Annotated in this window: 58 protein-coding genes and 1 other RNA gene (1 of these 59 running past the window's edge); 22 read left to right on the top strand and 37 right to left on the bottom strand. The window is 61.6% G+C overall.

The genetic code is table 11. The annotated features are described in order from the left end of the window. Positions 1-412, top strand: partial view of a trimeric intracellular cation channel family protein gene (locus tag RRH01S_RS29500; RefSeq protein WP_007690325.1) — the 3' portion only. Its footprint begins 224 nt before the window's first position; the window shows 412 of its 636 coding nt (coding positions 225-636); its start codon lies beyond the left edge, outside the window; its stop codon occupies positions 410-412. A gap of 14 nt (positions 413-426) precedes the next feature. Here the strand turns inward: RRH01S_RS29500 and irrA are convergent, their stop codons facing one another. Beyond that, entirely contained in the window at positions 427-846 is a 420-nt protein-coding gene (gene irrA, locus RRH01S_RS29495) for an iron response transcriptional regulator IrrA (protein WP_007690323.1), read from the bottom strand. Positions 847-1,141: 295 nt separating this feature from the next. On the opposite strand from irrA, the gene fabA reads away from it, so the two are divergent. From fabA to RRH01S_RS29470, 5 genes are all read left to right on the top strand, one after another. Continuing rightward, positions 1,142-1,657 carry a 3-hydroxyacyl-[acyl-carrier-protein] dehydratase FabA gene (gene fabA, locus RRH01S_RS29490; RefSeq protein ID WP_007690321.1) on the top strand — a complete coding sequence of 172 codons (516 nt, stop codon included), beginning with the start codon at positions 1,142-1,144 and terminating at the stop codon, positions 1,655-1,657. A gap of 52 nt (positions 1,658-1,709) precedes the next feature. Further along, entirely contained in the window at positions 1,710-2,933 is a 1,224-nt protein-coding gene (fabB, locus tag RRH01S_RS29485) for a beta-ketoacyl-ACP synthase I (RefSeq protein ID WP_007690319.1), read from the top strand. Positions 2,934-2,937: 4 nt separating this feature from the next. Continuing rightward, positions 2,938-3,744: an enoyl-ACP reductase FabI gene (gene fabI, locus RRH01S_RS29480; RefSeq protein WP_007690318.1), complete on the top strand. Its 807-nt coding sequence runs from the start codon at positions 2,938-2,940 to the stop codon at positions 3,742-3,744. Positions 3,745-3,797: 53 nt separating this feature from the next. Beyond that, positions 3,798-4,388, top strand: coding sequence for a GNAT family N-acetyltransferase (locus tag RRH01S_RS29475; RefSeq protein WP_042476492.1), 591 nt, complete (start codon positions 3,798-3,800; stop codon positions 4,386-4,388). A 226-nt stretch (positions 4,389-4,614) separates the two neighbouring features. Continuing rightward, positions 4,615-5,196 carry a dienelactone hydrolase family protein gene (locus tag RRH01S_RS29470; protein WP_042476489.1) on the top strand — a complete coding sequence of 194 codons (582 nt, stop codon included), beginning with the start codon at positions 4,615-4,617 and terminating at the stop codon, positions 5,194-5,196. Positions 5,197-5,450: 254 nt separating this feature from the next. Here the strand turns inward: RRH01S_RS29470 and RRH01S_RS29465 are convergent, their stop codons facing one another. The 12 genes from RRH01S_RS29465 to recR all read right to left on the bottom strand — a co-directional run bounded on the left by RRH01S_RS29465 (position 5,451) and on the right by recR (position 19,705). Continuing rightward, positions 5,451-6,467, bottom strand: coding sequence for a class I SAM-dependent methyltransferase (locus RRH01S_RS29465; RefSeq protein ID WP_007690310.1), 1,017 nt, complete (start codon positions 6,465-6,467; stop codon positions 5,451-5,453). A gap of 82 nt (positions 6,468-6,549) precedes the next feature. After that, positions 6,550-8,682, bottom strand: a complete 2,133-nt coding sequence (pnp, locus tag RRH01S_RS29460; RefSeq protein WP_007690308.1) for a polyribonucleotide nucleotidyltransferase — start codon at positions 8,680-8,682, stop codon at positions 6,550-6,552. Between the two features lie 382 nt (positions 8,683-9,064). Further along, entirely contained in the window at positions 9,065-9,334 is a 270-nt protein-coding gene (rpsO, locus tag RRH01S_RS29455; RefSeq protein ID WP_007690305.1) for a 30S ribosomal protein S15, read from the bottom strand. A 152-nt stretch (positions 9,335-9,486) separates the two neighbouring features. Next, positions 9,487-10,338, bottom strand: coding sequence for an alpha/beta fold hydrolase (locus RRH01S_RS29450; protein WP_042476486.1), 852 nt, complete (start codon positions 10,336-10,338; stop codon positions 9,487-9,489). Between the two features lie 96 nt (positions 10,339-10,434). Then, positions 10,435-11,367, bottom strand: a complete 933-nt coding sequence (gene truB / locus RRH01S_RS29445) for a tRNA pseudouridine(55) synthase TruB (protein ID WP_034516916.1) — start codon at positions 11,365-11,367, stop codon at positions 10,435-10,437. 12 nt (positions 11,368-11,379) lie between these two features. After that, positions 11,380-11,799 carry a 30S ribosome-binding factor RbfA gene (gene rbfA, locus RRH01S_RS29440; protein ID WP_012650693.1) on the bottom strand — a complete coding sequence of 140 codons (420 nt, stop codon included), beginning with the start codon at positions 11,797-11,799 and terminating at the stop codon, positions 11,380-11,382. A gap of 75 nt (positions 11,800-11,874) precedes the next feature. After that, positions 11,875-14,601 (bottom strand): translation initiation factor IF-2, encoded by a 2,727-nt coding sequence (infB, locus tag RRH01S_RS29435; protein ID WP_007690297.1) that lies wholly within the window; start codon positions 14,599-14,601, stop codon positions 11,875-11,877. Between the two features lie 101 nt (positions 14,602-14,702). Beyond that, positions 14,703-15,392: an RNA-binding protein gene (locus RRH01S_RS29430; protein ID WP_012650694.1), complete on the bottom strand. Its 690-nt coding sequence runs from the start codon at positions 15,390-15,392 to the stop codon at positions 14,703-14,705. Then, positions 15,389-16,993, bottom strand: coding sequence for a transcription termination factor NusA (gene nusA / locus RRH01S_RS29425; RefSeq protein ID WP_007690293.1), 1,605 nt, complete (start codon positions 16,991-16,993; stop codon positions 15,389-15,391). Before nusA ends, RRH01S_RS29430 begins: the two co-directional genes overlap by 4 nt. A gap of 60 nt (positions 16,994-17,053) precedes the next feature. Then, entirely contained in the window at positions 17,054-17,659 is a 606-nt protein-coding gene (rimP, locus tag RRH01S_RS29420; RefSeq protein ID WP_007690292.1) for a ribosome maturation factor RimP, read from the bottom strand. A gap of 160 nt (positions 17,660-17,819) precedes the next feature. Further along, positions 17,820-19,085, bottom strand: a complete 1,266-nt coding sequence (locus RRH01S_RS29415; protein ID WP_007690291.1) for a lytic murein transglycosylase — start codon at positions 19,083-19,085, stop codon at positions 17,820-17,822. 14 nt (positions 19,086-19,099) lie between these two features. Beyond that, positions 19,100-19,705, bottom strand: a complete 606-nt coding sequence (recR, locus tag RRH01S_RS29410) for a recombination mediator RecR (protein ID WP_007690290.1) — start codon at positions 19,703-19,705, stop codon at positions 19,100-19,102. A 57-nt stretch (positions 19,706-19,762) separates the two neighbouring features. Between recR and RRH01S_RS29405 the strand changes: the two genes are divergently transcribed. Next, the gene (locus tag RRH01S_RS29405; RefSeq protein WP_007690289.1) at positions 19,763-20,389 is read left to right on the top strand and encodes an MOSC domain-containing protein; all 627 of its coding nucleotides are present in this window, start codon (positions 19,763-19,765) and stop codon (positions 20,387-20,389) included. 56 nt (positions 20,390-20,445) lie between these two features. Here RRH01S_RS29405 and RRH01S_RS29400 read toward each other — a convergent pair whose 3' ends face one another. Further along, entirely contained in the window at positions 20,446-20,982 is a 537-nt protein-coding gene (locus RRH01S_RS29400) for an RBBP9/YdeN family alpha/beta hydrolase (RefSeq protein WP_012650699.1), read from the bottom strand. A 112-nt stretch (positions 20,983-21,094) separates the two neighbouring features. On the opposite strand from RRH01S_RS29400, the gene RRH01S_RS29395 reads away from it, so the two are divergent. Next, positions 21,095-21,568, top strand: a complete 474-nt coding sequence (locus RRH01S_RS29395; RefSeq protein ID WP_007690286.1) for an Lrp/AsnC family transcriptional regulator — start codon at positions 21,095-21,097, stop codon at positions 21,566-21,568. Positions 21,569-21,589: 21 nt separating this feature from the next. Here the strand turns inward: RRH01S_RS29395 and RRH01S_RS29390 are convergent, their stop codons facing one another. From RRH01S_RS29390 to ffs, 3 genes are all read right to left on the bottom strand, one after another. Beyond that, a complete protein-coding gene (locus RRH01S_RS29390) occupies positions 21,590-21,913 on the bottom strand; it encodes a YbaB/EbfC family nucleoid-associated protein (protein WP_007690284.1) in 324 nt (107 codons plus the stop codon). 106 nt (positions 21,914-22,019) lie between these two features. Continuing rightward, entirely contained in the window at positions 22,020-23,897 is a 1,878-nt protein-coding gene (locus RRH01S_RS29385) for a DNA polymerase III subunit gamma/tau (protein ID WP_007690283.1), read from the bottom strand. Between the two features lie 47 nt (positions 23,898-23,944). Continuing rightward, positions 23,945-24,041, bottom strand: an RNA gene (ffs, locus tag RRH01S_RS33735) — signal recognition particle sRNA small type. A 91-nt stretch (positions 24,042-24,132) separates the two neighbouring features. Between ffs and RRH01S_RS29380 the strand changes: the two genes are divergently transcribed. The 5 genes from RRH01S_RS29380 to RRH01S_RS29360 all read left to right on the top strand — a co-directional run bounded on the left by RRH01S_RS29380 (position 24,133) and on the right by RRH01S_RS29360 (position 26,996). Next, positions 24,133-24,543: an HIT family protein gene (locus RRH01S_RS29380; RefSeq protein WP_007690280.1), complete on the top strand. Its 411-nt coding sequence runs from the start codon at positions 24,133-24,135 to the stop codon at positions 24,541-24,543. Next, on the top strand, positions 24,540-25,499 hold the full coding sequence (gene nudC, locus RRH01S_RS29375; protein WP_007690278.1) for an NAD(+) diphosphatase: 960 nt from the start codon (positions 24,540-24,542) through the stop codon (positions 25,497-25,499). The genes RRH01S_RS29380 and nudC overlap by 4 nt, the downstream gene beginning before the upstream one ends. A 13-nt stretch (positions 25,500-25,512) precedes the next feature. Beyond that, a complete protein-coding gene (locus RRH01S_RS29370) occupies positions 25,513-26,199 on the top strand; it encodes a helix-turn-helix transcriptional regulator (protein ID WP_012650702.1) in 687 nt (228 codons plus the stop codon). Between the two features lie 84 nt (positions 26,200-26,283). Next, a complete protein-coding gene (locus RRH01S_RS29365; protein ID WP_131597903.1) occupies positions 26,284-26,505 on the top strand; it encodes a hypothetical protein in 222 nt (73 codons plus the stop codon). Positions 26,506-26,627: 122 nt separating this feature from the next. Continuing rightward, positions 26,628-26,996, top strand: coding sequence for a VOC family protein (locus RRH01S_RS29360; protein ID WP_007690273.1), 369 nt, complete (start codon positions 26,628-26,630; stop codon positions 26,994-26,996). Positions 26,997-27,092: 96 nt separating this feature from the next. Here RRH01S_RS29360 and RRH01S_RS29355 read toward each other — a convergent pair whose 3' ends face one another. Together RRH01S_RS29355 and RRH01S_RS29350 are read right to left on the bottom strand one after the other, a co-directional pair. Then, positions 27,093-27,947 carry a prephenate dehydratase gene (locus RRH01S_RS29355; RefSeq protein ID WP_007690270.1) on the bottom strand — a complete coding sequence of 285 codons (855 nt, stop codon included), beginning with the start codon at positions 27,945-27,947 and terminating at the stop codon, positions 27,093-27,095. A 24-nt stretch (positions 27,948-27,971) separates the two neighbouring features. Then, positions 27,972-28,727, bottom strand: coding sequence for a 3-deoxy-manno-octulosonate cytidylyltransferase (locus RRH01S_RS29350; RefSeq protein WP_012650703.1), 756 nt, complete (start codon positions 28,725-28,727; stop codon positions 27,972-27,974). Positions 28,728-28,878: 151 nt separating this feature from the next. On the opposite strand from RRH01S_RS29350, the gene RRH01S_RS29345 reads away from it, so the two are divergent. Then, the gene (locus RRH01S_RS29345; RefSeq protein WP_007690262.1) at positions 28,879-29,466 is read left to right on the top strand and encodes a c-type cytochrome; all 588 of its coding nucleotides are present in this window, start codon (positions 28,879-28,881) and stop codon (positions 29,464-29,466) included. Positions 29,467-29,536: 70 nt separating this feature from the next. On the opposite strand, the gene RRH01S_RS29340 is transcribed toward RRH01S_RS29345, so the two are convergent. After that, positions 29,537-30,697, bottom strand: a complete 1,161-nt coding sequence (locus tag RRH01S_RS29340) for a patatin-like phospholipase family protein (RefSeq protein WP_042476483.1) — start codon at positions 30,695-30,697, stop codon at positions 29,537-29,539. Positions 30,698-30,838: 141 nt separating this feature from the next. Then, positions 30,839-31,783 (bottom strand): AEC family transporter, encoded by a 945-nt coding sequence (locus RRH01S_RS29335; protein WP_012650705.1) that lies wholly within the window; start codon positions 31,781-31,783, stop codon positions 30,839-30,841. Between the two features lie 406 nt (positions 31,784-32,189). Between RRH01S_RS29335 and RRH01S_RS29330 the strand changes: the two genes are divergently transcribed. Continuing rightward, positions 32,190-33,182 carry an adenosine kinase gene (locus RRH01S_RS29330; RefSeq protein WP_007690259.1) on the top strand — a complete coding sequence of 331 codons (993 nt, stop codon included), beginning with the start codon at positions 32,190-32,192 and terminating at the stop codon, positions 33,180-33,182. An 80-nt stretch (positions 33,183-33,262) separates the two neighbouring features. On the opposite strand, the gene RRH01S_RS29325 is transcribed toward RRH01S_RS29330, so the two are convergent. Next, a complete protein-coding gene (locus tag RRH01S_RS29325) occupies positions 33,263-33,874 on the bottom strand; it encodes a cadmium resistance transporter (protein WP_229202563.1) in 612 nt (203 codons plus the stop codon). 86 nt (positions 33,875-33,960) lie between these two features. Further along, entirely contained in the window at positions 33,961-34,500 is a 540-nt protein-coding gene (locus RRH01S_RS29320) for an SH3 domain-containing protein (protein ID WP_007690257.1), read from the bottom strand. A gap of 190 nt (positions 34,501-34,690) precedes the next feature. Between RRH01S_RS29320 and RRH01S_RS29315 the strand changes: the two genes are divergently transcribed. Together RRH01S_RS29315 and RRH01S_RS29310 are read left to right on the top strand one after the other, a co-directional pair. After that, the gene (locus tag RRH01S_RS29315) at positions 34,691-35,692 is read left to right on the top strand and encodes a 2-hydroxyacid dehydrogenase (protein ID WP_012650707.1); all 1,002 of its coding nucleotides are present in this window, start codon (positions 34,691-34,693) and stop codon (positions 35,690-35,692) included. 85 nt (positions 35,693-35,777) lie between these two features. Continuing rightward, the gene (locus RRH01S_RS29310) at positions 35,778-36,590 is read left to right on the top strand and encodes a class I SAM-dependent methyltransferase (protein ID WP_012650708.1); all 813 of its coding nucleotides are present in this window, start codon (positions 35,778-35,780) and stop codon (positions 36,588-36,590) included. A 9-nt stretch (positions 36,591-36,599) separates the two neighbouring features. Here the strand turns inward: RRH01S_RS29310 and RRH01S_RS29305 are convergent, their stop codons facing one another. From RRH01S_RS29305 to RRH01S_RS29275, 6 genes are all read right to left on the bottom strand, one after another. Next, the gene (locus RRH01S_RS29305; RefSeq protein WP_007690251.1) at positions 36,600-37,079 is read right to left on the bottom strand and encodes a GNAT family N-acetyltransferase; all 480 of its coding nucleotides are present in this window, start codon (positions 37,077-37,079) and stop codon (positions 36,600-36,602) included. After that, positions 37,076-37,846, bottom strand: coding sequence for a molybdopterin-synthase adenylyltransferase MoeB (locus RRH01S_RS29300; RefSeq protein WP_012650709.1), 771 nt, complete (start codon positions 37,844-37,846; stop codon positions 37,076-37,078). The genes RRH01S_RS29305 and RRH01S_RS29300 overlap by 4 nt, the downstream gene beginning before the upstream one ends. Positions 37,847-37,883: 37 nt before the next feature. Further along, positions 37,884-39,011 (bottom strand): DNA replication/repair protein RecF, encoded by a 1,128-nt coding sequence (gene recF / locus RRH01S_RS29295; RefSeq protein WP_007690245.1) that lies wholly within the window; start codon positions 39,009-39,011, stop codon positions 37,884-37,886. 296 nt (positions 39,012-39,307) lie between these two features. Beyond that, the gene (gene dnaJ, locus RRH01S_RS29285) at positions 39,308-40,456 is read right to left on the bottom strand and encodes a molecular chaperone DnaJ (protein ID WP_007690240.1); all 1,149 of its coding nucleotides are present in this window, start codon (positions 40,454-40,456) and stop codon (positions 39,308-39,310) included. A gap of 83 nt (positions 40,457-40,539) precedes the next feature. Further along, positions 40,540-42,459, bottom strand: a complete 1,920-nt coding sequence (gene dnaK, locus RRH01S_RS29280) for a molecular chaperone DnaK (RefSeq protein ID WP_007690238.1) — start codon at positions 42,457-42,459, stop codon at positions 40,540-40,542. A 293-nt stretch (positions 42,460-42,752) separates the two neighbouring features. Then, a complete protein-coding gene (locus tag RRH01S_RS29275; RefSeq protein ID WP_012650711.1) occupies positions 42,753-45,125 on the bottom strand; it encodes a transglycosylase domain-containing protein in 2,373 nt (790 codons plus the stop codon). 357 nt (positions 45,126-45,482) lie between these two features. On the opposite strand from RRH01S_RS29275, the gene RRH01S_RS29270 reads away from it, so the two are divergent. The 3 genes from RRH01S_RS29270 (at position 45,483) to RRH01S_RS29265 (ending at position 46,378) form a co-directional block, all read left to right on the top strand. Then, positions 45,483-45,671 carry a hypothetical protein gene (locus RRH01S_RS29270; RefSeq protein ID WP_007690234.1) on the top strand — a complete coding sequence of 63 codons (189 nt, stop codon included), beginning with the start codon at positions 45,483-45,485 and terminating at the stop codon, positions 45,669-45,671. Between the two features lie 87 nt (positions 45,672-45,758). Further along, complete coding sequence (locus RRH01S_RS35135) at positions 45,759-45,881, top strand: hypothetical protein (protein WP_007690233.1); 123 nt, start codon at positions 45,759-45,761, stop codon at positions 45,879-45,881. 254 nt (positions 45,882-46,135) lie between these two features. Next, entirely contained in the window at positions 46,136-46,378 is a 243-nt protein-coding gene (locus RRH01S_RS29265; RefSeq protein WP_007690231.1) for a DUF982 domain-containing protein, read from the top strand. A gap of 220 nt (positions 46,379-46,598) precedes the next feature. Here RRH01S_RS29265 and RRH01S_RS29260 read toward each other — a convergent pair whose 3' ends face one another. The 6 genes from RRH01S_RS29260 to RRH01S_RS29235 form a co-directional block, all read right to left on the bottom strand. After that, entirely contained in the window at positions 46,599-47,519 is a 921-nt protein-coding gene (locus RRH01S_RS29260) for an SH3 domain-containing protein (protein ID WP_042476477.1), read from the bottom strand. Continuing rightward, complete coding sequence (locus tag RRH01S_RS29255) at positions 47,509-47,706, bottom strand: hypothetical protein (RefSeq protein WP_034516897.1); 198 nt, start codon at positions 47,704-47,706, stop codon at positions 47,509-47,511. Before RRH01S_RS29255 ends, RRH01S_RS29260 begins: the two co-directional genes overlap by 11 nt. 521 nt (positions 47,707-48,227) lie before the next feature. After that, the gene (locus RRH01S_RS29250) at positions 48,228-49,682 is read right to left on the bottom strand and encodes an efflux transporter outer membrane subunit (protein WP_007690226.1); all 1,455 of its coding nucleotides are present in this window, start codon (positions 49,680-49,682) and stop codon (positions 48,228-48,230) included. Positions 49,683-50,033: 351 nt separating this feature from the next. After that, positions 50,034-50,978 (bottom strand): phosphoribosylaminoimidazolesuccinocarboxamide synthase, encoded by a 945-nt coding sequence (locus RRH01S_RS29245; RefSeq protein WP_041722981.1) that lies wholly within the window; start codon positions 50,976-50,978, stop codon positions 50,034-50,036. A gap of 113 nt (positions 50,979-51,091) precedes the next feature. Further along, on the bottom strand, positions 51,092-51,772 hold the full coding sequence (locus tag RRH01S_RS29240) for a phosphoribosyltransferase (RefSeq protein WP_012650713.1): 681 nt from the start codon (positions 51,770-51,772) through the stop codon (positions 51,092-51,094). Then, complete coding sequence (locus RRH01S_RS29235) at positions 51,759-52,595, bottom strand: pseudouridine synthase (RefSeq protein WP_007690222.1); 837 nt, start codon at positions 52,593-52,595, stop codon at positions 51,759-51,761. Before RRH01S_RS29235 ends, RRH01S_RS29240 begins: the two co-directional genes overlap by 14 nt. Before the next feature lie 343 nt (positions 52,596-52,938). On the opposite strand from RRH01S_RS29235, the gene RRH01S_RS29230 reads away from it, so the two are divergent. Together RRH01S_RS29230 and RRH01S_RS29225 are read left to right on the top strand one after the other, a co-directional pair. Next, positions 52,939-53,658: a response regulator gene (locus RRH01S_RS29230; protein WP_007690220.1), complete on the top strand. Its 720-nt coding sequence runs from the start codon at positions 52,939-52,941 to the stop codon at positions 53,656-53,658. 3 nt (positions 53,659-53,661) lie between these two features. Beyond that, positions 53,662-55,017, top strand: coding sequence for an ATP-binding protein (locus RRH01S_RS29225; protein WP_007690218.1), 1,356 nt, complete (start codon positions 53,662-53,664; stop codon positions 55,015-55,017). A 59-nt stretch (positions 55,018-55,076) separates the two neighbouring features. Here RRH01S_RS29225 and RRH01S_RS29220 read toward each other — a convergent pair whose 3' ends face one another. Next, on the bottom strand, positions 55,077-55,283 hold the full coding sequence (locus tag RRH01S_RS29220; protein ID WP_007690216.1) for a hypothetical protein: 207 nt from the start codon (positions 55,281-55,283) through the stop codon (positions 55,077-55,079). A gap of 49 nt (positions 55,284-55,332) precedes the next feature. After that, on the bottom strand, positions 55,333-55,538 hold a 206-nt coding region (locus RRH01S_RS34705), incomplete at its 5' end, for a hypothetical protein (RefSeq protein WP_210165235.1).

The following is a 55,538-nucleotide window of genomic DNA, read 5'->3' as shown; positions in this document are numbered from 1 at the left end:
GGTCTTCTTCACCGCTCATCTGTTCGAATCACGCTATCGGCTGCTGATCTGGCTCGATGCCATCGGCCTGTCGGCCTATTGCGTCATGGGGGCTGCCAAGGGCATGGCGGCGACGGGCTCGCCGACGGTTGCCATCGTCACCGGCGCTCTGACGGCGACCTTCGGCGGCATCCTGCGCGATCTGCTCGCAAACGAGCCCTCGGTGCTGCTGCGGCCGGAAATCTATGTGACCGCCGCCCTCATCGGCGCTGGCGTCTTCACTGCCGCCAACGCGACGATGATGCCGCTCTATGCCTCGGCAGGGCTCGGCGTTGCCGCCGCCTTCGCCGTGCGCGGCGGTGCGCTCTGGTTCGGCTGGACCTTCCCGACCTATCATCATAGGCCCGGCCGGCATCCCGACGATGTGATGTGAACTAAGCTTGCGGCTTACCGCTGCTTGCGGCGCAGGCGGATGACGACGTCGACATGAGCGATTTCCATGCCCACAGGCGGCTCCGGCAGATTGGCGATCGTCAGATTGCTGATCGGAATATCCAGCACTTCATTATGTCCTTCGACGAAGAAGTGGTGGTGGTCGGAAACGTTGGTGTCGAAATATGTCTTGGCGCTTTCGACGGCCAGCACGCGGATCAGGCCGGCCTCGGTGAACTGATGGAGCGTGTTGTAGACGGTGGCAAGCGAGACCGGAACGCCGGCGGTGACGGCTTCCTCGTGAAGCTCCTCGACGGTCAGGTGGCGGTCACCCTTGGCAAAAAGCAGATCGCCGAGCGCAATGCGCTGTCGGGTCGGCCTCAGGCCGGCATTGCGCAGCCTGGTTTCGATCGCGATTTCGGCTTCTTCCGCCATTCAGGGAACTCCGGATTCCTGATCTCTGTAATTCTTGATTAAGCCATATAACTTTTGCACGGATTGCTTTCAATAGTTTCGATGGGGTGGGAAGGCTGTCAATAGCCGGAAAAATAGGGCTCTTGCCGCATTTGCCACTGGCAGCAGCCCTAGCGTTCCTGTATGCGACGACCACATATAGCGAAGTGCGGCCATCGGGCGGCAAAATGAGCGTGTCATGCTTACGCTTCATTTTCCCTCGATCTTGCACTAAAGCTTCACATCCACGGCATCCATGCGGGGGAACGGAATTTTTATGACGACGAGACAATCCAGCTTCAACTATGAGGAAATCCTGTCCTGCGGCCGCGGCGAATTGTTCGGCCCGGGCAATGCGCAGCTTCCCCTACCACCGATGCTGATGGTCCATCGCATTACAGATATTTCCGAAACCGGTGGTGCTTTCGACAAGGGTTACATTCGCGCTGAATATGACGTGCGTCCCGACGACTGGTACTTCCCCTGCCATTTTGCCGGCAATCCGATCATGCCGGGCTGCCTCGGCCTTGACGGCATGTGGCAGCTGACCGGCTTCTTCCTCGGCTGGCTCGGCGAGCCTGGCCGCGGCATGGCGCTGTCGACCGGCGAAGTGAAGTTCAAGGGCATGGTTCGTCCAGACACGAAGCTCCTCGAATACGGCATCGACTTCAAGCGCGTCATGCGCGGCCGTCTTGTTCTCGGGACTGCCGATGGCTACTTGAAAGCCGACGGCGAAGTTATTTATCAGGCGAGCGACCTGCGCGTCGGCCTGTCAAAGGACAAGGCTGCCTGAACCGCGGCCCTGCCGCCTCCACAAAGACTGCGTTTTAGAAAAGGTCATCGACATGAGACGGGTTGTTGTCACTGGTCTGGGTATCGTTTCATCCATTGGGAACGATGCGCAAGAAGTTACCGCGTCGTTGCGCGAAGCCAAGTCGGGTATCTCGTTTTCGAACGATTTCGCCGAGCATGGTTTCAAGTGCCAGGTCTGGGGCTCGCCCAAGATCGACACGACCGATCTGGTGGACCGCCGCGCCATGCGCTTCCTGTCGCAGGGTGGTGCCTGGAACCATGTCGCTATGAAGCAGGCGCTCGCCGATAGCGGCCTTGAAGAGAGCGATATCTCCAATGAGCGCACCGGTATCATCATGGGCTCTGGCGGCCCGTCGACGCGCACGCTGATCGAAGCCGCCGACATTACCCGCAAGAACAACAGCCCGAAGCGCGTCGGCCCCTTCGCCGTGCCGAAGGCGATGTCGTCGACGGCCTCGGCGACGCTCGCCACCTGGTTCAAGATCTACGGTGTCAATTATTCCATCTCGTCGGCATGCTCGACTTCGGCGCATTGCATCGGCAACGCCGCCGAGATGATCCAGTGGGGCAAGCAGGACGTGATGTTCGCCGGCGGCCATGAGGATCTCGACTGGACCATGTCGAACCTCTTCGACGCCATGGGCGCCATGTCCTCCAAGTTCAACGAGGATCACCCGGAAACCGCCTCGCGCGCCTATGACGCCAGCCGTGACGGCTTCGTCATCGCCGGCGGCGCCGGCGTGCTGGTACTCGAGGAACTGGAACACGCCAAGGCGCGCGGCGCCAAGATCTATGCCGAAATCGTCGGCTACGGCGCCACCTCCGACGGCTACGACATGGTCGCTCCATCGGGCGAGGGCGCGGTGCGCTGCATGCGTCAGGCGCTCGCCACCGTGAAGGGCGATGTCGACTACATCAACACCCACGGCACCTCGACCCCGGTCGGCGACAGCAAGGAAATCGGCGCTATTCGTGAGGTTTTCGGTAGCAAAATCCCGCCGATCCAGTCGACCAAGTCGCTGACGGGCCATTCGCTCGGCGCTGCCGGCGTGCAGGAATCGATCTATTCGATCCTGATGATGCAGGAGCGCTTCATCGGCGAAAGCGCCCATATCACCGAACTCGACCCGGAATTCGAGGGTGTGCCGGTCGTGCGCAAGCGCATCGACAACGCCAAGATCGATATCGCTCTCTCCAATTCCTTCGGTTTCGGCGGCACCAATGCCACGCTCGTATTCCAGCGCTACAACGGATAAGGCAATGACGGGAATCATGCAGGGTAAGCGCGGCCTCATCATGGGCGTCGCAAACAATCACTCGATTGCCTGGGGCATTTCGAAGGCGCTCGCCGCCGAAGGCGCGGAACTGGCATTCACCTTCCAGGGCGAAGCGCTCGGCAAGCGCGTCAAGCCGCTCGCCGCCGAAGTCGGCTCGGATTTCCTTCTGCCCTGCGACGTCGAGGATCTGGCCTCCGTCGACGCCGTGTTCGACGAGATCAAGGCGCGCTGGGGCAAGCTGGACTTCATCGTCCACGCCATCGGCTTTTCCGACAAGAACGAGCTGAAGGGCCTCTACGCCAACACCACGCGCGACAACTTCACCCGCACGATGGTGATTTCCTGTTTCTCCTTCACCGAGATTGCCAAGCGCGCCGCCGACCTGATGGCGGACGGCGGCAGCATGCTGACGCTGACCTATAACGGCTCGACGCGGGTGATCCCGAATTACAACGTCATGGGCGTCGCCAAGGCGGCTCTGGAAGCCTCCGTGCGCTACCTCGCCGCCGATTACGGCCCGCGCGGCATCCGCGTCAACGCCATTTCCGCCGGCCCGATCCGCACGCTGGCCGGCGCCGGCATTTCCGACGCCCGCGCCATCCTGTCGTGGAACCAGCGCAATGCGCCGCTGCGCAAGTCTGTGACCATCGACCAGGTCGGCTCGTCGTCGCTCTATCTGCTCTCCGGCCTGTCGGCAGGCGTCACCGGCGAAATCCACTTCGTCGATGCCGGCTACAACATCACCTCGATGCCGACGCTGGAAGCATTGGCCAGCGCTGACGCAGAGTAAATCGCAATTGGATACCCCTCGCGGCGAAGTGCCATGAGGGGTAATCTTTTCGGATGATCCCGCCGGGCTTCTCGATGACGTTCACGAACGCCGAACCCTTCGCATCCACCGAACGTCTCATCCTTCGCGGCTTCATGCCCGAGGATTTCGAGGCCTACAGCGCCTATCGCTCCCAGCCTTCCATCTATCGTTTCCTCTACCGCGATCCGCCGTCGGCGGAGGCGTTGCGAGAGCGTTTCGATGCCAGCTTGAATTCGTGTCTCTCGGAAGATGGTAGTTCCTTGCGCTGGGCGGTGCTTCGGCGGGAGGATGGCGCTCTGTTGGGTGATGTCAGCCTGAAACTCACCAGCAAGGCCGCGCTACAGGCCGAGGTCGGCTATATCTTCAATCCGGCCTATGCCGGCAAAGGCTATGCAACCGAGGCGGTGCGGACCATCATCGATTTGGGCTTTGGCAAACTCGGCTTTCATCGGATTTTCGCGCGGCTGGATGCACAAAACACCGCTTCCGTCGGCGTCGTCGAACGGCTCGGCCTGCGGCGCGAGGCGCATCTGATTGAAAATGACCGTTTCAACGGTGTCTGGGGCGACGAATATATCTATGCCGTTCTCAGCCACCAATGGGCGGATGGTGCGGGCACGTAGCGGGCTTTCGCTCGCGATGTCGTAGGGGTAGCCCGGTCCCATGCAGCAAGACATCAGCGGCATTTTTCAGATTGGTGGACTTCCGTGCTTGCTCAAAGGCAATTCAATGGGGCGTCTGGCAGTTTGTCGACGTTATTTCTGTAACGCGTCCGCACTCTTCCCGGCGAGGCGGTGACTCTGTAAAGTGGCCGAAAGTGTGCCAGACCATCCAACCCGGAGGCTCCGCATGGCCGAGGTCTTGTTGTTCCACCACGCACAGGGGCTGACCCCGGGTGTGTGCGCCTTCGCCGACGACTTGCGGGCCACCGGTCACATCGTGCACACGCCGGACCTTTTCGCCGGACGCACGTTCCGGAGCATTGATGAGGGTCTCGCCTATATCGGTGAGATCGGATTCGAAGACATGCGGGAGCGGGGCGTCCGCTTCGCCGACGAACTACCTCCCGAGATCGTCTATGCCGGGTTCTCGTTCGGTGTGCTGCCGGCGCAGAAGCTGGCACAGACACGGCCCGGAGCCCGCGGAGCCCTGCTCTTCTACTCTTGCATGCCGATCAGTGGCGAGTGGGCCTTCGGACCTTGGCCGGACGGCGTCGCGGTCCAGATTCACGGTATGGACAACGACCCAATCTTCGTCGGCGAGGGCGACATCGACGCTGCCCGCGAGATCGTGGAGAAGGTCGAGGACGCGGAGCTTTTCCTGTACCCCGGCGATCAGCACTACTTCGCCGACAACTCTCTCCCGTCCTACGACGCAGATGCGACCGCGCTACTGACCATCCGAGTGCGTGAGTTCCTGGATCGCGTTTGATCCATGCCGGCGTTTTGGCTTGAGCTCAGGTTCGAAAGGTGATCCCGCAACCGCGCTTACAGTTTCTCAGCGGCTTCGGGCATACCAATATCGCGAAGCGCCCATATGCACTTTCGAGCAAAGGCCAAGCTGTCATTGTGGTGAACCGACTCTGGCTCATGCCGAGGATCGGCACCAAATCGAATAATAAAGCTACGCTCCGAAATCTTGTCGGGCATAGGGTCTATCACCGGATTTGACGTCCGATCCGCCGCTTACTTCTTCGCCCACAGCACCTTGAAGCGCGCATTGCGGCAGGTCTCGCCGCTTTCCTTGAAGTTTTCAGCCAGCACCGGCTCGTAGGGCAGGCCGCGATTGGCGACCAGCATCAGGCGGCCGCCGCTGCGCAGCGCTGAGGACGCCGTCTTGATCATCGCCTGGCCGAGCGAAGGCTCGGCGGCGTGGCCCTCATGGAAGGGCGGGTTCATGATGATCAGATCGTACTTGTCCTTGACCGGCTCGCCGGCCAGGTCGTGCCAGAAGAAGCGCTGGGCGACCTTCGGGCAGTTTGCGAGGAGATTGGCCCTCGCGGCTTCCAGCGCGTCGTAGTGGGCCTCGTAGAGGTCGATACGGGCAATCCGTGGCGACTTGGTCGCCAGTTCCGCCGAGAGATAGCCCCAGCCGGCACCGAAATCGGCGGCGTCGCCGGAAAAATCGGTCGGCAGGCGCGAGGCGAGCAGCTCGGAGCCGGCATCGATGCGGTCATGCGAGAACATGCCCGCCGTCGTGGTGAAACGGCCGTCGACGCGCGTAGCAGGCTTCACCAGCTGTGCGGTCGGCGCGCTGATATCGGCCGGGCGCGCGAACCAGAAGGCGACGCCGTGATATTTCGGCATATGGTTGACCTCGAGGCCGAAGCCTTCGACGCGCTTGCGCAGCGGCTGGATCCCGTCTTCCTTGCCGCCGGCAACGACGATAAGGCCGCCCGCTTTCACGCGCGACAGCGCCGTGGCGATAGACGCCTCGTTCTCGCCCTTGTGCTTGGTGCAGAGCACCAGCGCGCCGTCATAATCCGCGCCCTCGATCTCCGGCGTCACCTCGATCCGCTGCGCCTGCAGCTGACGGTAGAAGGGCCGGAAGCCTTGGACGGCGGAAAGTTCCGCTGCAAAGTCGGCAGGCAGGGAAAAACCCGCTTCCGCGCCGAGAAACAGGATGCGCTCGCCTTCGCCGGGCGTGGCGACGGTGCCGGAGGCAAAGGGATGGAACAGGGTCTTCAGGGCGTCGCGGCTCATGGGTGTGATCTCGTGCGGTCAGCGGATAGAAAAAGGGCGCGGAAACGAATTCCGCGCCCCGGAACTTAAGTGAAGGCGCAGCTTATTCGGCTGCGTCGTCCTTCTTGGCGGCGAGTTCCTGGCCGGTCGCCTGATCGACAACCTTCATGGACAGGCGGACCTTGCCGCGCTCGTCGAAGCCGAGCAGCTTGACCCAGACCTTGTCGCCTTCCTTGACGACGTCCTGGGTCTTGGCAACACGCTCGGAAGCGAGCTGCGAGATATGCACGAGGCCGTCGCGGGCGCCGAAGAAGTTGACGAAAGCGCCGAAGTCGGCGGTCTTGACAACAGTGCCTTCGTAGATCTGACCGACTTCCGGCTCAGCAACGATCGAGTGGATCCACTTGCGGGCCGCTTCGATTTCCTTGCCGGAGGACGAGGCGATCTTGACGGTGCCGTCGTCTTCGATGTTGATCTTGGCGCCGGTCTTTTCGACGATTTCGCGAATGACCTTGCCGCCGGAGCCGATGACTTCACGGATCTTGTCGACCGGGATGTTCATGACTTCGATGCGTGGTGCGAATTCGCCGAGCTGGCCGCGGCTTTCGGAGATGGCCTTGGCCATTTCGCCGAGGATGTGCAGACGGCCGCCCTTGGCCTGGTTCAGGGCGACATTCATGATCTCTTCGGTGATACCTTCGATCTTGATGTCCATCTGCAGGGCAGTGATGCCGCCGTCGGTGCCGGCAACCTTGAAGTCCATGTCGCCGAGATGATCTTCGTCACCCAGGATGTCGGAGAGAACGGCGAAGCGTTCGTCTTCCTTGATCAGGCCCATGGCGATACCGGCAACCGGCTTTGCGAGCGGTACGCCGGCATCCATCAGCGCCAGCGAGGTGCCGCAGACGGTTGCCATCGAGGACGAGCCGTTGGACTCGGTGATTTCGGATACGACGCGCAGCGTGTAGGGGAACTGTTCCGCCGTCGGCAGCATCGGGCGAACAGCGCGCCATGCGAGCTTGCCATGACCGATTTCGCGGCGACCCGGGGAACCCATGCGGCCGGTTTCGCCGACAGAGTAGGGCGGGAAGTTGTAGTGCAGAAGGAAGCGTTCCTTGTACATGCCGGTCAGGCTGTCGACATACTGCTCGTCTTCGCCGGTGCCGAGGGTGGCGACAACGATCGCCTGCGTTTCACCGCGGGTGAACAGCGACGAACCGTGCGTACGCGGCAGGACGCCGACTTCCGAGACGATCGCGCGAACGGTCGACAGGTCGCGGCCGTCGATGCGGCTCTTGGTGTCGAGGATGTTCCAGCGAACGATCTTGGCCTGCAGGTGCTTGAAGACCGCGCCGATGACTTCGGCGGAATACTTGGGCTCGACGCCTTCTGGGAAGAAGTGTGCCTTGACCTTCGCCTTGACGGCGTCGACGGCAGCGTAGCGTTCAGCCTTCTGCGTGTTCTTGTAGGCGGTGCGCAGCTCGCCTTCGGCGATCGACAGCATCTCGGCTTCGAGAGCGGAATGATCTTCCGGCTGGAAGTCGCGGGGCTCCTTGGCAGCAACTTCGGCGAGCTTGATGATCGCGTCGATGACCGGCTGGAAGCCGCGATGACCGAACATGACCGCGCCGAGCATGACGTCTTCCGAGAGTTCCTTGGCTTCGGATTCAACCATCAGCACGGCTTCCTGCGTGCCGGCGACGACGAGGTCGAGGCTCGATTCGTCCATCTCGTCGAGATGCGGGTTGAGCACGTATTCGCCATTGATGTAGCCGACGCGGGCGCCGCCGATCGGGCCCATGAACGGAACGCCCGACAGCGTCAGGGCAGCCGAGGTGGCAACCATCGACAGGATGTCCGGATCGTTTTCGAGGTCATGCTGGATAACAGTGACGACGACCTGGGTGTCGTTCTTGTAGCCTTCCGGGAAGAGCGGGCGGATCGGGCGGTCGATCAGGCGGGAAACCAGGGTTTCCTTTTCGCTCGGACGACCTTCGCGCTTAAAGTAGCCGCCGGGGATCTTGCCGGCTGCGTAGGTCTTTTCCTGGTAGTTGACGGTGAGCGGGAAGAAGTCCTGGCCCGGCTTCGGCGACTTGGCCGAAACGACGGTGGCAAGAACCACGGTCTCGCCGTAGGTCGCCATGACGGCGCCATCGGCCTGGCGGGCGATCTTGCCGGTTTCGAGCTTCAGCGGGCGGCCTGCCCACTCGATTTCGACGGTATGGATATCGAACATATCTTGTCCTTGCGTGATGCGGGAAAAGGCGCCGTCGCCGGGGGTCGGCAAGGCGCATCTTCAACCGCACGAATGTGACGCATCACGGGCAAGACAACGAGAGGCTTTCAAGGATCGGCCGAAGCTTGCGGCTTCGGCTGAAAGCATCCGGCAATCCTGCCCCATGACAGGTCAACGGTTGTTGTTGGCAGCACCGGCCCATCCGGGCTGCCGGGTCTGTTTTGTCTAGCGCAAACGGAGCGCGCCGCACAAACAGGTCTTCCATTGTACCATGATCTCGTCCGAAAACTGCTTCGCATTCTTCGAGATCATGTTCGGGCGGAGCAGGTATGCCCCAAAAGCATCCGGCGGACGTTCAGGTGAACGCCCGCCGGAAAATTCATTAGCGACGGATGCCGAGGCTACCGATCAGCTTGGAATAGCGGCCTTCATCCTTCTTCTTGAGATAATCAAGAAGCGAACGGCGGCTGGAGACCATGGTCAGGAGGCCACGACGGGAGTGGTTGTCCTTCTTGTGGTCCTTGAAATGGTCCGTGAGGTTGTTGATGCGCTCGGTCAGGATAGCAACCTGGACTTCCGGAGAACCGGTATCGCCTTCGACGGTGGCGTATTCCTTGATCAGCGCAGCTTTGCGCTCAGCAGTAATCGACATCGGATGGTCCTTTCTATGAGGAGGAAATAAGTCGCCAAACGCCGGGATGTCGTCCAGCATTGGCCGCGAATGCAATCGAGCAGGCCCGATGCTGGCGCTGCCTATAAACCAAATAAGCGGTAATGGAAAGAGGGTTCTCCCCCAGGCGGCTTTCAGCGCCCCGCCATGGCATTCCGGATCATCGCATCATAACCCTCAGGATCTTGCAGCATGGCGAAATGGCTGGCGTCTTTCAGGATGACGAGCTTCGCGCCAGGAATTTCCTTCGCCATCATCTGCGTATGGTCGAGCTTAACCGCCTCGTCGTGGTCACCGATGGCAAGCGTGACCGGCACCGCGACCTTTCCAAGGTCGGCTGCCGTCCATGCCGGCTGCGTTGCCCACATCTCCGAGATCTGGTTGACAAAAGCATCGTATTCGTTCGGCGTCGGCGACAGTTTCCTGTAATATTCGCCGGCGACATCGATGTAGTTGCTGAAGGTCTTGTTGTTCATCACGTCAGGTTTCACCCCATCGGTCGTGACATTTGCAGCCTGAGCGATTACGCGCGTCAGCTTGTCGGGGTACTTCATTGCCATGTCGATGCCGATGATGCCGCCATCCGACCATCCGACGAGGGTTACCTTGCCGATCTTCAGATAGTCGAGAAGCGCGACATAATCCGAGGTCATCAGATCATAGCCGAAGGGTTGCTGGCTGCGCGTGGAGCGACCATGCCCGCGGCTGTCGGCGACGATGACTAGGTGATCTCTAGCGAAATCAGCGACCTGGCGGCCCCAGACATCCGCATTTCCAAGCCCGCCATGGATGAAGAGGATCGGGGTACCCTCACCATATTCGGCATAATACATCTTGATGTCGTTGACATCGGCCATGCCGCTCGTCTTCGGCTCCGGCATTGGAGGAAAAGCCGGAAGTGCTGCCCACCGCTCGGCGGAATGGGCGCTGGCAACCGTCAGGAACAGCGAAAAAAACGTCAGTATTCCGATTGTAACTCCGCGCATATCTTCCCCTTGAACGGGCCTTCATAGCCCGTCAGAAAACATATCGCATCGCTGTTGTCTCGCAAGTACCGCCATTTTCGGCTGGCCGAATAGCGGTCAGCCGAAAACCCGCTTCGGGCGGAATTCGCCTTCGCCGATCTCGCCGATGGCGATCAGCTTGCCGCGCGCGGTGGCATAGGCCTCTGTTTCGGCAACCGGGGCATCGCGGCCGCGCACGAGAATGGGATTGCCCATCTTCAGGCGATGCGCCTGATCGTCGTTGATGACGAGATGCGGTAGGGATGACAGTGCCTCGGCGGTGTCGATCAGCAGCGCGTCCAGGGCGGCAAGCCGCTCATCCGCGTCCTCGATCTCCTCGAGCGCCACCAGATCGGCGAGCGGCACCATGGCCTCCTCGGCGAAGGGGGCGACGAAGCTGCGGCGCAGGCCGGAAATATGGCCGTAGCAGCCGAGATCGCGGCCGAAATCGCGGGCAAGCGCCCGGACATAGGTGCCTTTGCCGCATTCCACTTCGAAATGCGCCGTGTCGGCATCCGGGCAGGCAAGCAGCGTCAGGCGGAAGATCTCGACTTCGCGCGACGGAATTTCGACCGTTTCGCCTTCGCGGGCGAGATCGTAGGCGCGTTCGCCGGCGATCTTGATCGCGGAAAACTGCGGCGGGATCTGGTTGATGACACCCGTATAGTTTGGCAGCAGCGCGCGAATCTCGTCTTCGCTTGGACGCTTGTCCGAACTCTGCGTCACCTCGCCTTCGAGGTCGTCCGTGGCGCGTTCCTCGCCCCAGCTGACGGTGAATTCGTAGATCTTGCGGCCGTCCATGACGTAGGGAACGGTCTTGGTGGCGTCGCCGAGCGCGATCGGCAGCATGCCGGAGGCAAGCGGATCGAGCGTGCCGGCATGGCCCGCCTTCTGCGCCTTGAACAGCCATTTGATCTTGGAAACGGCCTCGGTCGAGCCGAAATCAACCGGCTTGTCGAGGATCAGCCAGCCCGAAATCGGACGGCCCTTGGGCTTGCGTGGTTTGGACATTCTCTGTCTCTGTTATCGGTTTTCGTCGGTATCGATGTCGTCGTCCTTGAGGTCGCGCTGGACCTCCGGCGAACGCAGCAACGCATCGATCTTCTTGTAATTGTCAAAGCTGGTATCGTCGCGAAAGCGGATTTCCGGCATGTATTTCATCTGCCGGAGATGCTGCCCGAGACGGCCACGGATGTATTTCGTGTGGCGATTGAGCGTATCGATGATGAGGTCGTGGTCGGCGACGCCGAGCGGCGTCACAAAGGCGGTGGCGATCTTCAGATCCGGCGACATACGCACTTCGGAAATGGAGATCACGGTGCGTTCGATCAGGTCGTCGCGCACTTCGCCGCGCTGCAGGACCTGCGTAATCGCGGCGCGCACCTGTTCGCCGACGCGAAGCATGCGCTGTGAAGGCGCGGAAGTAGTTGGTCTTGTTGCCATTTGCTTTGGTCCCAAAAGATTCGGGCGCCGGACTGCATGTTCCGGCGCCCGTCCCATTGTTTCAACTTCGCGCTGTTACAGCGTGCGGGTGATATGCTCGACGCGGAAGCATTCGATCGTATCGCCGGCGCGGATGTCTTCGTAATTTTCGAAGGCCATACCGCATTCCTGGCCCATGTTGACTTCGGAGACTTCGTCCTTGAAGCGCTTGAGCGTCTTGAGCTTGCCTTCGTGGATGACGACGTTGTCGCGCACCAGGCGGACGCCGACGCCACGCTCGACCTTGCCTTCGGTGACGCGGCAACCCGCGACCTTGCCGACCTTCGTGATGTTGAACACCTCGAGGATTTCGGCGTTGCCGAGGAAGGTTTCGCGACGTTCCGGAGAGAGCAGGCCCGACATCGCTGCCTTCACGTCATCCACCAGGTCGTAGATGATGTTGTAGTAGCGGATTTCGATGCCTTCACGCTCGGCAAGCGTACGAGCCTGCGAATTGGCGCGGACATTGAAGCCGATGATCGCAGCGTCGGATGCTCCGGCCAGCGAGATATCGGATTCGGTCACGCCGCCGACGCCGGAATGCACGATGCGGGCACGAACTTCGTCGGTGCCGAGCTTGTCCAGCGCGCCGGCAATGGCTTCGATCGAGCCCTGCACGTCGCCCTTGATGACCAGCGGGAATTCTTTCGTGCCCGTGGTCTGCAGCGTCATCATCATCTGTTCCAGCGAACCGCGCTGGACGGACTGACGGGCAGCCGCCTTGTCGCGGGTCAGGCGCTGACGATATTCCGAGATTTCGCGGGCACGGCTTTCGTTTTCGACGACGGCGAACTTGTCGCCAGCCTGCGGTGCACCCGAAAGACCGAGAACCTCGACTGGGGTCGCCGGACCGGCTTCCTTCACATGCTCGCCCTTGTCGTTGACCAGAGCACGCACGCGGCCCCACTGATCGCCGGCAACGACGATCTGACCCGGACGCAGCGTGCCCTTCTGGATGAGGACGGTGGCAACCGAGCCGCGGCCACGATCGAGCTGGGCTTCGATGACGGTGCCTTCAGCGGTGCGGTTCGGATTGGCCTTGAGATCAAGGATTTCCGCCTGCAGCAGGATGGCTTCGAGCAGCTTATCGAGGTTGGTGCGGTTCTTCGCGGAAACTTCCACGTCAAGCACTTCACCGCCCATGGTTTCGACGAAGACTTCGTGCTGCAGCAGCTGATTGCGAACCTTCTGCGGATCGGCGGAAGGCTTGTCGATCTTGTTGATCGCGACGATGATCGGAACACCGGCAGCCTTCGCATGATTGATCGATTCGATCGTCTGCGGCATCACGCTGTCGTCGGCCGCGACCACCAGAATGGCGATATCGGTCGCCTGGGCGCCACGAGCACGCATTGCCGTGAAGGCGGCGTGGCCGGGCGTGTCGATGAAGGTGATCTTGTGACCGTTCTGCTCAACCTGGTAGGCGCCGATATGCTGGGTGATGCCACCGGCTTCACCAGCCACCACATTGGCGTGGCGGATGGCGTCGAGCAGCGAGGTCTTGCCGTGGTCGACGTGACCCATGATGGTGACGACGGGAGGACGGGAAACCAGTTCGCCGTCTTCGTCGCCAACATTGAAGATGCCGAGTTCGACGTCGGATTCCGAAACGCGCTTGACCGTGTGGCCAAATTCGCCGGCGATGAGTTCGGCCAGATCGGCGTCGATGACGTCGCCCGGCTTCATCATCTGGCCTTCCTTCATCAGGAACTTGATGACGTCGACGGCACGTTCGGACATGCGCTGCGACAGTTCCTGGATGGTGATGGTTTCCGGCAGCACAACTTCACGCGTGATCTTCTCGCGCGTTTCCTGCATCTGGCTGCGGCGGAATTTTTCCTGGCGACGGCGCATGGCCGAGAGCGAGCGGCCGCGGGCGCTGCCGTCTTCGTCGACATTGGCGGTCGTAACCGTCAGCTTGCCGCGGCGGCGCTCTTCATCCGTCTTCGGACGAGTGGTAACCGGCTTTGCCGGTTCCGGACGCACGACCTTGCCACGAGCGGGGGCGCCGCCACGCGGCGGGCCGCGATCGGTTTCTTCTTCATTGACCCGGCGGCGGTTGGCCGGAGCTTCAGCGGCAGGTGCGCCGGGGCGCGCAGGCTGCGGAGCCGCATCCGGACGACGGGCAACGACGGGAGCCGCAGTCGCCTGGGCAGCGGGCTTCGCTGCTTCCACCGGTTCAGGCGTCTCGACCTTGGGCTCGAGGGCGCGAGCGGCCTCTTCCTCGGCGCGGCGAGCGGCTTCAGCTTGCTCGACGATGCGGCGAGCGGCCTCTTCCTCAGCGCGGCGGGCCTCTTCCTCGGCGCGACGAACCGCGTCGGCGGCGTCACGGATCTGGGCTTCGGCAAGCGCGCGGCGACGCGCATCCATTTCGCCGGCCGACAGATGGTTCAGAACCACCGGGCGCGACGAACGTTCCTGCTGCGGGCGCTGCTGGTTGTTCTGGTTGGATTGCTGTGGCCGCTGTTGTTGGCCACCCGGCTGATGAATGCGCGGAGCTGGCTGCGGCGGGCGCGGCGGCTGCGGCGTCGGTTCCGCGACACGCGTCACGGATGGCGCTGCGGCGGCTGTCGGCGTCGCAACGATCGGCTTCTCGTCTTCTGGGCGTAGCGGGCGGCGCTTGCGGGTTTCAACCACGACCGCCTTGGTGCGACCGCGGCCCATGTCCTGGCGCACGGTGCCCTGGTTCACGCCTGAAGGCTTCAGGGTGAGGGTCTTCTTACCCGATGCACTCAGCGTCTTGTCGTCTTGATTGTCGGTCATTCCGTTCCCGTTCCTTCGGACAGGGCTCGGAAACGTCCGTTAGACCCTGTCGTTCAATGCATGTACCTTAATGAGGCGTCCGGTATCGACCGGTGACCGCGTCATTGTTTTCGCCGGCCAGCGCCGCCCGTTGCCCGGGACTGACCGCCGTTGCGGTACCGTTCGAGCAGGTTTGCGCGCTTCACTACACCCTGACCCGCCCGCCCTGCAAGCGCTGCGGCATGGATAAAAGCGTTCTGGCCCATCAGTTCTTCCATTTCCGCCTCCGTGAAGACACGGAATGACGGTATTTCCTTTTCGGTCTCCATCCCGAGATGCCAGGCCTTTCTTGCCTGGTCGATCTTGCGAACGCCGTCGTCGGCGGCATCGATCGCATGGAACACGGCAAGTGCCGAACCGTTGCGAACGGCGCCATCAACCTTCGACGAGCCATTGACGAACTGGCTCGCTTTGCGCGCCATGTGCATCATCCCGGCAAGCTGCGCCACAAGAAGGCGGTCGACGGTGGCGCCGAGATCGCTCGGTGCCGTCACCTCCGCCTTCAGGGCGCGGGCAAACAATTTCTTCGCCACTGCCTTGTCCACCAGCGCCCGGTCGAGCTTGACCCAGCAGCCGCGTCCCGGCAGCTGCCGCTTCAGATCGGGAACAATCGTCCCGTCCGGAGCGGCTACGAAGCGGATCAGCTCATCCGGCGATCCGCTTTCGCGTGTTACGATGCACATGCGTCCGTTCACGTCAGTCCCGAGATCGTCGTCCTCAGGCGCCGCATTCGGCTCGGTGGTGCTCGTCATGCTTCTTGCTCGGTCTCATCCTCCGCGACCTCTTCGGTCTCGGTGGCGAGATCGGCTTCGGTGATCCAGCCGGCCGACAGGCGAGCCTGTACGATCATCTGTTCGGCTTCGACGCGCGAGATTTCGAGCTTGGAGAACAGGCCTTCGAACTTTTTCGTTTCGCCATTCTTGCGCTCGCTCCAGCCGACGAGGTCGTCGGCGGCGCAGCCGGCGAAATCCTCGATCGTCTTGATGCCGTCCTCACCGAGGGCAACCATCATCTGTGCGGTCATGCCGTTGATCTGACGCAGTTCGTCGGCAACGCCGAGCGCCTTGCGCTTCTCGTCCATTTCGGCTTCCAGGCGTTCCAGATATTCGCGGGCGCGCTGCTGGATTTCCTGGGCGGTCTCTTCGTCGAAACCGTCGATGGAAGCGATTTCGTCGAGTTCGACGTAAGCCAGTTCCTCGACGGCGGCAAAGCCTTCCGAGGCCAGAACCTGGCCGACCATTTCGTCGACGTCGAGCGCGTCCATGAACAGGTTGGTGCGCTCGTTGAATTCCTTCTGACGACGCTCGGACTCTTCGGCTTCCGTCATGATGTCGATGTCCCAGCCGGTCAGCTGCGAAGCGAGGCGGACGTTCTGGCCGCGGCGGCCGATGGCCAGCGACAGCTGTTCGTCCGGAACCACGACTTCGATGCGCTCGGCATCCTCATCGAGAACGACCTTGGAGACTTCCGCCGGCTGCAACGCGTTGACGACGAAGTTCGCCGGCTCGTTGGACCACGGAATGATGTCGATCTTTTCGCCCTGCAATTCGCCGACGACGGCCTGAACGCGCGAACCGCGCATACCGACGCAGGCGCCGACCGGATCGATCGACGAGTCATTGGAAATAACGGCGATCTTGGCGCGAGAGCCCGGATCGCGGGCAACCGACTTCACCTGGATGATGCCGTCGTAGATTTCCGGCACTTCCATGGTGAAGAGCTTGACCATGAACTGCGGATGCGTGCGCGACAGGAAGATCTGCGGGCCGCGCTGTTCGCGGCGCACGTCGTAAACATAAGCGCGAACGCGGTCGCCGTAGCGGAAGTTCTCGCGCGGGATCATTTCGTCGCGGCGGATGATGCCTTCGCCACGGCCGAGATCGACGATGACGTTGCCGTATTCGACGCGCTTGACGGTGCCGTTGACGATTTCGCCGACGCGATCCTTGAATTCGTCGAACTGGCGGTCACGCTCGGCTTCGCGCACTTTCTGCACGATGACCTGCTTGGCCGACTGGGCGGCGATGCGGCCGAAATCCATCGGCGGCAGCGGATCGGCGATGAAGTCGCCAAGGGCTGCGTCCGGGTTGCGGTCGCGGGCCAGTTCCAGCGGGATCTGCGTGGAATAGTCTTCGGCCTTTTCGACAACTTCGAGCAGACGCTGCAGACGGATTTCGCCGGTCTTCGGATTGATATCGGCGCGGATGTTCGATTCCGTGCCGTAACGCGAGCGCGCGGCCTTCTGAATCGCGTCCGCCATCGCGGCAAGCACGATCTCGCGGTCGATGACCTTTTCGCGCGCCACTGCATCTGCAATCTGCAGAAGTTCTAGCCGGTTCGCACTGACTGCCATGTTTAGTCTCCGTCTTCCTGCCCTGGGGTTCCCGTCCCGTTAGGCGGTTCGTTGATCGGTTTATTCTTCTTCGTCCGCTTCGTTCTGGTTCGCAGCCTCGGCCTTGGCCTGCTTGTCGGCGCGCAACGCATCACGGATAAGATCGTCCGTCAGGATCAGCTTGGCCTCGGCCAGCGTGCTGAACGGAATGGTGACCTTCGGTTCTTCGCCATAAGCGACCTGATCGCGCTCGATCGTAAAGCCATCGTCATTGACGTCGGTGATCTTGCCGCGGAACCGCTTGCGGTTGTCCACCAGGATCGAGGTCTCGCACTTAACGATGTGGCCGTTCCAGCGGACGAAATCCGACTTGCGCACCATCGGGCGGTCGATGCCGGGCGAAGAGACTTCCAGATGATACGCCTTATCGACCGGATCTTCCACATCCAGCACCGGCGAAATCGCTGTTGAGATCTCTTCACAGCCCTGGACGTTCATGCTGCCGTCGTTGCGCTCAGCCATGACCTGCAAAGTCAGGCCGTTCTGGTTCATAAGGCGAACACGCACCAGGCGATAGTCCATGCCGACGATCACGGGCTCGATGATGGCGGCGATGCGCTGGTCAAGACCGGTTTCGACGATCAGCCGCGGTTCATTGATATTGTCTGCGTTTGTCACTTCCGACAAGCGTTCACTCCTGCAGGGTGCTGCAATTGGGAGATCGAGGTAATAAAAAAGAGCGGGTCCTTGCGGCCCACTCTTCATCACACGATCAAGAATTTGAAGCGGATATAATCCCGTTCCGGCCAAATTGCAAGGCATTCGCGCCCGAACCCCGCTCTGCCGCTTATTTCAGCACGCCGAGCATCGAGCTGTCAGGATAGCAGGTCGGCTTCAGGCCGCTCTTTTGCTGCCATTGGCCGATCGACCGCCTTGTCTTGTAACCCGGCAATCCGTCGGTGCCGCCGACGTCATAGCCCTTGCGCTCCAAAGTCTTCTGCATGCCGGCGACATCGGAGCGCAGCATCTTGCCGACATCACCCCATTGGCCCTGGAAAGCGCCGGAGCCATAGGCGATGCGGTCGGCGAGATTGCCGATATAGAGACCGTAGAGGTCGGAATTATTGTATTCCTTGATGGTGTAGAAATTCGGCGTGACGATGAATTCCGGCCCGTCGCGGCCGGCCGGCACCAGCATCATGCCGCCGGCGCGCAGTTCGTCGGAGGGAAACGCCTTGCCGGCGATCCTGGCGATCCCGAGCGACGTCCATTGCGAAATCGGCTTGGCGAGATCAGGCCCTTCCTGGGCGCAGGATACACTCTCCGGGATCGTCACTTCGTAACCCCAGCCACGGCCGCGCTGCCAGCCCTTCTGCACCAGATAGTTGGCGATGGAAGCGAGCGTATCCGGCACGGAGGTCCAGATGTTGCGATGGCCGTCGCCGTCGAAATCGACCGCATATTTCAGGTAGCTGGTCGGCATGAACTGCGGCTGGCCAAGTGCGCCTGCCCAGGATCCCATGAACTGATCGGGCGCGACGTCGCCATGCTCGAGAATGCGCAGACCGGCAATCAGCTCGGTGCGGAACATCTCCTTGCGGGTCGACATGAAGGCCTTGGTTGCCAGCACCTGCACCGCCGAGTTTGGCAGTTTCGCCGCGCCGAAGCCGGTCTCGCGACCCCAGATGGCAAGCAGGATCGGGCCGGGCACGCCATAGACCTTTTCGATCCGTTTCAGCACCGGGCCATATTGTGAGGCGAAGCTGCGCCCCGTCACCGCAAGCCTCTGCAGGCGCCCCTCGTTGAAGTAGGGTGCGGGCGAGGAGAACTCCGCCTGGGTCTGCTTCTGCTCCTTGGGCTTCGGAAAGCCGGGTGGGGCGAGATCGGGCAGGCTCCAGTTCAGCGTCACGCCGGCAAAGGCGGCACGAAAGGTCTTTTCGGAAACGCCATCCTTTTTTGCCTCGGGCCAGAGATCTTTTTGGATCCAGGTCTGGAACTGGGCTTCGACATCGGCCTTCGAGGCGGCGAAGGCGGGGAGGGGGAGAAGGGCTAGGAGGAGAATAAGGAGGCCTAGAATATGCCGGGAGATACCCCCCTCTGTCACTCTCCTCATAGGCAGTCCCTCCCTCAAATCGCCGTCCGCGCCCTGAGCGCCGCCGTCAGCGTGCCCTCGTCGAGATAGTCGAGCTCGCCGCCGACGGGCACGCCGTGGGCCAACCGGGTGATCTTCACCTCCAGGCCGGCGAGCTGGTCGGTTATATAGTGTGCTGTGGTTTGTCCTTCGACGGTGGCGTTGACGGCGATGATGATTTCGCGGACGCCGCCTTCGCCGACACGCTGGATCAGGCCGCGAATGTTGAGATCGTCGGGGCCGACGCCGTCGAGCGGGGAGAGAACGCCGCCAAGCACATGATAGGCGGCATTCATCGCGGCGGCGCGCTCCAGCGCCCAGAGGTCGGCGACATCTTCGACGACGATGATGACGGACTGGTCGCGGTGGCCATCGGTGCAGACGGTGCAGGGATCGACGGTGTCGACATTGCCGCAACGCGAGCAGATCTTCACCTTGTCATAGGCCTCGCCCATGGCGTGGGAGAGAGGGCCGAGAAGCTGGTCTTTCTTCTTGATTAGGTGCAATGCGGCCCGGCGCGCCGAGCGCGGGCCAAGGCCCGGCACCTTCGCCAGGAGCTGGATGAGCTTTTCGATTTCGGGGCCGGTGACTCGCTTTGCCATGGGAGGCTTTTAGCCGATAAGTTGCGGGAACGGAATCACGGAAGGGATGATCGCCCCATGAAAATTCTCGCCGTCTGCATTGGCGCGGCCGAAATGCTCCCCGGCAGGAAAAGCAAGACCGGCATCAACAAGCATGCCGTCGGCGCCGCCGTGATGATCGATGCCAAAGGCCTGATCGGCGATGCGATCTGCAATCGGGTGCATCATGGCGGGGTGGACCAGGCCGCCTATGTCGAGGGATCGCTGACGCTGGACTGGTGGTCGCGCGAGCTCGGACGCCGGTTGGAGCCCGGCGCGTTCGGCGAGAATCTCGTCATCGACGGGCTGGACAATTGCGAGATCGCCGTCGGCGACAGGTTTATAGCTGGCGATCTTGTTTTGGAAGTCACCTCGGCCCGCGTTCCCTGCGCCACCTTCGCGGCAAAGATGGGCGATCCGAAATTCGTCAAGCGCTATTTCCAGGCGCGTCGTCCCGGCATTTATTGCCGCGTGAAGACGGCCGGAACGGTCGCCGCCGGAATGGCGGTGACCCATATCCCCTATGCGGGCGCCAGGGTCACCATGCCGGAAATGATCGCCACCCACGGCCAGCGATTGTCGCCGCAGGACCGGGCGCGCTATCTCTCCACCCCCATTCATCATAAGCTGCGGGCGATGCTCGAAAGCGAAGCCGCCGGTTCCTAGGCTTTCCACACGGAGATCGCGGCGACAACTCCAAGGACGCTTCTGGCTTTGGTCTTTCAGCCAAGCCCGGCCGAGAAGCGCCGGAAAAGAGCCTGGCCCTCTGGCCAATCACCGATCCCCGAGGCGGAATTGATGTGGCCGAGCGGGCCGACATCGATGAGTTCGCTGCCCCAGACGGAGGCGCTTTCCTTGGCATAGTCGAACGGGCCGTAGGGATCGTCGGTGCTGGTAACAAGGAGCGATGGAAACGGCAGCCTTTGGCGTGGCGGATTGGCGAAGCTCGGGGCTCCACCCAGATAGACCTCGCCGGTCGGATCCGGCACCGCGACGAGAAATGCGCCGAGGATTTCCGTTTTCGCGGAAACCGCCCAATGTGCGATGAACTGGCAGGCAAGGCTATGGGCGATGAGGATCGGCGGCGTCTTCGCCCGGCCAATCTTGCGATCGAGCGCGGCGATCCAGTCGGTAAGCTCCGGCCTGTCCCAACTCGCCGGCTGAAACCGGCGCATTCGCGGGTCCTGTTGCTCCCACAGGGTTTGCCAGTGGCCTTCCCCGGACCCGCCAAGGCCAGGCAACACAATGATATCGCTCATATCTTTCCTCTCGCGGTCTGTTGACGGCGCGAGATTGGCATGTCGCTCCCGCCATTGACATTGCAATCCATCGGATAAAATTTATGTCCGCCGATGAATTGAAGGTTCAGACATGGAAAGCTTCGAGAGAGAACTGGATCCGACCGATCTGTCGATGATCGAGATCCTGCAGCAGGATGGGCGGATTTCCGTATCCGAACTCGGCCGCCGTGTCGGCCTGTCGCAGCCGGCCGCGTCCGAGCGCCTGAAGCGGCTTGAGGAGCGCGGCATCATCGCCGGCTATCGTGCCATCGTCGATCCCACCGCCGTCGGCCTCGGCATGATGGCCGTGATCCGGTTGCGGACGACGCATGAGCATATCCGCCCCTACCTCAAGCAGTTCTCGGAAATGCCGGAGATCATCGAGGTCCTGCGGCTGACCGGAGAGGATTGCTTCCTGCTCAAGGTGCTGGTGCCGTCGCCGACCGACCTTGAAACCATCGTCGATTCCATCGCCCGGCACGGCGCCGTGACGACATCGCTGGTGTTGCGGAACGAGCCGGCTAAACCGATCGGCCGCGAACTCATCCGCAAGACGGTGCGCTGAATCTTTTCAGGAGTGTGCCAATCAGAAAGGCATCTTGAAGCCGGGCGGGATCGGCAGGCCGGCGGTGAGTTCGCGGGTCTTTTCGGCGGTGATCGCCTCGGCCTTGTCCTGGGCGTCCTTGTTGGCGGCGACGATCAGGTCCTCGAGGATTTCGACGTCGTCTTCCTTGAAGAGCGACGGATCGATCTTGATGCCCAGCATCAGGCCCTTGCCGTTGACGGTGACGGTGACGAGGCCGCCGCCTGCCTTGCCTTCGACGCGGATGTCGGCGATCTCCGCCTGCATCTTCTCCATCTTGGCCTGCATTTCCTTCACTTTGCCCATCATGCCCATGATGTCGCGCATCGTCGCTCGTCCTTCTTCCGCGTCTTTCATTATGATTTAGTACAATATGTTTCGAAAGCCACCCAACAGATTTTACGGTGTGGCTCTTTGGTTCGGTATCGTGCCCTTAGAATTCGATGTCGTCGCCCGGCAGAATATCGCCTTCGTCGGATTCGGCGGCGGCCGGTGCGGCGACCTGTTCCTCTTCCTCCACATCCGGCGCACGCACGCGAACGTCGATGATCTTGGCGCCTGGAAATTGCGACAGGATCGCCGCGACGTCGGGGTCTTGCCGAGCATCGGCAACCCGCTGCCGCTGCGCATTCGCTTCGGCTTCCACCACTGTCGGCTCGCCTTCGTCGCGGCTGAGGCTGACGATCCAGTGGATGCCGGTCCACTCCTTCAGCTTGACGGCAAGCTCGTTCAAGAGCGTGCCCGGCGCGCCCGGCGTCAGGCTGACATCGAGCCGACCCGGTTCCAGCCGCACCGGACGAACGAAGCTGCGCACCATCGCTTTCAGTTTCGGATCGCGCTTCTGGCCGGCCAGTTCGGCAATGTCGGTCATTGAATTGATGGCAATCAGCGGCTTCGGCGCTTCAACCGGCTTCTGTTCGATGCGACCGACGGGGGCGGAGTCCGGCTGCGTATTCGGAACCGCGCGCAGCATGGCGACAGGCGCCTGTGGCGTCGGTCGCGGCGGAGCTGTCTCGACGGCGCGGGCCATCACATTGCCTTGATAAGAAACCTGCGTTCCGCCGCCATTGCCATGACCGCTGGGCGAGGGACGCACGCCGCCATTGCCATTGCCGTCGGAGAATTCGGCAAGCCGCCGCGCCGCGTCTTCCGGCGCCGGCAGATGGGCGGCATGCGCCAGCCGGATCAGCACCATTTCGGCGGCACCGGCCGTGCGCGCAGCGCTTTCCGTCTCCGGTATGCCCTTCAGGAGCATCTGCCAGATGCGCGACAGCGTCGTCACGGCGACGCCTTGCGCGAATTCCGCGGCCTTGTTGCGCTCGACTTCGCTCAGCGATGGATCGTTGGCAGCGTCAGGCACATATTTCAGGCGGGTGACGAGATGGGTGAAATCGGCAAGATCTGTCAGTACGACGACGGGATTGGCGCCTGCCTCATATTGGCTGTTGAATTCCGCCAAAGCGGCTGCGACATCGCCCTTGATGATGTGGTGGAAGAGATCGACGATGCGGGCGCGGTCAGCAAGACCCAGCATCGAGCGAACGGCGTCGGCCACGACCACGCCACTGCCATGCGCGATTGCCTGGTCGAGCAGCGACAGGCCGTCACGGGCCGATCCCTCGGCGGCGCGGGCGATCATGGCGAGCGCTTCCGGCTCCGCCTCGATGCCTTCTTTGCCGGCAATGGTGGTGAACAGTCCCACAAGATCCGAGGCGCTGATGCGGCGCAGATCGAAGCGCTGGCAGCGCGACAAGACCGTGATCGGCACTTTGCGAATTTCGGTGGTGGCGAAGATGAACTTCACATGCTCCGGCGGCTCTTCCAGTGTCTTCAACAATCCGTTGAAGGCGGCCGTCGACAGCATGTGCACTTCGTCGATGATGTAAACTTTGTAGCGCGCCGAAACCGGACGGTAGCGCACCTGCTCGATGATCTCGCGGATATCGTCGATGCCGGTATGGGAGGCGGCATCCATCTCGATGACGTCGACATGCCGGCCTTCCATGATCGCCTGGCAATGTTCGCCGGGCTCGCGCAGGTCGATGGTCGGTCGATCGATCTCAGGGGTTCGATAGTTCAGCGCGCGCGCCAGAATACGGGCCGTCGTCGTCTTGCCGACACCGCGCACGCCGGTCAGCATATAGGCCTGGGCAATACGACCGGTTTCGAACGCATTGGTCAGCGTGCGAACCATCGGCTCCTGGCCGACCATCAGGTCTGTGAAATCCTTGGGCCGATATTTGCGGGCCAGCACCCGGTAACCGGTGCCGGTCGAAGCGGCATCTTTTGCTTGTCGCTCGGTGTCGCTCATGGCCCTGCTTATTGCCCGCAGAAAGCCGGGCCTTGCTTTCAAAAAGGGTGGGAGGCTGGCACGATGACCCGTGCCGGGCTCGTTGGGGCTGCTTCCTTCCGGACCTGACCCGGTTGGCGAGTGGCTCGTCCACCACCAACCTCCCGAAGGCACATATCGGCAATATCGTCATCAAAAGCAAGCCAAGGCCAAAAAAAACTGCTAAACATTTGAAAAAACACCGGAGGATCACTCATTGAAGGAATTTACGCTCGACGATCGTCTGGCGAATGACAGCGTTTCCGTGACGATCACCGGCCTTTGCGACGTGCGCCTGTCGAAGGACAGCCGCTGGCCGTGGCTGGTGCTGGTGCCCCGCCGGCCCGGCATATCGGAAATATTCGAACTGACACCGCTAGACCAGGTTCTGCTGACCTTCGAGACCAACAAGGTGGCCGCTGCCCTGAAGACGGTGACCGGGGCGACAAAAATCAACGTCGGGGCTCTTGGAAATATCGTCCGACAGCTTCATGTTCATGTGATTGCACGGTTCGAAGGGGACGCGAACTGGCCCGGTCCGATCTGGGGCCACGGCAAGGCGGAACCCTATACGGACGAAGACATGAACAGCTTCATAGCCAAGTTGCGGGACACGCTTTCACAATGAACCACTCGATCTTCTCTTCGGATGCGCCTCACCCGGAAGCCAGCAGCCTCACCGCCTTTGCGGAAAACCAGCTAAACCGGGACGCCGAGCATCGTGACGAGGAAACGATCCAGCGCGCACTTTCGAAGGAAGGCACGCATATCCTTGCTTTTGCCAGGGACAAGCTGGTTCTGAAGCATGACGGGCAGGTACTCGATCCGCTGTTTGCGCGCTACGAATTGCAGGAGCTCGATCCCGACTGGGAAGCGGCCGTACTGCTCGGCTACCGCAAGACCGGCGAGCCGCGGCTGGCCGTGCCGGTGCGGATCAATGCCGACGAGCTTGCCAGCCACTACAAGCCCGCCGACATGCGCTCGCTTTGGCGCGATTTCCTGCTTGAAGGCGAAATTCTCGGCGAGGCGGCGCAGGGCATGAGCCTTATCCGCTGGAACAGCGACAACCGCTTCTGCGGCCGCTGCGGCTCGGTGATGGAAAGCCGCATCGGCGGTTACAAGCGGGTCTGTACCGCCTGCGAACACATGATCTTCCCGCGCACCGATCCCGTCGTCATCATGCTGACGGTCGACGAGGAGAGAAATCTCTGCTTGCTCGGCCGCAGCCACCATTTCGCGCCGGGCATGTATTCCTGTCTCGCCGGTTTCGTCGAGCCGGGCGAAACCATCGAGAATGCCGTGCGCCGCGAGACGCATGAAGAATCGGGCATCCAGACCGGCCGCGTGCGTTACCACGCCTCGCAACCCTGGCCGATGCCACATTCCCTGATGATCGGCTGCTATGCCGAGGCGAAGTCGACGGAGATTCATATCGACGCCACCGAGCTCGACGATTGCCGCTGGTTCACGCCGGAAGAAACGCTCGAGATGCTCGATCGCGTCTCGGCCTCCGGCAATACCTCCCCGCCCAAGGGCGCCATCGCCCATCGCCTGATGCGCGACTGGGTGGAATGGAAACGATAGGTCCTCCTTTGCCATGGCGCGCTCGGAACGCTTGCTGACCCTGTTGCAGACGCTCCGGCGCTATCGCCGTCCGGTCAGCGGCGCGGTTCTGGCGGGTGAAACCGGCGTCAGCCTGCGTACGCTCTATCGCGATATCGCTAGCCTTCAGTCGCAGGGTGCCATGATCGAGGGCGAGCCGGGCATCGGCTATGTCCTGAAACCCGGCTTCATGCTGCCGCCGATGATGTTCTCCCAGGACGAGATCGAAGCCTTGGTGCTCGGCTCCCGCTGGGTGGCGCGCGCGGCGGACGAGCGCCTTGCCGCCGCCGGCGCGGATGCGCTTGCCAAGATCGCTGCCGTCCTGCCCGACGACATGCGCGAGACCGTCGAGCAGGCGACGCTCGTCGTCGCCACCCGCCGCGCGCTGGAGGATAAGGCCGACCTCTCCCTCATGCGCAAAGCGATCCGCTCCGAACGCATCGTGCAGCTTACCTATGGCGATGTGAACGGCGCCATTTCGACCCGGCGCATCTGGCCCTTTGCGCTCGGCTATTTCGATGAAGTCCGCATGGTCATGGGCTGGTGCGAACTGCGCCAGGATTTTCGTCATTTCCGCGCCGATCGCATTGTCGATTTCGCGGTGCTCGAGACCCGCTACCCGCGACGACGCGTCGTGCTGGCGAAGGAATGGCACAAGCAGCAGGGCATGGTCCACGATTGATCCCTGAGCAGCATACTACTGCCAGAAACTGTCAGTATGGACGGTTATTATCGCTCCTATTCCACACAGGAAGGAGGACCGATCATGGAAAGCCCCAGTTTCATCGCCAGAGAGGACACGCATCGTTCTGCAGTTGATGCGTCGCTGGCGCAGGCTTGGCTGCAACGGCTTGCGCAGGCGGCACTTGGCCATTTCGCGCGGCACAGTTCTCGCCTCGATCTCGACGAAACACTCGACTTTATGAAACGCGATCTCGGTTTTCTCGACGGGTGCGCCCCGTATCGCGAGGACAGCCACCTGCGATAGGCGCATCTGAGAAGCATCCCAGTCAACCTTTCGACAATCATTTGCTCCGGCAAGGTCCGTCATGACCTGTCGGCCGGGACCGATATTGCCGTCATATCCCTAACATCAGGAGGAATATCCCAATGACCAGCCCGAATCTCATTATCTTCTACGTCAAGGACCCGGCCGAAAGCATACCCTTCTATCGCGATCTGCTCGGCCGCGAGCCGGCCGTTGCCGCGCCGAATTTCGTGGCCTTCCCGCTCGACAACGGTTTCACCCTGGGCCTCTGGCGCCGTAGCAGCGTCGAACCGCAGCCGTCGGCCATCGGCAGCCGCGGCGAACTCGCCTTCATGGTCGAGGGCGAAGGGGCGGTGGCGGCACATTACAAGGACTGGAAGGCACGTGGCCTGCCGGTCGCGCAGGAGCTGACGACGCTGGATTTCGGCCCGACTTTCGTCGTGTTGGATCCGGATGGTCATAGGCTGAGGGTTTGCGAGCCGGATAAGTAAGCTGCACAGCAGTCACCCACCCTCGTGGTTCGAGACGGCCCTTTGGGCCTCCTCACCATGAGGGCTGGTATTTTGCGCCCAGCCGCGCGGCAGCTATTAAAGCTGCCCCCGCATCGGATGTCCCTTATAGACCCCCAATATCCGGACCTTCTCCGAGAAGAACCGCAATTCCTCCAGCGCGCGTTGCACATTCGCGTCGGTCGGATGGCCCTCGATGTCGGCGTAGAACTGCGTCGCTACAAAACGGCCGCCGAGCTGGTAGCTTTCCAGCTTCGTCATGTTGATGCCGTTGGTGGCAAAGCCGCCGAGCGCCTTGTAGAGGGCGGCCGGAATGTTGCGGACGTTGAAGACGAAGGTCGTGACGATCTTCTCTTCCGGCGAGCTGCGCTCCGCCCATTTCTCCTCGCGCGACAGGATGACGAAGCGCGTCACGTTGTCCTCGGTGTCCTCGACATTTTCCGCGACGATATCGAGCTTGTAAAGGTCGGCGGCCAGCCGCGGCGCCAGCGCCGCCATCGTACGGTCGCCGGTTTCCTGCACCAGCTTGGCTGCGCCCGCTGTATCGCCGGCGATGACCGGCTTCCAGCCGTTGGCGCGCACGATCTTGCGACACTGACCGAGCGCGTGGATGTGGCTATGGACGGTGCGGATCTCTTCCTTCTTGACGCCCGGCAGCACCATCAGCTGGAAGCGGATCGGCATGAAATATTCGCCGACGATATGCAGGTGCGATTCGGGCAGCATGTGGTGGATGTCGGCAACGCGGCCGGCGATCGTGTTTTCGATCGGGATCATGCCGAGATCGGCCTCGCCGCTATCGACTGCGGTGAAGGCGTCCTCGAAGGTCTGGCACGGCAGCGGCTCCATCGTCGGGAACATGTCGCGGCAGGCCATGTCGGAATTGGCGCCATACTCGCCCTGGAAGGAGATCTTGTTGGTCTTGGTGGTCATGGGACTGCCTTTAAGGGGGGGATGTCAGCGAGAGGCGCCGGAAAGGATGCGTCGGGCCTTTTCGAGGTCGGCGGCAGTATCGACACCGAGCGGGATCGTGTCAACGATCTCGACATCGATACGCATGCCGGCCTCCAGCGCCCGCAATTGCTCCAGCGATTCGCGCTTTTCCAGCGGCGAAGGGCCGAGGCTGACGAACCTTTCCAGCGCGGCGCGGCGATAGGTATAGAGGCCGATGTGATGATAGAGCGGCCCCTTGCCGTAAGGGGCGGTGGCGCGGGTAAAGTAGAGTGCGCGCAGCCGGCTTTCGGAAATAGCAGAGCCGACGACCTTGACGACGCTCGGCAAGGTCTTTTCTTCCTCGTCCTTGATCTCGACGGTCAGCGTCGCGATGTCGACGGCAGGGTTTTCGAGCGGGCGCAGCGAGGCGCGGATGGTTTCGGGATCGATGGTCGGCAGGTCGCCCTGGACATTGACGATGATCTCGGCGCGGCCATCCGGATCCACGGCCCGCAGCGCTTCATGGATGCGATCGGAGCCGGATTGATGATCCATGCCCGTCATGACGACATCGAAACCGGCATTGGCAACGGCGGCATAGGTATCGTCATGATCGACGGCGACGACGATGCGACCGATCGCCGCCTCGCGCGCGCGCTTGGCAACCTGTACGATCATTGGCAGGCCGCAAATATCGGCGAGCGGTTTGCCCGGCAGGCGCGTGGAGGCCATCCGGGCCGGAATGAGCACCAGCGTCTTGTCTAAGTTGGAATCTGTCATCGTTGGGCCTTCTATTCTCGCCGTAAAAGTGTCAAAACGTCTCATGGTGGAGACCGTTTACAGAGTTGCAAGAAACAGCCAAAAGACATAGGTTTCGCGCGAATTCAAGATGGGCCGGCAGTCACTGCCGGAGGCGAGGGGAGCATAGCAGATGAATTCATCCTACGTGAACATGGGTGTCGGGGCACTTCTAGCCACACTTTTCGTGCTGAAGTCCGTGTCGCTCGCGTCAGGATTTATTTTCCATTCAGAGACGCCGGAAAAGCCCGGCTTCGAAATTGTCGCCGCCGAAGCACCGGCCGGGGATGCCGGCGGCAAGGCTGCCGAGGCAAAGGAAACGCCGATCGCGCAATTGCTGCAGACGGCAGACGCCAAGGTCGGCGAAACGATCTTCAAGAAGTGTCAGGCCTGTCATTCCGGGGAAAAGGGAGGGCCAAACAAGGTTGGCCCCGATCTCTGGGGCATCGTCGACCGTCCGGTCGCCGAACATGAGGGCTTTGCCTATTCCGCCGCCATCAAAGGCTTTTCCAAGGACGGCGCGGAGAAGTGGACCTACGATCATCTTTATCACTTCGTAGCCGCGCCGAAGAAGTTTATTTCCGGAACGGCCATGGGCTTTGCCGGCCTGCCGAAGGAAAAGGACCGCGCCGACCTGATCGCCTATCTGCGCACGCTGGCTGATACGCCGGTGCCGCTGCCGGACCCGAATGCAGCGCCGGCGCCGGCTGCGACGAACTAGAGCAATTCCAGGCGAATGATTGCCAAAAACCCGGCCGTCTCGGCCGGGTTTTTGCCGTTCGGGTGGCTCTTCAGACCGAATGCCGGCGCGACCGCGTTCTCTGGTCGATGTCATATACTTTGAGCCCGTCCTCGGCGTTCGGCGGTACGCGCCAATCCTCCGCCAGCAGTGCCTTGCGCGCATCGCGCAGGCCCGTCTCCCAATGCTCGTGCATCGACAGCGCCGAGAATTCGTAATCCTTCGAATGTGAGCGGAACTGCTTATTGCGGTAGATCAGGTGGATGATGGTAACGCCGTAGTCCGAGCATTGCGCCTTCAGCTTCTGGATCGCGGGGTCGGCCTTGGCTTCTTCCGGCAGGCGCGCGTAAAGCTCCGAGATGGTGCGGCGCAGGCGGTGGCGCTCGAGAAACAGGTCGGTATTGAGCCGGGTGCGGCTGGAATAGGTAATGTCCTTGCGCCGCTCCTCCACCTCTTCGAGATCCTGCGGCTGCGGGCCGGCCGCGCTGAAGAGGTCGACCTGGAAGACCACCGTATCGACGTCTGCGCCATTGCGCAGCACGTAGGTCAGCGGCGTGTTGGAGACCAGGCCGCCGTCCCAGTAGTATTCGCTGCCGATCTTGATGGCCGGGAAGCCGGGCGGCAGCGCGCCGCTTGCCATGACGTGCTCGGGCTTGATCTGGACGTCCCGGTTGTCGAAGAAGGCGAAATTGCCAGTGCGGACATTGACGGCGCCGAGGCTGAGCCGGACCGGACCGTGGTTGATGCGGTCGAAATCGACATGGTCGAGCAGGGTCTGGCGCAGTTGCTCGGTATCGTAGATGCTGGTCGCACCCGCCGAACCGCGCGCCTGAAACCAGGATGGGATCTGCCAGGGCGAAAAGAAGCCGGGTACGCCGAAGGTGGAGACCCACCAGCTGCTGACGGTGCGGTAAAAGGGATTGGTGTTGCGCTGCTTCTTCATCAAGAGGTCGACCGGCATCTGCACGCTGACCTTGTTCCAGAAGGACCGCAGCTTCTCCAGCCGTTCGCCCGGCACGTTGCCTGCCATGATCGCGGCGTTGATGGCGCCGATCGAGATGCCGGCGATCCAGTCCGGCTCGATATTCTGTTCCCTCAGCGCCTCGAAGGCGCCCGCCTGATAGGAGCCGAGCGCACCGCCGCCCTGCAGCACGAAAACCTTCTGCGCATAGGCCGAAGCCGGATTGGGGGTGAGTGGCGCTGCAATATTCATGGTTCCATCCTTTGCTGCGCTCCATCCATAGCGGTGGCGATGTGCAAATATATGACCATTTTCCTGCCTGCTTCTCCGAAGGCGGAGATATATCGTCGCAGCATCGGGCGGAGATGAATCCGCATAAGCATGCCGCATGCCCTAGCCGAGCAAATAGGCCCAAAGTGACACTGAGAATGCGCCGAGCGCGGTCGTCAGCGTGATCGTCGATGCAGCGAGACTGTGGCCGACGCCGAAGCGATTGGCAATCAGCCAGGCGTTTACGCCCGTTGGAACGGCGGCAGTCAGCACGAGGGCGGCCCGCCATTCCTGGCTGAGGCCGAGAAGATAGCTTGCTGCAAGCACGCAAGCCGGCAGGAGCACGAGCTTGAAGGCCGCCATGACGCTGGCGATGCCGAGATTACCCGAAACCCCATATTGCCGGAGCGCCATGCCGAGCGAAATCAAGGCGGCCGGGCCGGCGATATTGGCGATGTTGTCGACGACGGTGCCAAGCGTTGCCGGCAAGGGAATGCCGATGAGGTGGACGACAAGCCCGCCGAGAAGCCCGATGACCAGCGGATTGCGGATGAGGTTTTTGCCGACCTGTTGCAGGAGCTCGATCGTGCTGCGGCCGGCGCCGCCATTTTCCTTGCGTTCGGCCTGTTCCATCAGCAGCGTGCCGGCGATCATCATGGTCGGCAGATGCACGGCAATCAGGATCGACATCGCCATGATGCCATCAGGGCCGACCGTGCGTCCCACCAGCGGCAGGCCGACGAAAATGGTGTTGGCGAAGGCGGAGGACACGCCGGCGAGCACCCCGATGCGGGCATCCCGCCCGAACAGCCGCGTCGCCACCAGATGGCCGGCCGTCCAGGTAACCGCAACGCCGGCGAAATAGGCGGCCCACAGCCGGAATGGCGAAGCACCGCGAAAATCAGCTTCCGCGATGGTCTGAAACAGCAGGAGCGGCACGGCGATCTTGAAGACGAACTCGCTCATCGCCTCGCCGACACTGGCCGTCAATATGCCGGTACGCACGATCACCCAGCCGACAAGGATCAGCAGGAAAACCGGGAGAACATCGGAAAAGATTTCGGACATGCTGGCGAGGAGTATCTGGCGTGGGATCCAAGGATATGATCCCAGAGTTGTAACAGCTTGCCGCATCGTGGAAAGCCGAAAAGCAGGCTGGCACAAAAAAAGCGGGCTATGCCCGCTTTTCAGCGTCCGGTTCCCGCCGGAGTCCTCCCGGTGCACAAGCCGCCAGTTCATCCGTGGTCGGCGCGCGTACCGGTGAGGCGGAAGGTATCATACCTTCCCAGACTGGCCTTGGATGCCTTGAGAACGTCCCATGCCAGCCGCTTGATAAGCATTTACAGATGGAAAGTGACAGGCAAATGACTGATCGGAATTTAGTTGTCCGGCGATAAGCGGATTCTTCTTCCAAACTTGCGAAAAACCGATAATACCGATTAACGGCTATCACCAATACCGGGGCTCCTTTTTGATGACTCGTTTCGATGTACTGACCGTTGGCAATGCTATCGTCGACATTATCGCGCGCTGCGACGATCAATTCCTGATCGACAACAAGATCACCAAGGCGGCGATGAATCTCATCGATGCCGAGCGTGCCGAACTTCTCTACTCGCGCATGGGTCCGGCGCTTGAAGCCTCCGGCGGCAGCGCCGGCAATACGGCGGCGGGCGTGGCGAATTTCGGCGGCAGGGCCGCCTATTTCGGTAAGGTCGCGGAAGACCAGCTCGGGGAGATCTTCGAGCACGACATCCGCGCCCAGGGCGTGCATTACGAGACGAGGCCGAAGGGCACGTTCCCGCCGACCGCCCGCTCGATGATCTTCGTGACTGAAGACGGCGAGCGCTCGATGAACACCTATCTCGGCGCCTGTGTCGAGCTTGGCCCGGAAGATGTCGAACCCGATGTCGTCGCCGATGCCAAGGTCACCTATTTCGAAGGCTATCTCTGGGATCCGCCGCGCGCCAAGGAAGCGATCCGCGAATGTGCCCGCATTGCCCATGCCCATGGCCGGGAAGTGTCGATGACGCTCTCCGACAGTTTTTGCGTCGGCCGGTATCGCGGCGAATTCCTCGACCTGATGCGCTCTGGTACCGTCGATATCGTCTTTGCCAATCGTGACGAGGCCCTGTCGCTCTACGAGACCGAGGATTTCGACACGGCGCTGCAACTGATCGCCGCCGACTGCAAGATCGCGGCCGTCACCACCGGCAAGGACGGGGCCGTCATCGTGCGCGGCAATGAGCGCTATGTCGTCGATGCCCACCCGATCGAGGAGCGTGTCGACACCACCGGCGCCGGTGATCTCTTCGCCGCCGGTTTCCTCTTCGGCTATACCCAGGGTCGCAGCCTTGAAGATTGCGGCAAGCTCGGCAACCTCGCAGCTGCGATCGTCATCGAGCAGATCGGCCCCCGGCCGATGAAATCATTGTCGGAAGCCGCCAGGGAATTCGGGCTTCTCTAAAAGTCCTCACGCGCTTCCAATCGAATTGAAACCGTCCTCAACAGATCGTTGCGGGCGGTTTTTTGTCGAACTAAGGGGCGCTATCGGCACAACAACCGAATGGTTCCGGCCTCGTAAAGGATGAGTGTTCCGAGCGCCACGAGCATGAAGGGTACGACTCGATGCCCGTAGCGTCTGATCGGTGCGCCGATTCTCGGATGATTGATCAGAAAATGCGCCGCACTGAGCCATAGGGTCGTCAGGACGGTAAAGACGACGGCGATCACCGCGATTTCGCCCATGGTGCGCGTGGCAAAGAGTGGTGTGTAGATGCTGATATTGTCGCCGCCATTCGCGATCGTCACCATCGCGACTGCTGCGATCTTGCCGTGCCCGATAGATGCACCGCTATGATCCTCCGGATCGTGGTCGATCTCGGAGCCTTTCCTCCACTCCCACAGCTTTTTCAGGCCAAGAAAGATCGGCGCCAAGCCGAGGAGGCCGATATAGGCAGCGGGAATGACAAGGGAGATCATGGAGGCCAGCAGGCTTACGCCGCAAAGGGCGGCAATGCCGAGATACTGGCCGATCACGATCTGTCGGGTGCGGAATTTTGGATCGACGAAGAAGCCGAGCAACACGAAGATGTCGTCGATATTGGTCGATGCGAACAGGACGACGGCAAGGCCGAGAATCCCGACGATATTGTCCACGATCACCGCTTTCCGCTTCCGATGCCAGGCAATTGCCGCGCCGCGAACGTCACGCAGCCGCGGCTGTCACGAAGCTTGAGGGCTGCTTATTTGAAGGCTTCGCCGGGATAAGCACCCCAGATCTCGGACTGTGCCACCCAGCCCTCCGTGCCGTCGGCGGTCGCAAGGCACCAGTCGCCGGTGCATTCGCGGACGTTCATCATTACGCCCGGCTGAAGCTTGGCGATGACGGTGCCGGACGGTTGGGCATCGCGGCGCATGTTGACGAACACTGCCTTACCCTTGCCCTTCATCCATGGGGCTGCCAGCGCCGAGCGCTGGCCGGACAGCAGCGACTGGTTGACCCAGCCCTCGGTGCCGTCGGCGTCACGCACGCGCCGCCAATTGTCGTATTCCTGGATGATCTCGACCGGCAGGCCCTGCTTGAGATAGAGCCACGAGACGGCATAGTCCGCGCTTGGTCCGACGCGCAGGTTGACGCGCTTCGACTTCAGCGTGACGAAGCGCGGCAGCGGCAATCCGCTCGGTCCCTTGGCGGCCTGGGCCGCGGCAAGATCGGCGGTGGCGCCGGCCATCATCAGGCCGATCGCGAAAACAGCGCAGGACTTCAATACTTTGCCACGCATAGGGGTTTCCGTTCGTTCATCATGATCAAGGCGCTGTCAGGCTGCCTATTTGCTCCGACCATCGGCAAATCCTCGGCGCCGCCAGCGAGTTTTGTTTGTCTTCGCCTGCGGGTCTGGTAGAAATGCCCGGAACGGGAAAATTATCCTGCTTCTTGGTTAAAAACATCTGAACAAGGCACCCGCGCTCGCCATGACGACGAAGAAAAAACCGAAGGTCTACGTCACGCGCAAACTGCCCGATGCGGTCGAGACGCGGATGCGCGAGCTGTTCGATGCCGAACTCAACATTGACGACGTGCCGCGCACGCAGGCAGAGCTCGCCGAAGCCGTGCGGACGGTCGATGTGCTGGTGCCGACGGTCACCGACCGTATCGACGCGGCGCTGATCGAGGAAGCCGGACCGCAGATGAAGCTGATCGCCAGCTTTTCCAACGGCACAGACCATATCGACGTCGAAGCCGCCGCCCGCAAGGGCATTACGGTCACCAACACACCGAACGTGCTCACCGAGGACACGGCCGACATGACCATGGCGCTGATTCTTGCCGTGCCGCGTCGGCTTGCCGAAGGTGCGCGGGTGCTGACGGACAAGCCCGGCGAATGGGCCGGCTGGTCGCCCACCTGGATGCTCGGCCGCCGCATTCACGGCAAGCGCATCGGCATCGTCGGCATGGGCCGCATCGGCACCGCCGTCGCCCGCCGCGCCAAGGCCTTCGGCCTATCAATCCACTATCACAACCGCAAGCGCGTCAGCACGGCAACGGAAGACGAGCTCGAGGCGACCTATTGGGACAGCCTCGACCAGATGCTGGCTCGCGTCGATATCGTTTCGGTCAATTGCCCGTCGACGCCTGCGACCTTCCACCTGATCTCGGCGCGGCGGCTCGCGCTGCTGCAGCCGACCAGCTACATCGTCAACACGTCGCGCGGCGACGTCATCGACGAGACGGCGCTCATCAAGATCCTGCGCGAGGGCAAGATCGCCGGCGCCGGCCTCGACGTTTTCGAGAACGAGCCGGCCGTCAATCCGAAACTGGTGAAGCTCGCCAACGAGGGCAAGGTCGTCCTGCTGCCGCATATGAGCTCGGCCACGCTCGAAAGCCGCATCGACATGGGCGACAAGGTGATCATCAACATCCGCACCTTCATCGACGGCCACCGCCCGCCGAATCGCGTTCTGCCGTTCCGCTGAGCTAGATCGCCTTCGGTCGAAAACGACCAAGCGGACAATTATGTGCTATACTCGCGGGCTATCAAACGCACGACGGGTGATGGCAATGCTGGAAACGGACAAAGTATTCGCCGGCTCTATCCCGGAAAACTACGACCGCTATATGGTGCCGTTGATTTTCGAGCCGTTCGCCGTGGATCTTGCACGACGAGCAGCGTCCCTGGCGCCAAGTGCCGTCTTGGAGATCGCCGCGGGCACTGGGGTCGTGACCCGCTTGTTGGCGCCTAAACTATCCTCCGACGCAAGCTATATCGTCACCGACCTCAACCAGCCGATGCTCGACTATGCCGCTTCGAGACAAGGTCCCGACAGTCGCATCCAATGGCATCAGGCGGATGCTATGGCATTGCCGTTCGAAGATGCGGCCTTCGATCTCGTTTGCTGTCAGTTCGGCGCGATGTTCTTTCCCGACCGCGTATCTGCCTACCGCGAAGCAAAGCGGGTCCTGAAGCCCGGAGGGCATTTTCTATTCAACGTATGGGATCGGATTGAGGAAAATGTATTTGCGAATGACGTGACGAATGCTCTCGCTGAGATGTTTCCGAAAGATCCGCCGCGCTTTCTGGCACGCACGCCGCACGGCTACCACGATACGGCACTGATCCGCAGCGAGCTGGAGGAGGCAGGTTTCTCCCGGGTGATGATTGAGACGAGAGCCGAACAAAGCCGTGCATCCTCGCCGCGCATACCGGCCGTTGCCTATTGTCAGGGAACTCTTCTTCGCAACGAGATCGAGGCGAGGGAAGCGGGAAAACTGAACGCCGCAACCGACTATGCCACATCCGTGATTACAGGCAGGCATAGCGAGGGCGCTGTTGCCGCCAAAATTCAAGCTCACGTCATCGTGGCCGTGGCCTAGCTACGTGCCTCAGATTAGAGTCTTGCGCATCTCGATCGATGTCGTGCGATCGAAACCCGCATGACGGTTCTCGGCAGTTTTCCGGAATCCCCAGCGTGCGAAAGTCGCGTGATTGTCGGTCAGCTCGATCCGTGTTTCCAGCCGCAATGCGTTGAGCCCGCGCTCCAGCGCCGTTGTCTCCGCAAGCGTCAATAGCTGTCGGCCGATCCCTTTGCCCTGCTCCGACGGCAGGATGGCAAGCTTGCCGATATAGAGGCTCTCGGCCTCTGGGCGGCAGAATATGCAGCCAGCTAATCGATTGCCGTCGAGTGCGATATAGCTGATCTCAGTCCCCGCTTTTTCCTTCAGTGATTGCGGTGTCAGCGATAGCGCCGAGGAGGGCGGGTCGATCCGGCCGTTCATATAGGCGAAGGAGGAAAGGATGAGCGCGAGCAGCTCATCCCAATGCTCGAAGCTGTCGTCGAGGCACTGAATGGTAACATCGCTCATTCGGCGGCGGCCCTGGCGCGCTTGCGGCGATAGCGGATCGTATCGAAGCGGGCGGCAAGGCCGTCATAGAGCAGCAGCCGGCCGATCAGCGGTTCGCCGGTGCCGGTGATCAGCTTGATGGCTTCCATCGCCATCAGCGTGCCGATGACGCCGGTGAGCGCACCGATGATGCCGGTCTCGGCGCAGGCGGGGATGAGGCCCTCGGGCGGCGGCGTCGGAAAGAGGTCGCGGTAACCGGGGTTCAGGGCACCGTCCGCACCGTCCTCGTAGGGCTTTAGCGTCGTCACCGATCCGTCGAACCGGCCGACTGCACCGGTCACCAGCGGCAGGCGGGCCAGTTCGGCGGCATCGGCGGCGGCATAGCGCGTATCGAAATTGTCGGAGCCGTCGACGACGAGGTTGAAGCCGGCGAGGTGCCGCGCGGCGGTCTCCGTCGAAAAACGCTCCTCGAAACGGATCGTGCGTACATGCGGGTTAAGCCGCGCGATGGCGTCGGCCGCACTCTGCGTCTTCAGCTCGCCGATCGTGCCGGTATCGTGGATCACTTGCCGTTGCAGGTTGGAGAGCGAGACGCGGTCGTCATCGGCAATGCCGATGGTGCCGACGCCGGCGGCGGCGAGATATTGCAGTACAGGTGCGCCGAGCCCGCCGGCGCCGATCACCAGAACGCGCGCCGCCTTCAATTTCTGTTGGCCCGCGCCGCCCACTTCGGGAAGCAGGATATGGCGCTGATAACGGGCGATTTCGTCTGGGGTCAAAGGGTCCATGGCAATGATAATATCACGCTCCGCAGAAAATTCGCCGCTACGATTTTGTAATGCCGCCATGCGCGACGGTAAAGAATTGCGCCCGCTCGCCAAGTGCTGAAAACATCGCCCTGTCGGTGCCGGTCATGAAAGCCTGTCCGCCAAGCCTGTCGATCAGGTCGAAGAGGGCGGCGCGTCGGCCTTCGTCCAGATGTGCCGCGATTTCGTCGAGCAGAAGGACCGGTGCATGGCCGGTGAGATTGCCGACGAGGCGAGCATGGGCGAGGATGAGGCCGACCAGCAGCGCTTTCTGCTCGCCCGTCGAGCAGCGTTCCGCCTCCATGTCCTTCTCGCGATGGCGCACCAGGAGATCTGTCCGGTGCGGTCCATCCAGCGTGCGCCCGGCGGCCGCGTCGCGGTACCGCCCTTCGCGCAGCATCCCGGCGTAAGCATCCTCGAGATCGAGTGCAGGGCGGTCGAACTGTCCGTCGAGAAAACCGGAAAGCTCAAGTGCCGCCGAAGGAAAGGGCGTCGCCTCACGCGTCTCGGCGATCAACCGGGTGAGAAGGCCGAGCATCTCCTGCCGGGCAAGCGCCATGGCAATGCCGAGGCTCGCCATCTGTTCCTCGATGCCGGCAAGCCAGGAGGGATCGAAGCGGCTTTCGGACAAAAGCCTGTTGCGGCTGCGCATGGCGCGCTCGAAATCGCTGGCGCGGCGGCCATGCGCCGGATCGAGCGATAGTACCAGCCGGTCGAGAAAACGGCGGCGCTCGGAGGAGCCGCCGGTAAACAGCCCGTCCATGGCCGGCGTCAGCCACAGCACGCGCAGATGATCGGTCAGCTCGTCGACCGTCTTGGCCGGCGTGCCGTTGATCCGGAGCTTGCGCGCCGTCGTCTCGTCGCTCGTGTCGACGCCGGTGCCGATTTCGACAGTGTCCTCCATGCCCTCAAGCTCGGCAAAGATCGAAAACCCGTTCGGTGCAGCGACGCGGACGACATCCGCATAGGCCGCACGCCGCAGGCCGCGCCCGGGCGAGAGTAGCGAGACCGCCTCCATCAGATTGGTCTTGCCGGCGCCGTTGTCGCCGGTCAGCACCACATGCCGCTCGTCAAGCGTCAGCGCCGCCGCCGCATAATTGCGAAAGTCGGTCAGCTTCAGGCGCGAGATGAAAACCTTGTGCGGCATCGGTCATCCGGATTCGTGTCGATGGCCGAGGGGTATGCCGAACCCCGCCCGAGTGCAAGGATTTTGCCGGTTGTTCTCGGCGTAGATCGTTCGGAGCGGCATTGGGCCACCCTCGCCCTTCGACAGGCTCAGGATGAGGGTGGAGTGAACTGCGACTCGGACGAGAGGGTTAGTCCTCATGGTGAGGAGGCCCGCAGGGCCGTCTCGAACCATGAGGGCGGGTGATGATTCGGCTGCAAACGAAAAAACCGGCCGAATCACCGGCCGGTTTTATGAGAAGCAGTGTGATTCGCTGCTTAATCGCTAAAGGTGTCGAAGAAATCCTTCATCCGGGCGAAGAAGCCGGTTGATTCGGGATTATTGTCCTTCGAGGAGATCTGTTCGAATTCCTGCAGCAGCTCGCGTTGGCGCTTGGTCAGCTTCTGCGGCGTTTCGATCTGGATCTGGATGTAGAGATCGCCGACCTGGCTGGAGCGCAGCACCGGCATGCCCTTGGCCTTCAGGCGGAACTGCTTGCCGACCTGCGTGCCCTCAGGGACGGTGACGCGCGATTTCGTGCCGTCAAGCGTCGCGACGTCGAAGGTGCCGCCAAGGGCCGCCGTCGTCATCGAGATCGGCACCGCGCAATAAAGGTCGGCGCCATCGCGCTGGAAGAATTCATGCGGCTTGACGGAAAGGAAGATGTAGAGATCGCCCGATGGCCCGCCGCGCGTGCCGGCTTCGCCTTCGCCTTGCAGGCGGATGCGGGTGCCGTCCTCGATGCCCGAGGGGATGTTGACTGAGAGCGAGCGCTCTTCGGTGATGCGGCCTTGGCCGTGGCATTTGCCGCAGGGATCTGGAATGGTCTGGCCGCGGCCGTGGCAGGTCGGACAGGTACGTTCGACCGAGAAAAAGCCTTGCGCGGCGCGCACGCGGCCCGAGCCCTGGCAGGTGCCGCAGGTTTTCGGCTGTGTGCCCGGCTTGGCGCCGGAACCGGAGCAGACGTCGCAGGTGATTGAGGTGGGCACGCGGATTTGCGCGGTCTTGCCCGTAAATGCTTCCTCGAGCGAGATTTCCATGTTGTAGCGAAGATCGGCGCCGCGTTCGCGACCGCCGGAGGAGCGTGCGCGGCCACGGCCGCCGCCCATCATCTCGCCGAAGATATCCTCGAAAATGTCGGAGAAACCGCCACCGCCGCCGAAGCCGCCGCCACCAAAACCGCCGCCGCCCATGCCGCCATGCTCGAAGGCGGCGTGGCCGTAACGATCATAGGCCGCGCGTTTGTTCGGGTCCTTGAGCGTTTCGTAGGCTTCGTTGATTTCCTTGAACTTGCGCTCGGCGTCATTGTCATCGGGGTTCTTGTCCGGATGAAATTGCATTGCCAGCTTGCGAAAAGCGCTCTTGAGCTCTTTTTCGTCCGCTGTCCTGGAGACGCCCAATGTCTCGTAGTAGTCCGCTTTTGCCATTAAGGATTAGACCCCGGAAATGGATTTCCGGCTGCCAAAAGGCAGCCGGAGCTAAGTTTCCTAGAGAACCTTTCGGTTCGCGCTTATGCAGACCGCTTGCGGTCGTCCTCGTCCTTGATTTCCTCGTAGTCGGCATCGACGACGTCGTCGTGGTGGCCGCCTGCCGAGGCATCAGCGGAAGGAGCTTCCGACTGCTGGGCCTCATAGATAGCCTGGCCGAGCTTCATGGACACTTCCATGAGCGTCTGGGTCTTGGCCTTGATGTCTTCAGCGTCCGGCTCGGATGCTTCGGTTGCCGTCTTCAGCGCTGCAATCGCCTCGGAGATCGCGTTGCGATCGGCCTCGGTGACCTTGTCGCCAAAGTCCTTCAGCGACTTCTCGCTGGAATGAATCAGGCTTTCGGCCTGGTTCTTGGCTTCCACGCCTTCGCGGCGCTTCTTGTCTTCGGCAGCATGCGATTCGGCATCCTTGACCATCTTCTCGATGTCGGCGTCGGAGAGACCGCCCGAAGCCTGGATGCGAATCTGCTGTTCCTTGCCGGTGCCCTTGTCCTTGGCCGAAACCTGGACGATGCCGTTGGCGTCGATGTCGAAGGTGACTTCGATCTGCGGCATGCCGCGCGGTGCCGGCGGCAGGCCGACGAGGTCGAACTGGCCGAGCAGCTTGTTGTCGGCGGCCATTTCGCGCTCGCCCTGCGAGACGCGGATGGTCACGGCCGACTGGTTGTCGTCGGCGGTCGAGAAGGTCTGCGACTTCTTCGTCGGGATCGTGGTGTTGCGCTCGATCAGACGGGTGAAGACGCCACCCAGCGTTTCGATGCCGAGAGACAGCGGGGTCACGTCGAGGAGCAGGACGTCCTTGACGTCGCCCTGCAGAACGCCGGCCTGGATGGCGGCGCCGAGAGCGACGACTTCATCCGGGTTGACGCCCTTGTGCGGCTCTTTGCCGAACAGCTGCTTGACGACTTCCTGTACCTTCGGCATGCGGCTCATGCCGCCGACGAGAACGACTTCGTCGATCTCGGCAGCCGTAACGCCGGCATCCTTGAGGGCGGCCTTGCACGGCGCGATGGTGCGCTGCACGAGGTCGTCGACCAGGCTTTCCAGCTTGGCGCGAGTCAGCTTCAGCGTCAGGTGCTTCGGGCCGGTGGCGTCTGCCGTGATGAAGGGCAGGTTGATTTCGGTCTGCTGCGCGGAGGACAGTTCGATCTTCGCCTTTTCGGCAGCTTCCTTGAGGCGCTGCAGAGCAAGCTTGTCGCCCTTGAGGTCGATGCCGTTGTCCTTCTTGAACTCGGCAACGAGATATTCGACGAGACGCATGTCGAAGTCTTCACCGCCAAGGAAGGTATCGCCGTTGGTCGACTTCACTTCGAAGACGCCGTCGCCGATTTCCAGGATCGAGATATCGAAGGTGCCGCCGCCAAGGTCGTAAACGGCGATGGTCTTGCCGTCCTTCTTGTCGAGGCCGTAGGCGAGGGCCGCAGCGGTCGGCTCGTTGATGATACGCAGGACTTCAAGACCGGCGATGCGGCCGGCATCCTTGGTTGCCTGGCGCTGCGCGTCGTTGAAGTAGGCCGGAACGGTGATGACGGCCTTTTCGACCTTTTCACCGAGATAGGCTTCTGCGGTTTCCTTCATCTTCTGAAGGATCATTGCGGAAACCTGCGCGGGCGAATAGCCCTTGCCGTGGGCTTCGACCCAGGCGTCGCCATTGTCGCCCTTGACGATATTGAAAGGAACAAGGTGCTTGTCTTTTTCAACGGTCGGATCTTCGTAGCGGCGGCCGATAAGGCGCTTGACAGCGAAGAGGGTATTGGTGGGGTTGGTGACCGCCTGGCGCTTGGCCGGCTGGCCGACGAGACGTTCGCCGTCTTCAGTGAAGGCTACCATTGAGGGGGTAGTGCGGGCGCCTTCGGCATTCTCGATGACTTTCGCGTCTTTACCGTCCATGACGGCGACGCAGGAATTTGTCGTTCCAAGGTCGATACCAATTACTTTTGCCATGTCATTCTCTCCTTGAAGCAAGCTATCGGAACCCCTGTCAGGCATTCCATTGACAGCCCCTTACGGGATGGTCTTGAGGATTGCGCAGCCATGACTGCGGTGATGCCGCGTATATAAGTAGCGGTTTTACTGACTGCAAGGCGGGAAATCACCCGGAATCCAGCAAAACGAATGGTTTGTCGCTCAAATTCCACAGTGCCGCATTGCGCCTGCGGACCTGGAGAATTGGCGCGACCATCTATCAGATCAGCCTTGCTTTGACCATGCAAGCGACAATCGCGGGAATCGCTGTCTTATCGCCCCAGAATAACGTCCAGCAGCGAGGTGCGATGCGGCCTTGCCGTTGCCGGTGTCGGAGCGGTATCGCCGATGTCGGCCGGCGGGATATCGCCGGTATCGTAGGAGTTGGCGCTGTAGGGGTTATTGTCATTGGCCAGGTTTGCGGGCGGCAGATCTTCCAGATCGTCGTTCGCGGCGGTTTGATTGCCCTGCTGCTGGATCGGCTGCTGTGCAGGCCGTTGCTGGAGCGTCGGTTGGCCTTGATGCGCGACCTGGCCGCCGTCGCCTCCGAGCGTGCCGGAAATAATACCGTCGATCGTCGCCGGTTGGTTGGCGCCGGGTGCGGATTGCGCCATCGGCACGCTGTTGTCGATGATCTGGCCGCCGCCGAAGATCGGGGTCGGGCTCAGGCCCTTATGGGCGGCGACCATGAATTCCTTCCAGGCCTTGGCCGGCAGTCCGCCACCCGTCACCTTCTTCATCGATTTGCCGTCGTCATTGCCGAACCAGACGCCCGTCGTCAGGTGGCTGGTGAAGCCGACGAACAGCGCGTCGCGGAAGGATTGCGTCGTGCCGCTCTTGCCGGCGGCCTGCCAGCCGGGGATGCGGGCGGATTTGCCGGTGCCGAAGTTGATGACGCCGGCCATCATCGCATTCATGTTGGTGACGACGTCGGGGTTGAGAACCCGCGGTGGATTGTCGAAATTCGCCTGATAGAGCACCTTGCCGGACGCGGTCGTCACCTTGGTGATCACATGCGGCGTCGCCTTGAAGCCGCCGTTCATGAAGGAGGCATAGGCCGAGGTCAGCTCCAGCAGCGACACCTCCGACGTGCCGAGCGCGATCGAGGCATTGGCCTGCAGATCCGATTCGATGCCGAGCCTGTGGGCGACCTTGATCACCTGATCCGGTCCGACTTCCGTCGCAAGCTGGGCGGCGACCGTGTTTAGCGAGTGGGCGACGGCCGTCGCAAGCGTGACCGGGCCGCTATATTTCTGCTCGTAATTCTCCGGCGCCCAGTTGCCGATCTTCACCGGCGCATCGTTGCGGATCGAGTTCGGCGTCAGGCCCATTTCCAGTGCTGCAGTATAGACGAAGGGCTTGAAGGCCGAGCCCGGCTGGCGTTTGGCGGTGACGGCGCGGTTGAACTGGCTCTGCGCATAATCCCGGCCGCCGACCAGCGCGCGGATCGCACCGGTTGCGTCGACGGAAACGAGCGAGGCCTGCGAGGCGCTGAGCTTCTTGCCGTCCTTGGCGAGCACGTCGTTCAACGCCTGTTCGGCCTTTTCTTCCAGCGACATGTCGATGGTGGTGTCGACGGTCAGGTCTTCCTTGACGTCGCCGCCGATCAGGCCGGGAAGCTGGCCCATGACCATGTCGGCCACGTAGTTCTCAGCCCCGCTCCAATAGCTCTTTGCCCGTGTCGGCGGCTGCGACATCGCCGTCTTGATATCGGCTTCGCTGATGAAGCCCTGGTCGCGCATCGCCTGCAGCACGAGCTGGGCGCGCGCTTCGGCAGCGGCCGGATCGCGCGCCGGCGACAGTTTCGACGGCGCCTTGACGAGGCCGGCGAGCATGGCTGCTTCGCCAAGGTTCACGTCACGCGCCGATTTGTTGAAGTAGCGCCGCGATGCCGCCTCGACGCCATAGGCGTTCGAGCCGAAATAGACACGGTTCAGATACATCGCCAGGATCTGGTCCTTGGTGAACTTGTGCTCCAGCCAGATGGCGAGCAGCACCTCCTGCACCTTGCGCTCCAGCGTGCGATCCGGCGACAGGAAGAGGTTCTTGGCGAGCTGCTGCGTCAGCGTCGAACCGCCCTGGACGGCATGGCCGGTCAGCACGTTTGTCACCACCGCGCGGCCAAGCCCGATCGGATCGAAGCCGAAATGGGAATAGAAACGATGATCCTCGATGGCAATCAGTGCCTCGGGAATATAGGGCGACATGTCGCTCAGCGCCAAGGCCTCGCCGCCGGTCGTGCCGCGATTGGCGATGATGCTGCCGTCGAGATCGGCGATCTTGACGTTCGGCGGCCGTTCGGGAATGGCCCAGGTGCTGGCGCTCGGCATGCGCGATCCGTAGTAAACCACCAGACCTGCGAGCCCGATGCCGGCCCAGATGCTGAGTACGATGCCCCAATAGATCGCGGAGCGGATGAAGCCGAAGAAGCCACCGCCGGAGCGCCGTCTCTGCTGCTTGCGCCGGCGGCTCGAGCGGCGTGGCTTGTCTGGCTCAGGGGAGCTGTCGCGCTTGGAACTTTCCCGTCCCGATGAGCGTCCGCCGCCGGCAATGCGTTCGCCGGCGCTGAAACCATCATCGCTACGTTCCTTACCGCTTGAGAAGGATGGTTCTATCCTCTGGCTTGATCTGCTTTTGCCTGCCATTGCGGACTGGTCGTACCCCTGATGGTTCCATGGATCGATATCTGATGCCGGCGTCGCCACGACTGCCCTCGCATCCGTTTGGGACACACAAGGGACGCAGTCAGCGCTTTTACCGGCGCATAAGCTTGAAAATCGACCATGATTTTCAAGCTTATGCGCCGCCGGCATTCGCCCACGAAATGATCGTGAAAATGTCGAAGCCCGAGGTGAACTGTAAATGCGGCGATTTAAGGAGGGATTAAGAATCCTCAACCGCCAATCGCGGTGGCGGCTTGTGTCCTTTCATGACGGGATCGTGCAAGGAACTTTTCCTCTTCTCGGGCATTCTCTTTTCACAAAAACAAGAGGGCGAGCGCAATGAGTTCACATATTGCGATAGAGAAGGTTGGCGAGACCAAGCTGCGGGAAGTCTGGAGTGTCGAGGATTTCGCGCGGCGGCACCGGATCTGCAAGGACGAAGAAGTCCGGCTGAAAAAGCTGTTCGGCGACTTCGCCACCAAGCAGGAATTGCTATCGAACGCGCAACGGCCACCTCTGTTTCGCTGAGCCTGTTCGGTAGGCCGGGGCGGTGTTCATGGGGTGTTCATCGCGGGATCGTTACAACGACAGGGTCTACTGCGGTGGAGGCTTACCATGTGGAAACGCTTTGAATTATGGCTGGTTGATCTGTTGGACCGAGTATTCGGGCTGGAAGAGCTTGCCCGCCGTGCCGGCTTTTCAGCCGATGACGCAAAGCGCATTGCGCGGGACAAGTAGGCGGGAACATCCAGATTCCGACCTCGTCTTTTCGTAAATTTTCACGCCATGAAGCGGTATCCTGGCGTGAAACATGACAGACCCGATCCCCAGCATGCAGACGTCATATTAACCTCTTCGGACCATCCCACCTTCATGTGCCGCGCCTGATAAGTTCCATATTTTCGAATGCTCTGATTGAGGCTATAGTAACTGCTTGTGGCTGTCTTGCTGGATGGCCCCAAGCAATTGATAGCGCGTGAGGAGGAGTATTCATGCGACACATCAAATGGAGCAATCCGATCGAGATCGGCTTCACTCAAGGCAGTTTCCAGACAGTCACCGGCCCTTCCGAGGCGCTGAATTGCATGGCCAACCTCTGGCCGGATCGACGTGGCCCGTTCTATGTGGCCGCCCGAAGCGTCTGCCGTGCCGCGATCGACGGGCGGAAATCCGCTGAGGAAGCCCGGGAGATATTCATTTCAGCGATGCGCGAGGCGCATTTGAAAACCCATTGAGGCAGCGCGGCGCCTTGACGCCGCCTGATCGCTCAAGCCTTCTGGACCGGCGTATGCCGGGCGTTGTCGCGCAACCTGCGAGTGCGTGCTCTCCCTATTAAATCATCCGTTTCCTTTGACCACGCATTGTCGACGGGCCGCTTTGCGGCCATGGGCGCGGGCCAATGAAAAAGGCCAGCGACGTGGGTCGCTGGCCTTTGCTACTTGTCGCTCGAGGCGACTATCGATTGAAGCCTCTCGGGGTCATACGGCAATCGGGTTGCGACGCCGGGCAGGGATCGACATGGTCGGGGCTGTAGGGCCCTGGCGCACCGGCATTCGGGCGTCGATTGTCTTGCCGTTGAGGCTGCGGCTGAGGCTGTGCCTGGGGTTGCGGCTGCGCCTGCTGCGGCTGGGGTTCTGGACGGCGCTGTTGATTGTCCTGGCGGTTGTCGTCGCGCCGGCGGTCTTGCCGGTTACCACCGCCCCAACCCTGATTGTCGTCCGGCTGCCGGTTCCAATCGCGGTTGCGATCCCGACGCTGTTGGCCCGAGTCCTGATTGTTGTCCTGTTGGTTGCCCCAATCGCGATTGCGATCGCGGCGTTGCTGGCCCCAGTCCTGATTATTGTCCGGCTGGTTGCTCCAATCACGATTGCGGTCCGGGCGGCGGTCCCAATTGCGATCCGAATCATTATCCCAGCCGGGATTACGGTCGGGGCGGCGATCCCAGCCCGAATCCGGGCGACGGTCGCTCCAGCCCGGTCCCCGGCGCCAGCGGTCGCGATCGCGGTAGAAGTCGCGGCCGCGATAATAGCGACCCCAATAGTCGTCGACATTGAAGGTGATGGTCGGGATGCCGAGCGGGCGGTAATATTGCGGGCCGACAAAGATGCGGCGCGATTGATAGGTTGCCTGGATGTAACGGCCGGCGACCCAGCCGCGTCCGCCGACGAAGGAGACGTCGCACCAGGGCGTTTCGTTGAGGCAGCCGTTGATCTCCAGCGGCACGCCGGCGGGGATCATGGTTACCGCCGGATATTGCGTGCTTGGGCCGGACCGCATGTTGACGTTGGCGGTGGCAAAACCTTCCGCGGCTTGCGCGAGCGCCGGTAGCGCGACGAGTGCCGTCAGCGTGAAGGCTGCGAGAAGCTTATGTCTCATGAATGCTCTCCCCCTGCGCGCCGCCGGCTTCATGGATTGCCCAGCGGCTGCGCCGATTGTTGTTGCCTGCCTGCTTCGCATATCCGCAAGAGGCGTTCGATGCGGTTACAGGATCCGGCATGCCGTTTCCAGTTTCGAGAAGATCAAAGCTGGCGCATTCACGGGATTTTGGAAGATCCAACGCCATTCTTTCAATCTTTTCCTAGGTTTTAAGAGGGTTTGCATGAATGCAGCTTGAACGGGTGCGCGAAAGGCCGTCAAAATCTCCGGGAATATTTAGGAAGGTTTGCTTATTATTTCGCGCGGCATCGAGACTTTCGTTCTATCGACCTTGAAATCACCGCATTCCCACCCGATATAGGTTTCAGTCATGCAGCCGGTAAATGCGTGGCGCGCCTCAAGGCGAGCCTCTTGCATTACTTGGACATTGCGAAAGTGGCGTTGACCATGTGTTAACCTTTCGCAATCAATCTGGCTGCAGTATCTATCTTTAAACTTTGACCACGGATGTACTGGCACTGATGTGAAGATGGATGACGAAAGGCCGGTTAGTTCCGGCCTTTTTGTTTATTGACTGTTGGTGGCGTGCTTTGCGGAAGCGGAGCGCGCCATTTTATTTTGCACTTTGTTCTGGCCAAAGAAAAACCGCCGCGGTTGCCCGCGGCGGTTTCATGGGAAGAAGCGCCCGGCGGAGCCGGACGATATGCTTTAGTTGACGGCCTTCTTTTCGGCGACCTTAACGACCTTGGCCGACTTTGCGGCAACAGGTCCCTTTTCGGCCGGAACATAGCCGGCGCCGATGTTGACGTTCAGCGAGATGTAATCGATAGCGCTCTGCTGGATAGCCGTTGCAAGGCTTTCCTGCGCGGTCGAAACGTTGCGCTGTGCATCGAGAACGTCGAGCAGCGAGGAGGCGCCGTCCTTATAGCTTGCCGTAGAGAGCTGCAGGGCTTCCTGGTAGGATTTCACCTGCGCACGCAGCGCCGAGACAGTCTGTGCATCGCGGCTGACGGCCGACAGGGCGTTTTCGACGTCTTCTACAGCCGATCGCACCGTCTGCTGCCAGACGATATACAGTTCGCGGCTCGACGATTCGGCGGTCTTGACGTTAGCGCGAAGCGCGCCGCCGTCGAAGATCGGCAGCGTCAGAGTTGGGCCGAACGACCAGGTCGTCAGGCTGCCGCTCCTGGACGACGTGTGGACATAGGACGGCGAGATAGCGCCGCTGAGGGTGATCGTCGGGAAGAGCTGCGCTTCCGCTACACCGATCTGGGCGGTTGCGTTGGCGAGGTTGCGCTCGGCAACGCGGATGTCAGGCCGGTTGCGGATCAGGTCGGCTGGGATACCCGAATTGACGCGGCCGCGGAATACCGGCTGCCTGCCGCCGCCCTGCATCTGGGCGATGACGGTTGCCGACGACACGTTGAGCAGGGTTGCGATATGATGGACGGACTGACGATAGCTGATTTCGAGACCGGGAACTTCGGAAAGCGTCGAATTGACGAGACCTTCGGCCTGGACGACGTCGAGGCGGGAAGCAGCACCGGCTTCGAGCTGGAACTTGGTCAGGGCCAGCGTCTCGCGACGGGACTTCAAGTTGTCCTGCGCGATCGAGATGCGAGCCTGGTAGTAACGGGCGTTGACGTAGCTGTTGGCCAGATCCTGCAGATAGGTCAGGCGAGCGGTGTCGACGCTGGAATAGGCCGCGTCGAGCGATGCGACGGCGCCTTCCTTGGCGCGGCGATACTGACCCCAGAGGTCGAGCAGCCACGAAACCGAAGCTCCGCCAGTGGTGGAGTTCTGCGTTTCGCTCTGCGTACGCAGGCTGCCCTTCTGGCCGTTGGTCGTATGATCGCCGGAGGCAGTAAGGCTCGGCAGTCCGCCGGCGCCGGCGGTAATGACCGCGGCCTGCGCCTGGTTGATGCGTTCCAGCGCCTGCTGAATATTGAGGTTTTCGGCAAGTCCCTGCGCTGCAAAGGCGTTCAGCTTGGAGTCACCGAAGGCGGTCCACCATTGAGACCCGGCCAGATCGCCGTTGATCTTCGTACCACCCTCCGAGAATTTGGCCGGGAGAGGCATTTCCGGTGGCTTATGATCGGGGCCGCTGACGCAACCTGCTAGAAAAAGAAGCAGGGCGGGGGCGGCAGTACGAATGGATACCATCACATTATCCCACAATTCAATTTACATGATCACTATTTAACGGGGTCGACGTGACCCCATATGTGTCGGCGCTCCTGCCTACGCAATACAACAAATGGTCCGAAGCAGTTCGGCGCCAATCTAGCAACGAGTTTTGCAATAGCACAGTGCCTTTTGCCATTTCTCGTCGGCGAACATATGTGGGATCGTGACAAATATCAGGCTTTTGGTAAAAAAATTTTAAAGTGTTGCAAAAAACATACCCTTTCCGCCGCTACCTAAGGCGGTGGGAAGCCTGAAACTCGGCGCAATATGCAACTTCAGGGCGGCTCCCCGCCCTGAAACGCGGTCGCAGCGACGATCGACCGGCTCTTACGGGAAATAGCGCTCAAGGCTTGCGCGAACCCGGTCGCGCGGTGTTGCGCCGCGGTCATCGGGGACGAAAGACTTGCCCGTGATCGCTTCGTAAGCGCGGATATACACTTTCGAGGTCTGCTCGACGAGGTCGAGCGGGATCTCCGGGATCTCGTCCTTATAGGGATCGCAACGTTCGGCCACCCAGGCGCGGACAAAATCCTTGTCGAAGCTTGCGGGGCGGGTGCCTTTGTCGAAACTGTCCTGGTAGCTGTCGGCCAGCCAGTAACGGCTGCTGTCCGGCGTATGGATTTCGTCGGCGAGGATGATGGTGCCGTTTTCATCGGTGCCAAATTCATATTTGGTGTCGACGAGGATCAGCCCCTGCTTGCTGGCGATTTCCTGGCCGCGTGCAAATAGGGCCAGCGCATAGTCCGACAGGGTCTGCCATTGCTCACTTGTCAGAAGCCCGCCCTCGACAATCTGCGTCGGTGTCAACGGTTCGTCATGGCCGCCGTCGAATTCCTTGCTGGTCGGGGTGATGATCGGCGTCGGCAGGATTTGGTTGTCGCGCATGCCGTCCGGCAGTGTGATGCCGTACATTTCGCGCTGACCCTTCTTATAGAGTGTCAGGATCGAGGTGCCGGTGGTGCCGGCCAGATAGCCGCGAACGACGACTTCCACCGGCAGGATGTCCAGCCGCTTGCCGACGACCACGTTCGGGTCGGGATAGGCGATGACATGGTTCGGGCAGATGTCCTTGGTCGCCTCGAACCAGTAGCGTGCCGTCTGCGTCAGCACCTGGCCCTTATAGGGAATGCAGGTGAGGATGCGATCGAAGGCGCTCAGCCGGTCCGTGCTGATGATGATGCGGCTGCCATCCGGCAGGTCGTAGTTCTCACGCACCTTGCCGCGGTAGTAATTGGGCAGTTCCGGAAAATGGGCTTCGGAGAGAATTCGCAACACGGTCACCAGCGGGCTCGTGCATCCGCCCCGCGGACGCTTCATGACTGGACCCTTAATTTGTGCTCCGCCGATGTCAAGTAAAGCGCGGCCTCAAATCCGGAACCAGCCGATCAGGGCCGGCGCCAGCCGCCGTTCTCTGTCCTGTCGAGGATCGGTGTCGAAAACACGCCGACGATCCGCTCGCTCCATGTCGTGCCCGATGCATCGACCTGCTCCCGCCAGCGCTCGGATTGCAGCATCGCCGCGCCGATAACCACGGGTTCGATGGCGCATGCGCTCAAAAGCTCCAGACCCGAGACGATCGAGGCGCCGCTCGAGATCACGTCATCGATCAGCGCCACCCGCTTGCCCTCAAGGAGCGGCAGCATGCGCGGATCTACATAAAGACGCTTCTCCTGGTTGGGCGTGGTGATAGAGGACAGCGGCACCGACAGCTCCTCGCGATACCAGAACTTGCGCGACGTCCCGAGCGGAACATAACGATCATGGCCGAGTGCCCGGGCGACCGCGCTTGCCAGCGTCAGCCCGAGCGTCGGCAGCCCGGCGACGACATCGATATCATAAGCTGCGATACGCTCAGCCAGCGCTTGCGCCAGCGCCTCCTGCACGGAAAAACCTGCCTGATTGATGATCAGCGACGCCAGCGCATGCTCGCCATCGGCGAGCATGCGGATCGGCAGGCGCAATTGCCGCCCGTCGGGCAATTCCGCCACATAGACATCGCGGAATTCACCCGATGTCGGAAAGCTCTTCGGCGGATGAAGCTCCTGCCAAAAATCATGGGGCTGCATTGCGTCCGGCCTTCATTCCGTTTCGTCCGGTCTTTTCCATGCCTGCGCGACGGCGAAGTCCGAGAACCTCCGCCTCCGTCAACGCCCTGACCGCGCCCTTTGCAAGGTCGCCAAGCGCAATGTCGCCAAAGGCGACACGCACCAGCCGCAGGCACTCGACGCCGAGCACCTCCAGCATCCGGCGGATCTGCCGGTTGCGGCCCTCCTTGAGCTCAACCTCGATCCAGCCGTTGCGATCGCCGCTGCGCAGCAGGCGGGCGGCGGTCGCGGTCAGAAGCTCGCCGTCGTCGATAACACCGCGCTCCATCCGGTCCAGCAGCTCCTGCTCCATGATGGTGTTGACCTGCACATGATAGATCTTGCCCACATGGCTGATCGGATCGAGCAGCGCCTGCGCCAGCACGGTATCATTGGTAAAGAGAAGCAGCCCTTCGCTTGCCTTGTCCAGCCGCCCGACCGGCGCCAGATGCCGGGCGTCGATGTCCCTCAGACAATCATAGACCGTCGGCCGGCCCTCGGGATCGTCGCGCGTCGTCACCAGCCCGCGCGGCTTGTTCAGCATGAAATAGAGCTTCTTTTCCGCAGCGATTGCCTCGCCGTCGACGGCAATCCGCGCACGGTCGAGATCGATCCAGGCGGTGGGATCGGTGATCTCCCGACCGTCGACGGTCACGCGGCCGGCCGCAATCAGTGCCTCCGCCTGCGTGCGGGAACAATAGCCGAGCTTCGATAGCGCGCGCGGCAAGGTCACGCGTTTGCCGTCGCTCTCCTGCCGGCCCTTTGCCGGCTTGCCCGATCTTTGCGGAGAATGTCTTTGGCTCACCCTTGCCTCGTCCTTGCGTCGCCATGGTCAGGCGCGCCGGCCTGACGATGCCAATCCTTTCGCATGAGGATCGCCACGACGCAAATCCTGGAATGGGGAAATGCATGACGACAGGCGAGGGCTCGCGTCTTGTCGACGCGAGCCCTGCCGAGGGTCCGGAGCGGCGATGGGGTCGGGTAGGACGACATCGGGGCCGATGCCGCCCCTCGCTCCGGAGGGACGGCGATAAACCTGCCTAGCGTCTGTTTCCGGGATTTTTCAGAAAAGTGGAAATTTGTTACAGTTTGTAACGCCGGTCGTTTCCCTGTTGTCAAAGACGCCCTTTGCCTCGCATGGATAAGCCATGGCTTCTGCATCGCTGCTTCTGGTCGAGGACGACCGCGAAATAAGAGCACTCCTTGAGGAGTTCCTCACCCGTGAGGATTATACCGTCGAGGCGGTCGACAGTGCTGCCGCCATGGATCGCGCGCTGGCCAGGGGCTTTCCCGATCTCATCATTCTTGATCTAATGCTGCCGGGCGAGGACGGTCTGTCGGCCTGCCGCCGCATTCGGACGCGCAGCCGCGTGCCGATCCTGATGCTGACGGCGAAGTCGGAGGATATCGACCGCATTCTCGGCCTGGAGATGGGCGCCGACGATTATCTCGGCAAGCCCTTCAATCCGCGCGAACTTTTGGCGCGCATCCGCGCCATTCTGCGCCGTGCCGGGCCGGAGCGCCCGGAGGAGGTGGTCGGTTCGCGACGGCGCAAGAGCTTTGCCGGCCTCATCGTCGATCTCGACGGCAGGGCGATCGAGGTGGAAGGCGAAGGCCCGATGCGCCTGACGACCGCCGAGTTCGACCTGCTCGTCTGCTTCCTCGAGCGGCCGCGCCGGGTGCTGTCGCGTGATCAGTTGCTCGACTGGACGCGCGGGCGCGGCGCCGACCCGTTCGATCGCACCATCGACGTAACGGTGTCGCGCCTGCGCACCAAGCTCGCGCAGTATTTGCCGGACGGCGCGCAGATCATTACCACGGTGCGCAATGCCGGCTATCTCCTGACCGCTGATGTAAGGGATGTCTGAGCCATGCTGAAACTCGGTCTAGTTTCGCGTATCATCATGATCGTCGCCGTGGCGCTGTTCATCATCCAGCTCGCCGCTTTCGTTGCCGCCAGCCTGAAGCCGGACACGCCGCTCAGCCACGAGTTTTCGCCGGCGACGCAGATCAAGTCGACGCTGCGCCTCCTTGATGCCATTCCGCCGGAAACGCAGGAACAGGCCGTGCGAGCACTGAATGCCGCCGGTCTGGATCTGCGCCTGGCCGATATCGTCACGCCAGCGCCAAACGATGCGGCTACCGATCCGGCTCTCGACCGCAAACTGGCGCGCGACTATGCCAGCATGGCGCTCGGCAACCGTTATTTCCGCCTGCGCGCGCTTCCCGAACGGCCGCAGGGAAGCTGGTTTTCGGTCGGTGCATCCGACCGGACCATCGAAGTCTCGATCGGTCTTACCAGCGGCAAGGTCGCGGTCTTCAACCTGGCCGATACGCCGACCGTGCGATTGTACGGAATGCCCGTGGGCTTCATGGCCGGACTTCTCGGCGTGCTGGTGGCGGTGATCGCCATTGTTGCGGTGGCGCGCGAGACCCGGCCGCTGACGCGGCTGTCACGCACGGTCAATTCCATCGGCAAGGGCCTGCAGCCGATCAATATTCCCGAGCGCGGTGCCTGCGAGCTGCGCTTGCTGATCCGTGCCATCAACGGCATGCAGTTGCGCATCGCCGCCTTGGTCAACAACCGCACCCTGATCCTCGGCGCCATCTCTCATGATCTGAGGACCTATCTGACCCGTTTTCGCCTGCGCATGGAGATGATGCCGGATACGCCGCATCGTGAGCGGGCGATCGCCGATGTCGAGGCCATGCAGCGCTTGGTCGAGGAGGCATTGGGTTTTGCCCGCAGCACGGTCGTTTCCGCGGGGAGGGATATCACCGATCTCGACGGCACTGTTCGTACTCTCGTTGCCGAGCGTCAGGATGCTCAAGGCCTTGTCTCGTTCTCACCGCTCGGACGGGAGCTGGAGGTGACGATACCGCAGACGGCGCTGGCGAGGGTGCTCGATAATCTGATCGACAATGCGCTGCGCTATGGCGCCAGCGCCGATGTCCGTGTCGAATGTCGCGGCGATCATGCTGCCGTCATCATCGGCGATCGTGGTCCGGGCATTCCGGCGGAGCGGCGCAAGGACGTGCTTGAACCTTTCATCCGGCTGGAGGAATCGCGCAATCGCGATCTCGGGGGGAGTGGTCTCGGATTGACGATCGTCCGGCAGATCCTCGATACGCATAATGGCGCGCTCTGCCTGGAGGATCGCAGCGGCGGCGGGCTCGACGCCATAATATTGCTGCCGCTTGCGGTGAGTGATCGGATTGCCGCCTGAAGCGGGGCACACCAAAGGGATCGCGCGATGCGCGACTTAGGCCATTGATGCGTGAGCGATCAATGGCAGGTCAGAAAGCGTGCTAGCTCCTCACGGCTGACGACGACGCCAGCGGCGGCTTTTCGCGGATCCGGATGGGTATAGGTGAAGCTCGGCAGGTCAGGCAGGTCCAATGCCTGACGCATGTTCATGATACCGAGCGCCTTCCGTCCGGCGGCGCTATCGACACTGACTTCGACGATGCTCTTTGAGCTTGTTGTATCCATGATGTCCTCCCACCTTATTTATATAACAGAAATTCCTTAACTAATACCGCTATTTTATAGGGGGAATGGCAACAAAGAGATCCAGCCGCGCTTCGCCATCGCAAAGCTCTATTGCCTTTGGTTTGATGGTAAGAAGGGGTGTTGCGACCGTGCTAAAGGCGGCGGACGGTTCATTTGCCGCTGAAAATCGAAAATTTTGACCAGTTGGACAAGATTTTTCACGGGATTGGCTGGGAGAAGCGGCTCGCATCTCCG

It is taken from the genome of Rhizobium rhizogenes NBRC 13257 (assembly GCF_000696095.1).
Lineage (GTDB): Bacteria > Pseudomonadota > Alphaproteobacteria > Rhizobiales > Rhizobiaceae > Rhizobium > Rhizobium rhizogenes.
Note: the sequence above shows the minus strand (reverse complement) of the source record. Positions and strands in the feature narration are given on the sequence as shown.

Bases quoted from the DNA above. Each gene is read 5' to 3' on its own strand.
- RRH01S_RS29355 (WP_007690270.1), bottom strand. From the start codon at position 27,947: ATGACCACCAAGACCAACAAGATCTCCTTCCAGGGCGAGTATGGCGCC.
- RRH01S_RS29220 (WP_007690216.1), bottom strand. From the start codon at position 55,283: ATGGATACAACAAGCTCAAAGAGCATCGTCGAAGTCAGTGTCGATAGC.
- RRH01S_RS29390 (WP_007690284.1), bottom strand. From the start codon at position 21,913: ATGCGCGACATCATGGGCATGATGGGCAAAGTGAAGGAAATGCAGGCC.
- RRH01S_RS29250 (WP_007690226.1), bottom strand. From the start codon at position 49,682: ATGGTATCCATTCGTACTGCCGCCCCCGCCCTGCTTCTTTTTCTAGCA.
- fabA (WP_007690321.1), top strand. From the start codon at position 1,142: ATGACGACGAGACAATCCAGCTTCAACTATGAGGAAATCCTGTCCTGC.
- RRH01S_RS29240 (WP_012650713.1), bottom strand. From the start codon at position 51,772: ATGCAGCCCCATGATTTTTGGCAGGAGCTTCATCCGCCGAAGAGCTTT.
- dnaJ (WP_007690240.1), bottom strand. From the start codon at position 40,456: ATGGCAAAAGCGGACTACTACGAGACATTGGGCGTCTCCAGGACAGCG.
- RRH01S_RS29260 (WP_042476477.1), bottom strand. From the start codon at position 47,519: ATGAGACATAAGCTTCTCGCAGCCTTCACGCTGACGGCACTCGTCGCG.
- pnp (WP_007690308.1), bottom strand. From the start codon at position 8,682: ATGTTCGATATCCATACCGTCGAAATCGAGTGGGCAGGCCGCCCGCTG.
- fabB (WP_007690319.1), top strand. From the start codon at position 1,710: ATGAGACGGGTTGTTGTCACTGGTCTGGGTATCGTTTCATCCATTGGG.
- RRH01S_RS35135 (WP_007690233.1), top strand. From the start codon at position 45,759: ATGTGGAAACGCTTTGAATTATGGCTGGTTGATCTGTTGGACCGAGTA.
- RRH01S_RS29470 (WP_042476489.1), top strand. From the start codon at position 4,615: ATGGCCGAGGTCTTGTTGTTCCACCACGCACAGGGGCTGACCCCGGGT.
- rpsO (WP_007690305.1), bottom strand. From the start codon at position 9,334: ATGTCGATTACTGCTGAGCGCAAAGCTGCGCTGATCAAGGAATACGCC.
- truB (WP_034516916.1), bottom strand. From the start codon at position 11,367: ATGTCCAAACCACGCAAGCCCAAGGGCCGTCCGATTTCGGGCTGGCTG.
- RRH01S_RS29405 (WP_007690289.1), top strand. From the start codon at position 19,763: ATGAAAATTCTCGCCGTCTGCATTGGCGCGGCCGAAATGCTCCCCGGC.
- nusA (WP_007690293.1), bottom strand. From the start codon at position 16,993: ATGGCAGTCAGTGCGAACCGGCTAGAACTTCTGCAGATTGCAGATGCA.
- RRH01S_RS29370 (WP_012650702.1), top strand. From the start codon at position 25,513: ATGGCGCGCTCGGAACGCTTGCTGACCCTGTTGCAGACGCTCCGGCGC.
- RRH01S_RS29340 (WP_042476483.1), bottom strand. From the start codon at position 30,697: ATGAATATTGCAGCGCCACTCACCCCCAATCCGGCTTCGGCCTATGCG.
- recR (WP_007690290.1), bottom strand. From the start codon at position 19,705: ATGGCAAAGCGAGTCACCGGCCCCGAAATCGAAAAGCTCATCCAGCTC.
- RRH01S_RS29330 (WP_007690259.1), top strand. From the start codon at position 32,190: ATGACTCGTTTCGATGTACTGACCGTTGGCAATGCTATCGTCGACATT.
- RRH01S_RS29465 (WP_007690310.1), bottom strand. From the start codon at position 6,467: ATGAGCCGCGACGCCCTGAAGACCCTGTTCCATCCCTTTGCCTCCGGC.
- dnaK (WP_007690238.1), bottom strand. From the start codon at position 42,459: ATGGCAAAAGTAATTGGTATCGACCTTGGAACGACAAATTCCTGCGTC.
- RRH01S_RS29300 (WP_012650709.1), bottom strand. From the start codon at position 37,846: ATGGACCCTTTGACCCCAGACGAAATCGCCCGTTATCAGCGCCATATC.
- RRH01S_RS29345 (WP_007690262.1), top strand. From the start codon at position 28,879: ATGAATTCATCCTACGTGAACATGGGTGTCGGGGCACTTCTAGCCACA.
- RRH01S_RS29395 (WP_007690286.1), top strand. From the start codon at position 21,095: ATGGAAAGCTTCGAGAGAGAACTGGATCCGACCGATCTGTCGATGATC.
- RRH01S_RS29450 (WP_042476486.1), bottom strand. From the start codon at position 10,338: ATGCGCGGAGTTACAATCGGAATACTGACGTTTTTTTCGCTGTTCCTG.
- RRH01S_RS29275 (WP_012650711.1), bottom strand. From the start codon at position 45,125: ATGGCAGGCAAAAGCAGATCAAGCCAGAGGATAGAACCATCCTTCTCA.
- RRH01S_RS29315 (WP_012650707.1), top strand. From the start codon at position 34,691: ATGACGACGAAGAAAAAACCGAAGGTCTACGTCACGCGCAAACTGCCC.
- RRH01S_RS29400 (WP_012650699.1), bottom strand. From the start codon at position 20,982: ATGAGCGATATCATTGTGTTGCCTGGCCTTGGCGGGTCCGGGGAAGGC.
- RRH01S_RS29320 (WP_007690257.1), bottom strand. From the start codon at position 34,500: ATGCGTGGCAAAGTATTGAAGTCCTGCGCTGTTTTCGCGATCGGCCTG.
- RRH01S_RS29270 (WP_007690234.1), top strand. From the start codon at position 45,483: ATGAGTTCACATATTGCGATAGAGAAGGTTGGCGAGACCAAGCTGCGG.
- RRH01S_RS29335 (WP_012650705.1), bottom strand. From the start codon at position 31,783: ATGTCCGAAATCTTTTCCGATGTTCTCCCGGTTTTCCTGCTGATCCTT.
- RRH01S_RS29310 (WP_012650708.1), top strand. From the start codon at position 35,778: ATGCTGGAAACGGACAAAGTATTCGCCGGCTCTATCCCGGAAAACTAC.
- fabI (WP_007690318.1), top strand. From the start codon at position 2,938: ATGACGGGAATCATGCAGGGTAAGCGCGGCCTCATCATGGGCGTCGCA.
- RRH01S_RS29385 (WP_007690283.1), bottom strand. From the start codon at position 23,897: ATGAGCGACACCGAGCGACAAGCAAAAGATGCCGCTTCGACCGGCACC.
- RRH01S_RS29225 (WP_007690218.1), top strand. From the start codon at position 53,662: ATGCTGAAACTCGGTCTAGTTTCGCGTATCATCATGATCGTCGCCGTG.
- RRH01S_RS29475 (WP_042476492.1), top strand. From the start codon at position 3,798: ATGATCCCGCCGGGCTTCTCGATGACGTTCACGAACGCCGAACCCTTC.
- RRH01S_RS29305 (WP_007690251.1), bottom strand. From the start codon at position 37,079: ATGAGCGATGTTACCATTCAGTGCCTCGACGACAGCTTCGAGCATTGG.
- rbfA (WP_012650693.1), bottom strand. From the start codon at position 11,799: ATGGCAACAAGACCAACTACTTCCGCGCCTTCACAGCGCATGCTTCGC.
- RRH01S_RS29255 (WP_034516897.1), bottom strand. From the start codon at position 47,706: ATGGCGTTGGATCTTCCAAAATCCCGTGAATGCGCCAGCTTTGATCTT.
- RRH01S_RS29430 (WP_012650694.1), bottom strand. From the start codon at position 15,392: ATGACGAGCACCACCGAGCCGAATGCGGCGCCTGAGGACGACGATCTC.
- recF (WP_007690245.1), bottom strand. From the start codon at position 39,011: ATGCCGCACAAGGTTTTCATCTCGCGCCTGAAGCTGACCGACTTTCGC.
- infB (WP_007690297.1), bottom strand. From the start codon at position 14,601: ATGACCGACAATCAAGACGACAAGACGCTGAGTGCATCGGGTAAGAAG.
- RRH01S_RS29365 (WP_131597903.1), top strand. From the start codon at position 26,284: ATGGAAAGCCCCAGTTTCATCGCCAGAGAGGACACGCATCGTTCTGCA.
- RRH01S_RS29230 (WP_007690220.1), top strand. From the start codon at position 52,939: ATGGCTTCTGCATCGCTGCTTCTGGTCGAGGACGACCGCGAAATAAGA.
- nudC (WP_007690278.1), top strand. From the start codon at position 24,540: ATGAACCACTCGATCTTCTCTTCGGATGCGCCTCACCCGGAAGCCAGC.
- RRH01S_RS29350 (WP_012650703.1), bottom strand. From the start codon at position 28,727: ATGACAGATTCCAACTTAGACAAGACGCTGGTGCTCATTCCGGCCCGG.
- RRH01S_RS29265 (WP_007690231.1), top strand. From the start codon at position 46,136: ATGCGACACATCAAATGGAGCAATCCGATCGAGATCGGCTTCACTCAA.
- RRH01S_RS29415 (WP_007690291.1), bottom strand. From the start codon at position 19,085: ATGAGGAGAGTGACAGAGGGGGGTATCTCCCGGCATATTCTAGGCCTC.
- irrA (WP_007690323.1), bottom strand. From the start codon at position 846: ATGGCGGAAGAAGCCGAAATCGCGATCGAAACCAGGCTGCGCAATGCC.
- RRH01S_RS29360 (WP_007690273.1), top strand. From the start codon at position 26,628: ATGACCAGCCCGAATCTCATTATCTTCTACGTCAAGGACCCGGCCGAA.